We start from the raw sequence: 57,671 nt of genomic DNA, 5'->3' as shown, positions 1-57,671 counted from the left end.
ACGCGTCAAATAGGCTACAGCTGGCGTTGGCATAGGTCCCATTAACATCACATTAAGGCCTGCAGCAGAGAGGCCAGCTTCTAATGCTGACTCAAACATATAGCCCGAAATACGGGTATCTTTCCCTATAATCACCTTTTTGGTACCACTGCGGGATAACACGCGCCCCGCCGCCCAACCTAACTTAAGCGCAAGCTCAGGCGTCATTTGACCTGAACCGACTTTTCCCCGAATACCGTCAGTTCCAAAAAATTTACGTTCTTTCATATCGCTCCACAAACTCAAATGTGTCCCAATGATTTGGGATCATAATATTAATTAAATGCTTAACGAGAGCATAACGATGCTTAAAAATACGCTTGTGTCGCTTGTAACACCTTGAGCATATCCACAGTTTCAGTAACATCATGCACACGAATGATATGAGCGCCCTTTTGGGCCGCTATCATAGCGCCAGCAAGGCTCCCAGCAAGACGTTCTGAGGTCGGTTTTGCTAAGAGGTTTCCTATCATGCTCTTACGAGACAATCCTATCAATATCGGTAAATCAAACTGGGCAAAACAGTCGAGCTTCGCCAGTAATTCATAGTTATGCTCTAAGCTTTTACCAAAACCAAATCCCGGATCGAGTATTAATAATTCACGGGGGATCCCTGCTCGCAAGCAAGCTTCAATCCGCTCAGTTAAAAAGGCAGAAACTTCTTCAATAACATTATGGTAAGTCGGTGCAAATTGCATGCTTTGGGGTTCGCCTTGCATATGCATTAAGCATATGGGGACTTGCAACTCTGCAGCAGCTTCAAGCGCACCAGGCTCCATCAGGGCGCGCACATCGTTAATCAAATGTGCGCCCGCAGCAACAGCTTGACGCATGACTTCAGGTTTACTGGTATCGACCGAAATCCACACATCATGGTGCGCCGCAACATATTTCACCAACGGGATCACCCGCGCAAGTTCATCGGCTAAGCTCACCTCGGCGGCGCCAGGTCTTGTCGACTCACCGCCAATGTCTATCATTCCCGCGCCTTGAGCCACCATGTCATCGGCATGCTGACAAGCAAACTCATAGGAAGAATATTGGCCACCGTCGGAAAAAGAATCGGGAGTGACATTAAGAATACCCATCACAATGGGTGAAGATAACGCGAGGCGTTTAGTGCCAGCAATCAGTTCAAACACGCATTTACTCCTGTAATACGAACACTTACGATTTTACTCACTGGCATAACTGGCGTCATTAATTTCAAGCCTTCATTTTCTATCCGAAAAGACCAATGTCAGAAGATAAATATCAATGGTGGCAGAGAGTATCAATGACAGCGCAGTCAAATTGCTAACAAGGTAAAACAAGAAAACCCCTTTACGGGGTTTTCTTTGGTTTCACAACACATTACTTAGCTGGAGATTCATCAGGATCTTTCAGTTCTGGCTCAGCAGGTGCAGTCACACTGTCTTCAGCTTTCGCTGCTGGTTCACCATGACCATTGCCTTTATCGTTAGAACCATTGTCATCCACTTGCCAATCAGCAGGCTGACGCACTTCACGACGTTTCATTAAATCGTCAATTTGAAGTGAATCAATGGTTTCATACTTCATTAAAGCTTCTTTCATTGAGTGCAGAATATCGAGGTTATCCGTCAATATCTGTCTCGCTCTAGCGTAGTTTTTGTCGATAAAGACCTTTACTTCAGCATCGATAATGGTTGCAGTTTCATCGGACATCGCTTTGGCTTTACCCATGCTGCGACCTAAGAAGACTTCACCATCTTCTTCTGCATACAGCAATGGACCTAACTTGTCCGAGAAGCCCCACTGAGTCACCATGTTACGCGCAATAGATGTCGCGTATTTGATGTCCTGTGATGCGCCAGTCGACACTTTCTCAGTACCGTAGATAAGCTCTTCTGCTAAACGACCACCGTAGGCGACCGAAATTTGGCTTTCTAGCTTACGACGGCTCTGGCTCACTGAGTCAGCTTCAGGTAAGAAGAAAGTCACACCTAAGGCACGGCCGCGAGGAATGATAGTCACCTTGTGCACAGGATCGTGCTCTGGCACTAAACAACCCACAATCGCATGGCCCGCTTCATGGTAAGCAGTCATTTCTTTTTCGGCTTCAGACATCACCATAGAACGGCGCTCAGCACCCATCATGATTTTATCTTTTGCACGCTCAAATTCTTCCATGCCTACAACTCGGCGATTTCCACGAGCCGCAAACAGGGCAGCTTCGTTCACTAAGTTAGCTAAATCAGCACCCGAGAAACCTGGCGTACCACGGGCAATCACGCTTGCTTTCACATCTTCAGAAAGCGGCACTTTACGCATATGCACTTTCAAAATCTGCTCACGACCACGAACGTCTGGTAAACCAACGACCACTTGACGGTCAAAACGACCCGGACGTAATAACGCAGAATCGAGTACGTCTGGACGGTTAGTTGCCGCGATAACAATAACGCCTTCATTACCTTCGAAGCCATCCATCTCAACCAGCATTTGGTTCAGTGTTTGCTCACGTTCATCATGACCACCACCTAAACCCGCGCCACGTTGACGACCGACCGCATCGATTTCATCGATGAAGATAATACAAGGTGCAGATTTTTTCGCTTGTTCAAACATGTCACGCACACGGGATGCACCGACACCAACAAACATTTCCACGAAATCAGAACCTGAAATAGTGAAGAAAGGGACTTTAGATTCACCCGCAATGGCTTTCGCCAGCAAGGTTTTACCTGTACCTGGAGGACCCACCATCAGTACGCCCGTTGGAATTCGGCCGCCCAATTTTTGGAATTTAGTTGGGTCACGCAGGTAATCAACCAGCTCTTTCACTTCTTCTTTTGCTTCATCACAACCGGCAACATCGGCAAAAGTAGTTTTAATCTGATCTTCGCTCATCAGCTTGGCTTTGCTCTTACCAAAGGACATAGCGCCTTTGCCACCGCCGCCTTGCATCTGGCGCATGAAGAAAATCCATACCCCGATAAGCAATAACATCGGGAACCAAGAGATGAAGATTTGGGTAAGGAACCCTGACTCTTCGGCTTCTTGGCCCTTCATAGTGATGCCTTTACGATCAAGATCATTAATTAAATCTTGGTCATATAACGGCATGATAGTAGTGAATTTTTCACCAGTTCGTTTAGCACCTTCAATAGTACGTTGGTCGCTCTTAACTTCAACAGTTGCGACCTGTCCATCACGGACATTATCTAAGAAGGTAGAATAATCCATCTTCTGCGATGACGAAGAAGAGGGGGAGTAACCCTGAAACACTGACATCAGCACAACGGCGATGACAACCCAGAGTATTAGATTTTTTGCCATGTCACTCAAATTACTAGACCTCATTAAGTCTTGCGATTATTAACGCTAGGTTACTACAACTTGTACCCAGTCGCCACAAGATAGACTTCGCGGGAACGAGCCCGTGAAGAGTCTGGTTTACGTGTTTTAACGACTTTAAACACTGCTTTTACCGCTTTCATGTATTCGTCAAAGCCCTCCCCCTGAAAGACTTTTACCGCAAAACAGCCATTAGGAGCCAATACTTGATGGCACATATCTAACGCCAATTCCACTAAATACATGGCACGGGGTTGATCAACACTATCTGAACCACTCATGTTGGGTGCCATATCAGACAACACAACGTCAACTTTAGCATCACCGACGCGAGTAAGTAATGCTTGAAGGACTTTATCTTCACGAAAATCCCCTTGCAAAAAATCGACGCCGACGATGGGATCCATAGGCAAAATGTCACAGGCGATGACTTTACCTCTATCTCCCGCTAATTTAACTGCCACTTGAGACCAACCTCCCGGAGCGGCACCGAGATCAACTACAGTCATGCCTGGGCGGATCAGTTGATCCTTTTGCTGGATCTCCTCAAGCTTAAACGCAGCGCGAGATCGCAAGCCCATTTTTTGGGCGAGTTTGACATAGTGATCATCAAAGTGTTCTAGCATCCAGCGATTAGAACTGGCCGTACGTTTTATACCTGACATTTAAAATCCGCAACAATTGAGAGTTACACAAAGGCTATATAAGGGTAGAATAGCCGTTTTTCAACAGTAACTCAGCAAAAGTTGGTAGAAATGAACTTAACAACCAAACAAAAACAGCATTTAAAAGGTCTAGCGCATCCGCTAAAGCCAGTGGTGCTGCTTGGTGCCAATGGATTGACTGAAGGTGTACTCGCTGAAATTGAAAGCGCACTCGCTTATCATGAACTGATTAAAGTGAAAGTAGCCTCTGCCGACAGAGAGCTAAAAAATGCCATCGTTGATGCCATAGTACGTGAAACTCAATCCGCAAAAGTGCAACTTATTGGTCATATTCTGGTGATTTATCGTCAATCACCAGAAATGAAAATTGCTTTGCCAAAGGCAAAGTAATTTTTCTTGATTTTATCGTGTTAACAAAAAGGCCATTCAATCGAGTGGCCTTTTTGTTTTCGCTGTTAATTTAAGCGATTAGCATAGCCCTAAGGTGTTTCAGAAATCACTTGTTCCTTATAATGCTCAGGCGTTAAGCCTAATAACTCAGGCAATGAGGTACCAACTGAAATCGAAGAGAATGTGCCGGTTAATATACCGATAAACATTGCAATCGAAAATCCTTCCAGCGGCCCACCGCCCATGATCCACAGCGCACCGACCGTCATTAAGGTTGTTCCTGAGGTCACCATAGTACGAGAAAACGTCGCCACAATTGCTTGGTTGTTAATGTCTTGAATCGCAAGCTTTGGCTTAGCAATCAATAATTCACGAATGCGGTCAGCGATAATGATCGAATCATTTAAGGAATAACCTAAAATCGCCAGTACAGCCGCAAGTATCGTTAAATTAAACTCCATCTGAGTCAAGGCGAAAAATGCCAGCACGAACACTACGTCATGCACTAAGGCGAATAGGGCACCCGATGCGAGTCGCCATTCGAAGCGGTAACTTAAATAACCTAATATCGCCAGCATAGCGACTAACAGTGCCAAACCGCCCTGCTCTGCCAATTCTTGACCAATCTGCGGCCCGACAACACTGCTGTTAAGCACTTGCACTTCAGAGTTAAGCGGCGCTAATACCTGCTGAATATCGATATTACCTTGCTCTGTATCGGCACTCTTTATATCGGAATAGCGCAACACCCAACGTCCCGGCTCACTGGCGGAGACTACACTCACTTCTTGCTGATAAGCGGCATTGAGTAAAGGTTGCAATTCACTGCTGGTAATTTTTCTATCGATCTGCACTTCGGTGACGACACCGCCAGTAAAATCTAAGCCCCAGTTAAAACCTTTCACGCCGATGATGGTTAATGACACTAGCATCAACAAAATAGAGATAGCACTCGAAACATAACGCCATTTAGTTAGATTAATATTTTTCATGATTATACCTTCACATGACGGCTAGCATCACGTCCATAAACTAAGTTGATCAAGGCCCTTGAAGCAAAGATACCGGTAAACATGCTGGTCAATAGACCTAGACCTAAGGTCAAGGCAAAACCTTGGATTGGACCATTACCTATGGAGTAAAGCACCACAGCAGTAATCATAGTGGTGAAGTTGGCGTCGAAAATGGTAGAAAACGCGCTATCAAACCCCGTATCAATTGCCAGCGCAAAACTGCGACCTTCCTTTAACTTATCTTTTATTCGCTCGAAAATCAGCACGTTGGTATCGACAGCCATACCGACTGTTAACACCAAACCCGCAATACCAGGTAAGGTCAACACAGCGCCAGGGATAAGCGCCAGTAAACCAAACAGGATCACCATATTGGAGATCAGCGCTATATTCGCCACCCAGCCGAGACGGCGATACCAAAGCGCCATAAACAGCAAGGTAATCCCCATCCCTAAACCAAGGGCCGCAAAACCGTTTTCAATGTTTTCAGCACCCAGCGTCGGGCCAATAGTGCGCTCTTCAACAATAGTCACTGGCGCTGTCATAGAGCCTGCTCGCAGTAACAAAGCTAATTGTTGTGCTTCTTGATAGGAGCCAGCACCCGTAATGCGAAAACGATCTCCAAGTTGGGATTGAATCGTCGCAACACTGATAATCTCTTGTGTTTGCTTTGCCTTACCTTGCTCATCACGGCTGTATTCGCTGTAAGACGTCGCCATAGGTTTGCCGATATTGGTACGGGAAAACTCAGACATTTTCTGCCCACCCACACGGTCAAGGTTAATGTTCACCTCCGCCATGCCCATCTCGCCTAAATTCGCCCTCGCATCGACAATATGATCGCCACCCAGCACTGGTGTGCGGCTCACATAAATAGGCTTACCAGACTTGTCATTGAGTACCATAGCATTGACGGAGCCAGACTCTTTAACCTCGAAGAAGGCCAGACTCGCCGTAGCACCGATAACGTTTTTGGCGGCGGCAGGATCTTGTACTCCAGGCAATTCAATCCGAATTCGATGCTCCCCTTGACGCTGCACTAAAGCTTCAGTGATACCGAGTTCTTCAATACGGCTGCGCATCACTTGTAAGTTTTGCTGCACTGTCAAATTACGCAGTTTCGTTTGCTCTTCTTGGCTCAACTTAATCAGTAAACCCGCGCCATCTGCATTGGATAGCTGCCAATTAGGATAGGACTCTTTCATCATTTGACGCACGGCAGCACGGGCATCATTATCGGGCAATGTCATGTTTAACTGGTGACTTTGGTCCAAATGCACGCTAGCACCACGAATTTTCTGCTCACGGATGAATTGACGTAGCGAATCAACAAGCGTCTCGGCCTGAGTTTGATAAACAGGATCAATATCAACATCGAGTAAGAACTGTACGCCACCGCGCAAGTCGAGCCCGAGTTTAATCGGCTGAAAGCCTAAGTTTTGTAACCAACTTGGCGCCGCACTGGCAAGGGATAAAGTCAATTCTTTTGGCTCTGCGACCATAGAAGACACTAAAGTTTTGACTAAGGTTTGTTGGTTATCCGCATCGAGGACAATTAAGGTTTCACCATTTTTTTGGTCGATACGTTTTACCGTCACGCCTTCAGCTTGTAGCTTATCTCGAAGGGCAATAGGTGTGAGCGTTAACCCCGCCTTCGCGCCCACCTGCACCGCCGCATCCTCACCGTAAAATGTCGGCAAGGCACTGAATAGCATCACGATAATAGTGACGATAAGCACTAAGTATTTCCAAGCTGAATAGTGATTTAGCAGCCGTTGATTGGGTTTTCTTTCCATGGGATTAACTCGCTATTTAACGCTCAGCATTTGAATCAAATCACTAAGCGAACATATTGATATCAGTCCGAAACACGTGATTGAGTACCAGCGGCTAAGCTCGTAAGGCTCAAAACATCACTGCCTACTTAAGCAGCTATAAAAAGTTTCGGTGAGTACAAAAAGACAACAGCATGAAAAATCGATAAGAGTAGGCTCCTATCAACGTCATGCCTAAATAGGCGAGTTAAGCGGCTTGTTGGCTAAATCGATATTGAAGATTTGAGACTTTCCAACCCGAAATTCGGGCGGGGGAAGAAACAGCAGAAAGCGTCCAATCTGATGTGATATCAAGATCGGTGGGTTCAACGACATTGGATGTCGGTTCGGCAGTAAAGTCTACAGCGAGTACATATACTGGCTTGACCTCACGCATATCGTGCTGGGCAAGACTGATAAATCGCGGCGAATTTATCGGGGCAAAATCTAAGTCATCTGAATGACTTAGATAGTCAGAACTCGGACAAGGTGCTGGCTGTGATTCTAATTCCGAGTCTGAACTGACTAGATCGGTATCATGACTATTCGGTAAGCTGCAGCTTTCAACAGTTTGCGCATCAGACTGTGCATTAGATTGGGCGATAACATCGGCATCGGGCAAGCTTTGAGGCTCAGCGCTTCGCTTTGTATGGGGAGTCGAGCTATCAAGACTCACAGTATGCATCTGAACATAATGGCGAGTTGCATCACTGCGCTGTACTGAGGGTTTTGGCGCATAGCTAGCCGAGTGCGCAATCAACATGATCGCCACGCAAACTAACATCAATCCTGTACGCCAATGTTTGACCAAAGCGTGCCCTCTTATAAAACATTATCAAACTAAAGATGAACCTATTCACTGTTCGCTTTTGATGCTTAACTGTGGGTCCATAAAGTGAAACTCGCGCAAAAAAACAACATACACATTTCGCCAATGTTGATTTTTCTAGGATGGCAGCTTAGGTAAAAACCTACAAAGAGACAAATTAAACTTTGTCCATCTTACCCCGAATTCAACGCTGAAGCGCGATCGATATCCTTGGCTAAAGCCCTAAACTCAAGCCGTAAACAAACTTAATTCGCGGATAACAAAAAACCGCCCTAGGACGGTTTTAGCGATATAGCATGAGTCACGCTCACAACACTATAAGCAAAGTAATATAAGCAGATTATAAATACTGTACTGAGATGATTTCGTAATCTGTCATACCACCTGGCGTAGTAATAGACACTTCATCACCTTCATTTTTGCCGACTAAACCGCGGGCTATTGGTGAATTCACTGAAATCAGGTTTTCTTTAATATTCGCTTCGTCATCGCCGACTATGCGATAAGTCACTTCAACATCGGTATCGAGATTTAAAATAGTCACAGTGGCGCCAAAAATGATACGACCGTTATTCACCATCTTAGTGACGTCGATAATTTGCGCGTTAGATAACTTACCCTCAATATCACGGATACGTGCTTCACAAATACCTTGTTCCTCACGAGCCGCATGGTATTCCGCGTTTTCTTTCAAGTCGCCTAACTCTCTCGCTGAAGCAATTGCTTCAGTGATTTTAGGGCGACGGTCAAACTTGAGAATATCTAACTCTTTACGCAGCTGCTCTGCACCGACAACTGTCATAGGAACCTTAGTCATAACTTCTTTCGTCTCCTTTAAAACAAAAGCAACCCGTGCCAACGCTAAGGTCAACACAGTCAAATGAGGGTGGAATTGCGCTATTCTAATCGTTATGCGCTTTTGATGCACCAAGAACAATGCATTGACGCAGCTTACCCAACCTTAAGCAGAGTTACCAGTAATCAAATTCAAATCTGTATGCCTAAGGAAATTTCGCACACGTTTTAGTACGAAATGAATACAAAAATGCCCACTCGCCATTTAGACCGTGGGCATTAAGACTCAAAGCAAAAACCTCAAATAGAGGTTAACTCATTTATTCAAGCCCAGCCTCAAAGGTCAAAAAGATTTCACTAACCGTTTTATCAGCAAGGGATTTATCTGCATTAGGGCGCTCAATTGCCGCATGTAAGAGATAACGTCCTGCTGAAGGTAAGATCATTGAAACTTTACCGTCTTTATCTGAGGTAAATTCGATTTCCTCTGGTTTGTTACGATATAAGCTACCGTCTTTCATAATGGCGACTTTAACGCCTTCAACGGGCTTACCATCAAAAACAAATTGCAGGGTAGCAGCTTCGTTCTCAACAATATCTGCAGGATGAGTCACAGGCACTAGTTCTAAATATTCCCCCTTAGGCTTTAACACTTCCTCAGTTGGCTTATTACGTGTGACATAGGTTTCAACCCGCGACACATTTAAAGAACTTTCAAGTTCATAGGCTCCCTTTGGCATAGCAGCAGTTGTGGCTTTTTTATCCATACGGCTGCGTACAACCCCTTCTTTTCCTTTAACTTTATATTGAGAAAAATAACGAGGTGAAACTTCTTTTTCAAACTTATAAGTGCCATCTTGCATCAGTTGCACATCAAACACCGACTTACGTCCGCCCGTGTAACTTGAGCTTGGAGACGTTGGTTTTCCATTTGGCTGTAACACACGCACATCACTGGCACTAAAAGGTTTATCCATCATAAACACTTGATTGCTGGCAGACACATCTGAGGTAATCCACACAATTTCTTCACTTTCAGCCGAAACGTTGAAGTGGCTAGGTAAAATCCATCTGTCGTGGCTACTTGCCAATGGGCTAATACAAAGTGTGCCAAGTAATGTAATAAGACGTAATTTCATGCCTTTTCCTTAAGTTTAACGATTAATATACGGGCTAAATATTTAATGGATTGACTCAACGAGCCATGCCGCTTAAGCGTATGTCGATAACGCCAGTTTCTGTCGTGGCGGGCAACTGCACAGAGAAATCTCCTGCAGCTAAATCGATATTTTGTCGTACAAGATCGCGACCACCGTGTTCACGCACCACTTCAATAAATACAGTGTAAGTGGCAGGTTCAAGCACTTTTCCCGCCTCATCTCTTAAATCCCAATCGATTTTGTAATGACCCGCGGGACGTGTCGCAGATGCTATTCCGTCAACAAAACTCATATCTTCGCGTCCGGCTTTACGCCACCAACGACGGATATCTTTCAACCATTTATGGCCTTCATCCCATACCCAAAGGCTTAAGGTTTTAACCGTTTGCCCCTTGGCATCCTCAACCCATACGGCCACATAAGGTCTGTGATATTGCCCTTCGGTAATTTCAGGCAAGGTTAAATCGACTGTCATTTTAGGCGTCGCAAACGCCACAGAACTGACAAACAAAGCACTCACCGCAATGGTGCGAATAAGATGACGCATACTCGGCCTACACTCCTTATGGAACAAAATAAACATACACAAGCCCGCAACTACTGCTGACGAGTACCATGTATAACAATGACTTTTTGAGGCGCTTGGTTTGAGGCAGCAACAAATAAGCCCCAGTGAGCGAAAATAAAATGATAAGCACAGCGCTGAGATCGAGTATCCAAGCCCAAGCTGTGCCTGTGTTACGGCCCTTATGCAAATCATTCACTACGGCAACGACACCGTAATCTAAGGTTTCGACATAGGCTTGCCCGTCGAGTAAGTCCAATGTCAGACTCCGATAAGTACCAGGTCCTTTGCTGACTAAACTAATTTCATCTTCATCGATATCGGCACTCGCCATATCCATAGCCCATTCACTTTTCAACCAATGACCCGCAGCCAGACGCCATTGTGAGTCTTGGGCATTAACGGGTAACAAATAGGCTGGGATTGGCACTTGTTCCCGCTTAGGTTCCTGATCAGCTTGAGAAAACCAATTAGGATGATTTAACGTTATACCTGTCACCGCAAAAAACAGCATCAGCAACAATAAAGCCATAGACACATAAACATGAATAATGCGGGCAAAGGACAAAGATGACTTACTGACTCTTAATTTCAATGATGCACTCTCAAAAACAAACCAAAGAGAAATACCTCCAGAGTCTGCTTTCCCTATGCAGCTAAAGATAGAAATGAGCTGCATTAAACTAATTTAATGCGCCGAGATTAAATGAGATCTATTATCAAACAGAACAAAGTTTACAAACTTTACATATTCAATACTGAAAAAGAAGTTAAAAAGTAAGAAGAAAAATAAGTGCTAAAAATAAAGCACTTAGGGGTAAATCTGTTTTTAGCACTCAAAAACCATTACCTTCGATTAAATTAGCAGCAAATAATCTATTGTATCACCTGTAAATACCTATAAAATTCATAAGGATAAAATTCAACATTTGGGCTAACTTTTTTCCTTAAAATTTACTTTGCCACCCTCTCGTTTACCTTATGCCAATCAGCTACAATCCGCCGCCGGCGACTTGCTGGTACTTCCAAGGAAATATCATCTTGAGTACATCTCTGCTCAAAAAAATGCGCTGCCTGCATATTGTGTGGCTCGCATTAATGCTCAACGCCTGTGTTGCACCACTATTATTAATGTCACCTCAAGGCCAGCTCATGTGGGCCCTGCTTAAACCCCTTGTCGGTTTAGATCCGAACGATGTCGGATTATTCGAACAACCGCTCATCAAAAACCGTATGCAGGAATTGCTGGGTAAAAATTACGATACCACCCTGTCCCTGCTCAAAACGGCCGACAAGATCCAACAGGAAGGTCCACTCATCTACTTAGTGTCAACTTACACCCCGGTCCCCGAAATGGCCGAAAAAGCGGGTCTTGTTTGGAACTCAGACACCAACCAAATGGCAGTCATGCTGATGAAAGGCGGTGCACCCTTAGTGATTTCTGAACAATTCAGTAATCAGGCAGAAAAACGGGTCCCAAGTTGGCCGAAGGAATTAGCCGACTATACCGATCCACAGAAGTTACAACAAAAAGCCTTAGAAGCGGGGGCAAATCAAGTACAGCAACAGTTAGCAATACCTGATGCAGTCAAAGCCGTTGCAACAGGTGATGTTAAAGCGGCTCAAGGTGCCGTTATTGATAGTGCGGTCACAGAGAATGCCGTCATTAAGAATGCTGCAATGCCAATCAATATCACTGAAGCAGCTGCAAAAGTCGCAGCTCCAGCGGCTCCAGCGGCTCCAGCGGCTCCAGCAGAAATAAAATCGCCACCCGTTGCTCCTGAAGTCAAAAAGCAATAAAACGGATCACCACAGTGCCAGCTCAAATGGCACTGTGGATTAACTTTGAAAATAGCTGAATTGCCACAACCAACGGGAATTATAGAGACAAGGGAAAGGCTGGACGGGCTAATTGAAGGGAAACTGAAAGCAAAATAACGCTAAGCTGAAAATAGTTAAAAGTCAGAAAGCAAAAAGCCTGTCCGAAGACAGGCTTTTTAACTTTTTGGCTGGGGTACAAGGATTCGAACCTTGGGATGCCGAGATCAAAACCCGGTGCCTTACCACTTGGCGATACCCCAATAAACTTGTTTAATCTTCTATAGAAGATTGCATTTTGATGGTACGGGAAGAGAGACTTGAACTCTCACACCTCGCGGCACCAGAACCTAAATCTGGCGTGTCTACCAATTTCACCATTCCCGCATCAAAATGTACCAAAATTGCCTATTCAACATTTTTGGATTTTTCTCTGATAAATCACTTTAACAGAGTTAAATATGGTAGCAATGGCGGGACTTGAACCTGCGACCCCAGCATTATGAGTGCTGTGCTCTAACCAGCTGAGCTACATTGCCAATGGCTGGGGTACAAGGATTCGAACCTTGGAATGCCGAGATCAAAACCCGGTGCCTTACCACTTGGCGATACCCCAATCAACTTGGAAACTGAGAAAAAATGGCTGGGGTACAAGGATTCGAACCTTGGAATGCCGAGATCAAAACCCGGTGCCTTACCACTTGGCGATACCCCAACTAACTCTGTTTCAAACATCCGCTATTGCCGATGTTTCTAAATTCATATATCTAAAAAATGGTACGGGAAGAGAGACTTGAACTCTCACACCTTGCGGCACCAGAACCTAAATCTGGCGTGTCTACCAATTTCACCATTCCCGCACAGCTTCATGTTTACATCGTGAAAAGATGCTAGCAATCAATGCTAGAGTAAAATCGTGATTCATTTTATATAAGAAATTTATCTTAAATAAAATGGTAGCAATGGCGGGACTTGAACCTGCGACCCCAGCATTATGAGTGCTGTGCTCTAACCAGCTGAGCTACATTGCCACATCGATATTACGCGCCCCTCTCAGCGAGGAACGGGGCGTATTATGCTTATTCGAGGTATCTAGGTCAACAGCTTTTTTTCGCTATTTCCCTTAGGTTAAGCTGTTCGGCTATTACTTCACCAAACTGAGCAACAGATGTGCTAAATAACACCTTGTTGCTCATACTTAGCTTAATTTATCGAGACTTACAGCGTGAATAAGCTTTGTTATACGTTAAACAGGAAATGCATCACATCGCCATCTTTAACGATATAGGTTTTACCTTCCACGCGTAACTTACCGGCTTCTTTCGCGCCAGCTTCACCTTTGTGGGCAATAAAGTCATCAAATGCCATCACTTGGGCACGGATAAAACCACGTTCGAAATCGGTATGGATAACACCCGCCGCTTGCGGAGCACTCGCACCCACTGGCACAGTCCAAGCACGCACTTCTTTCACGCCTGCGGTGAAATAGGTTTGCAGATTCAGTAATTCATAACCTGCGCGGATCACACGATCTAAACCTGGTTCTTCGATACCCAGATCCGCCATAAACTCATCGCGCTCCTCGATTTCCATCTCGGCCAGTTCAGATTCAATCGCCGCACATACGGCAACAACGATAGCGTTTTCAGTGGCAGCAATGGCGCGAACGGCATCTAAGTGCGGGTTATTTTCAAAACCATCTTCCGCAACGTTAGCAATATACATGGTCGGTTTTAAGGTTAAGAAGTTCAGGTAAGCCACCGCTTCCAGCTCTTCTTTCGATAAATCCATTGAACGCAACATTTTAGCTTCGTCTAAAATGGGGCGCATTTTTTCTAATACTTCCACTTCAAACTTAGCATCTTTATCGCCACCTTTAGCACGTTTCTGCTGACGCTGAACCGCACGCTCTAAACTGTCTAAGTCAGCTAAGGCTAATTCAGTGTTGATGACTTCGATATCGCCAGCAGGGTCAACCTTGTTAGCAACGTGAACAATGTTGTCATCATCAAAACAACGTACTACATGACCAATAGCGTCGGTTTCACGGATGTTAGCGAGGAACTTGTTACCTAAGCCTTCGCCTTTAGATGCGCCAGCCACAAGACCCGCAATATCCACGAATTCCATGGTGGTAGGCAACACACGTTGTGGATTCACAATCGCAGCTAACGCATCCAGACGTGGATCCGGCACAGGTACAACACCAGTGTTAGGTTCAATGGTACAAAACGGGAAGTTAGCCGCTTCGATGCCAGCCTTAGTTAACGCATTAAAAAGCGTTGATTTACCTACGTTAGGAAGACCAACAATGCCGCATTTAAAACCCATATGCTTACCTTTCTCTCGATTATTGGCTGACAAGTCACACTCATCAGCGAGGTTTAGTCGTCCTGCCCTATGGCAGCACATTACTGAATAATTAAATCACTTGAATCACTTGAATCACTTAACACTTAAGTCTCGCCAAAGGCAAAACCTACTCCGCTTTAAAGGAGTGTAATCTGTTCATGGCTTTCACCATGTCTTGTTTAAACAAAATTTCGGTAGAACGCACGGCTTCATCTATCGCCGCCTCGATAAGCTCTTGCTCTTTAGCAGGTGCTTTTCCCAGTACGTAACCACTCACTTGATTTTTATCACCGGGATGACCGATACCTAAGCGTAAACGGTAGAAGTTTTTATCGTTAGCCAGTTTAGCAATAATATCTTTCAGACCATTGTGGCCGCCATGACCGCCACCGAGCTTAAACTTAGCCACACCGGGCGGCAGATCGAGTTCATCGTGAGCAACCAGAATCTCTTCCGGCGTGATACGAAAAAAATTCGCCAAAGCGCCAACCGCTTTACCGCTTAAATTCATATAAGTCGTCGGGATCAATAAGCGGACATCTTTACCGTGCAATACTGCTCTGGCGGTCAAGCCAAAGTACTTACTGTCAGCCACTAAAGTCACGCTGCAAATTCTCGCTAACTCAAGAACGTACCAAGCCCCCGCATTATGGCGAGTGTGTGCATATTCAGCACCTGGATTAGCCAGACCAACTATTAATTTTATTTCGCTCATGACACTCAATATCGTTATTTCGTCGATGACAGCCGCGCAAAGTGCCGACTGAACTGACCATACCAGCTAAAAACGCGGCATTTTAGCACTCAAACCCCAAGTCAACAAATGCCACGTCATCGCACAGGAGCAGAACACAAGGTCAGAACACAGAACAACAAAGCGTTAATTAAGCCCCATAGCATATTTAAGGACAGTCTTTTTGAGCGGAGAATTGATGTTTGCCAACTTTAACGCGCCATTACGCAGCAGCTTTAGCGGCAGAATATCGTTGCTAAAACCGGCGTAAAACAAATCCATCGCCGTCATCATCAATTGATTATCGCGATAACGCTTGCGCTGATATTGGGCAAGCACTTCATTCGACCACCAGAGGTTATTTTGAGTTAATGCCTCCTTTATTACCGCCAAAAATGCTTCGACATCCTTAAACCCAAGATTCACCCCTTGGCCTGCGAGGGGATTAATGGTGTGAGCGGCATCGCCTAAAATCACCACATTATGACTATAGTAGCGCTGGGCATGGCGACGAGTGAGGCCAAAACTGCCTTTATTCTCAACGGTGAAATCGGCATCTAAGCGCGCAGGGAAATGCACTCTTATCTGATCTGCAAGCTGTTTATTATTAAGCTGCATTAACTGCTTAATTCGATTGGCATCGTCGTACCACACCAGCGAAGCGTTATTGCCAGGTAAAGGTAATAAGGAACGTGGCCCTTTGGGCGTAAACTGCTGCCAAGTGACATCTTGCTGGCCCTGTGCGGTGTTGATATTGATCAACATGGCCGATTGAGCGTAATCCCAACCCGAAATGCCAATTCCCGCCCATTGACGTACCTGCGAGTGAGCACCATCGGCGCCAACCAACAACTTAGCGGTCAGTTTACTATTTGACTGTAAGTGCACGCTCACACTGTCGCTATCGCGTGCAAATGCCACCACTTTATCGGGACAATATAAAGTAATGCCAGCCAATTGTGTCATCTGTTGCCACAGGGCTAGTTGGATTAAACGGTTTTCGACTATATGGCCTAAATGGCTGGCACCAATTTGCGAACAGTGGAATTGGGTGATACAGCCATCGAGCTCCCAAGTTTCTAAGCCCAAATAAGGCACATTACGCATCTTAAGCAATGAGTCCAAGGCGCCAAGACGTTCAAGCAGCGTTTCAGAAGCAACACTGATGGCCGAGACTCGCACATCTAATGGCTGTTCGGCTTGATAAGCCTCTGGCGCAAAGGATTCAATCACCGCCACTTGCAAACCCTGTTGGGCTAATCCAATTGCCGTCGCCGCACCAACCATGCCGCCGCCGACAAGAATGACATCGAACTCAGTGCCTTCAGCATGAGTAACGTCAGAATGAGTCACGTTAGAATCTGTGGTGTCGGATATCATCTGTGCATGTGTCTCTTCAATCTGGCTCATCCTACTTACCACCTTAGTTACGACCTTAGTTACCACCTTTAAGCCCTTCTGTATTTCTGCCCAAGCGACTTTTCACAAACCCGCTCGATTATGCCTTATATCAAGATACCACGGAAATGTTGAGCGCATTTCGATTCGAAATCCGTGAAGACATAGGCATTCAAGCCCGAATAGTTTGCTGGAAATAACGAAAGCTCAGCCTGTTAACAATATTAATCTTGCCCAAATGCAGCCGAACAATAAAACCTACCATTTGTGAGGGTATCGTACTTGGCAAAAGCCAACAGCTAAAAGTGTGGACAAAGCTGGTCAGCAGCCGTAACAGCAGGTAAAATGTCGCGCTATTTTTATTGGTCATCTTAGGGCGACACAACTGATGAGTAAGAAACTCCATATCAAGACTTGGGGCTGTCAAATGAATGAGTATGACTCATCCAAGATGGCTGATCTGTTAGGCGAATACCAAGGTTATACCTTGACTGAAGAAGCGTCTGAGGCAGACATTCTCCTGCTCAACACTTGTTCTATCCGCGAAAAAGCGCAAGAAAAAGTGTTCCATCAGCTAGGACGCTGGAAGACGCTTAAAGATAAAAATCCCAATTTGATTATTGGCGTGGGCGGCTGTGTTGCCTCACAAGAAGGCAAAGCCATTAAAGACAGAGCCCAATGTGTCGACATTATTTTCGGACCACAAACCTTGCACCGTCTGCCCGAGATGATCGAGCAAGTGCGCCGTGGTGATAAAGCGGTTATCGATATCAGCTTCCCTGAAATCGAAAAATTCGACCGTCTGCCAGAGCCACGCGCCGAAGGCCCAACCGCGTTTGTGTCTATCATGGAAGGTTGCAGCAAATACTGCTCGTTCTGTGTTGTACCTTATACTCGCGGCGAAGAAGTCAGCCGTCCATCGGACGATATTATCCTTGAAATCGCCCAATTGGCAGAGCAAGGTGTGCGCGAAGTAAACTTGCTCGGCCAAAACGTGAATGCCTATCGCGGCGCAACTCACGATGGCGCAATTTGTACTTTTGCGGAATTACTGCGCTTCGTGGCAGCCATCGACGGTATCGACCGTATCCGCTTCACGACCAGTCACCCGATTGAATTTACACAAGATATCATCGACGTTTACGAAGATACCCCTGAACTTGTAAGCTTCTTGCACTTACCAGTGCAATCGGGTTCTGACCGTATTCTCACGGCGATGAAACGCGGCCATATGGCGATTGAATATAAGTCAATCATCCGCCGCCTGCGTAAAGCCCGTGAAGGGATTCAAATCAGCTCGGACTTTATCATTGGCTTCCCTGGCGAAACCAAAGAAGACTTCGCCGATACCATGAAGTTGATTGAAGACATAGGTTTCGACCACAGCTTCAGCTTTATCTATAGCGCACGTCCGGGCACGCCAGCGGCAGATTTACCCGATAACGTCGATATGGAAGAGAAAAAACAACGTCTGGCGATTCTGCAAGACCGCATCACCCAGCAAGCCATGCGCTACAGCCGCCACATGATGGGCACAGTGCAACGTATTCTGGTTGAAGGACCATCGGTGAAAAATCCTATGGAACTGCGCGGCCGTACTGAGAACAACCGAGTGGTGAACTTCGAAGGTCAACCAAAACACATTGGTACTTTCGTGGATGTCGAAATTGTCGACGTTTACACTAACTCACTGCGCGGTGTCTTTATCCGCGGCGAAGATGAAATGGATCTACGTCGTAGCCTGCGCCCTGCTGAAATTCTGGCCAAGCGCAAGCAAGATGATGAACTGGGTGTGACTCAATTTAAGCCATAAGCGCTAAATCGGCTTAACTTAAAAAATACCTATATAAAGAAGGGCGACTTAGTCGCCCTTTTGCTTTCACGCACTTTTGTTTAAGTCTACCGAGGCAATTGTTATTTTCCGTTAGCAATTATCGGCTATGGCTCGTAAACTAAAATTATCTTGCGATGGTTAACCAACCTCGTACCTTGCTTTCTTATTCGCTATTGGGAGTGCTATTTGTCCAGTAAATTAACTACCATGAATCTGTATCTCGAACCCGCAGAAACACGCCGTTTGGCTTCACTGTGCGGTCCATTCGATGACAATATCAAGCAGATAGAACGTCGCGTTGGCGTCGAAATCGTCCGTAAGAACAATCATTTCCAGATCACCGGACTGCCACGCAATTGTTTAAGCGCCAACAACTTACTCAAAGAACTCTACATCGAGACCCAAACGGTTAAAGGCAGCACGCCCGATCTTGAGCCTGAGCAAGTCCATATCGCTATTCAAGCGGCCATTGCCCTAGAGCAAGCAGACACTAACGACGACAGCGGTATTAATATCAAAACCCGCCGCGGTGTCATTAAGCCACGCAATCCGAATCAAAGCTTATATGTGGCCAATATTACGCGTCACGATATTACCTTCGGTATTGGTCCTGCAGGAACGGGCAAAACCTACCTTGCCGTAGCAGCGGCAGTAGATGCGTTAGAGCGCCAAGAAGTGCGCCGCATTCTGCTGACTCGCCCTGCGGTGGAAGCGGGTGAAAAACTCGGTTTCTTACCTGGCGATCTCAGCCAAAAGGTCGACCCTTATTTACGCCCCCTCTACGATGCCCTGTTCGAGATGCTTGGCTTTGAAAAAGTGGAACGCCTTATCGAGAAAAATGTAATAGAAGTGGCGCCGCTTGCCTATATGCGCGGTCGTACCTTAAACGATGCCTTTATTATTCTCGATGAAAGCCAAAACACCACAATCGAGCAGATGAAGATGTTCCTTACCCGTATCGGTTTCAATTCCCGTGCGGTGATCACAGGTGACATCACTCAAACCGACTTACCTAAACATCAAAAGTCAGGACTACGTCACGCGATTGAAGTGTTAAGCCAAGTCGAAGAAATCAGCTTTAACTTTTTTGTCTCCCAAGATGTAGTGCGCCATCCTGTGGTTGCCCGTATCGTTGAAGCCTATGAAGCCTTCGAGTTAAAAGAGCAAACCTTAAAAGCCAAAAAAGAAAGCCAGTACCAAAAGCAACAGCAGGAAGCCGCAACACATGAGTCTTGAGTTAGCCTTAGATATTCAACATGCCAGCACCAGTGAGTGGCTACCAACGGACGAACAATTCGCCCTTTGGGTCACTACCGCAATTGGCAATAGCATGGATGAAGCTGAATTAACCATACGTATCGTCGATAGCCGCGAGAGCCAAATGCTCAACAATACCTATCGGGGTAAAGACAAACCGACCAATGTACTGTCATTTCCCTTTGAAGCACCACCAGAAATTGAACTTCCTTTACTCGGAGATCTTGTCATTTGCGCGGCAGTCGTTGAAAATGAAGCCCGTGAACAACAAAAACCACTAGAAGCGCACTGGGCACACATGGTTGTACATGGTTGCTTGCATCTGCTAGGGTATGATCACATCGACGATGAAGAAGCCGAAGAGATGGAGTCATTAGAGACTCAACTCATTGAAAGCTTACGTTTTACTGACCCATATAAGGAACAATAATTAGCTAAGATAATTCCTATCAAAAGCTAATGAGAAAACTATGAGTGACGATATCCCCCCTAGTACGAACGCCCACAAGAAAGGTTGGTTTGATAGAGTAAGTCAGCTATTTCAGGGCGAACCTCAAAATCGCGAAGATCTAGTCGATGTGATTGATGGTGCCGAGCAGCGCGATTTGATCACCCAAGACACCCGCGAGATGATAAAAGGTGTATTAGACGTTTCTGATATGCGTGTTCGGGATATCATGATCCCAAGAGCTCAAATTGTCGCCCTCCAGATAGACAACTCGGTCGAAGAGTTACTTGCGACTGTGATTGGTTCAGGTCACTCGCGCTTCCCCGTTGTTAACGAAGATAAAGACCATATCGAAGGCATATTGCTTGCCAAAGATTTGATCCCTTACGGTTTCTCCAACAGTGATGAGCCCTTCTCACTGGATCGCGTGATCCGTCCCGCCGTGGTTGTGCCCGAAAGCAAACGCGTCGATGTTCTGCTAAAAGAATTCCGCTCTCAACGCTACCATATGGCGATTGTGGTTGACGAGTACGGCGGTGTATCGGGACTCGTGACTATCGAAGATATTCTTGAAGAAATTGTCGGCGAGATTGAAGACGAATTCGACCATGATAGCACTGAAGAAACCGAAATCCGCAAAGTCGGTAACACGGTTTATATGGTTAAAGCTTTGACGCCAATCGAAGATTTCAACGAAGAATTCAACACTGAATTCAGCGATGAAGAGTTTGATACCGTCGGTGGCTTAGTCTCACACGCCTTTGGCCATCTGCCAGAACGTAACGAGAGCATCATCATTGAAGGCATAGAATTTAAAGTCATCAATGCTGACACTAGGCGTTTAATCCAACTCAGAGTTAAACTCCCCGATCCTAATACTGGCGAAGACGTAGAATAATCACTCGTGCTAAAAAAAATCAGGGCTTTTGCCCAACAACAGTCCCAACCTAGTGCTTTGAGACTCGTACTGGCATTTGCTCTTGGCGCCAGTACGGCGCTTTCATTTGCGCCCTATTCCATTTGGATAATCTATCCGTTTGCCATGGCGATTGCCCTCTGGCACAGCCGAACGCTGAGCACTAAGGCAAGCTTTTACTATTGGTTAAGCTTTGGATTTGGCTGTTTTGCCGTAGGGATCAGCTGGGTTCACGTGAGCATGGATACCTTTGGTGGTATGCCGCTCATTGCCTCCGTTGGGTTAATGGCCTTGTTAGCCTTGTATTTAGCCTTGTATCCCGCGCTAACTGGTTTAGCGCTGGTTTGGTTAACTAAAACGCTGAGCCATGATGGTGAAACTCGATTTGGTCTTTGGCGTAATCTCGCCTTATTCCCCGCATTATGGACCTTGACCGAATGGGCTCGTGGCTGGGTAATGACAGGCTTCCCTTGGTTATGGGCGGGTTACTCGCAAACTCAAGGGCCGCTAAAACCCCTTGCCAGTATCATAGGCACACTGGGAATAAGTTTTGTATTGGCCATGCTCGCTGGTGCATTAGCGCTTTGTTTTACTAAGCGTTATAAGAGTTTACTGCTTTTACTGCCGCTCAGTATTCTGGCCGTGTGGGCTGCGCCTAAACTTTGGGACATTCATCCTACAGGTGAAAATGTTAAAGTGGCGCTGGTGCAAGGCAATATTCCCCAAAGCATGAAATGGGAACCCGATGCCCTGTGGCCGACACTGTTAAAATACATGGATTTATCCCGCGAACATCTGGATGCCGATATCATTATTTGGCCAGAAGCGGCAATTCCAGCGCCAGAATCTATGGTGCAGGATTTTTTAGATAACGCCAATAAAGTCGCCAATCTAAACCATACCTCAATTATCACTGGCATTATTAGCCATCAAAACAATGAGTTCTATAATTCATTGATTGTGCTTGGTAATCATAATCAGAAACAACAAGCAGGCCCAGACTATGAGGGCGATGGTAGCAATCAATTTAAGAAACACCATCTGTTGCCAATTGGCGAGTTTGTCCCCTTTGAAGCGCTGCTGCGCCCGATAGCACCTTTCTTTAATTTGCCCATGTCGTCCTTTACGCGAGGCGAATATCAACAGCCTAACCTCAGCGCCCTAGGCCATAAAATCGCTCCCGCGATTTGTTATGAAATAGCCTTTCCGGAACAGTTGCGCGACAACGTTAATCAAGGGACAGATATACTATTAACTGTCTCTAACGATGCATGGTTTGGTAGCTCAAATGGGCCATTACAGCATATGGAGATCGCTCAAATGCGCGCGGTTGAATTGGGTCGGCCTCTATTACGCGCAACCAACAATGGCGTGACAGCCATAGTCGATGAGCATGGCAATATCACAGCGTCATTGCCACAGTTTGAAATAGGTGTGCTAAGCGCAACCATTCCATTAGTCACAGGGCAAACTTGGTTTGCAAAATTAGGCCAAATGCCCCTACTGATACTCTGTGGTTTAATCGTTCTTCTTGGTCTTGCCCGACGTTTTAAAGCGCAATAGGATTTAGGCCATGCATTACCAAGTCAATAAACAAGATGTGGCAGGTTTTACCTTAATTGAACTTGTCGTTGTGATTATTGTGCTTGGGATCTTGGCTGTGATCGCCGCACCTAGATTTATCGGTTTAAGTAAAGAAGCGCGGATACAAACCTTAAGCCAAGTACAGGCCAGCGTTAAAACAGCCAATATGCTAGCTTACTCAAAAACCCAAATGCCTAGCCTACTGAGCCAAGCGGTAGCTGGGCGCGATGATATTATTGATATCGACCTCAATGGTGATGGCACTCCAGATACACGATTAAAATGGGGTTACCTCGATAATACTGATGTGGAAAAATGGATCACCTCAGATGATAAATTTATCATCCAATATCAAGGCATTGATATCACTTATATAGGCTACGATCTTAACAACAATTCCTTAGTGAATGATGACCAATGCTATTTCCGCTACACCCAAGCCAGCGATGCCAACACTCCGCCGCAATATGATATCAACACCCAAGGTTGTTAGGCTGACACTCAGTTAACCTGTGTTATCCCGCAATTGTCTGCGAATACATTAGGCTGATTGCGCGTTCCACGTTAAGGTGAACGATTAGACGTGGCCTTATACCAATCGCAGTACTGTGTCTGCATAGCCAATATGATTGGTACCATTACCTCGTTCCTTAACCAAGGTACACAGTCAAGGCAACTCTATGGCACAGCTTCGCGTGCGCTACCAAACCCACGAATTTGGGGATCTCGACATTCATGTCAGAACCCTAAGAAATAACCAAGAATTTGAAGACCTAGATGGCGAAGCTGAAAAGCTCGGTATTTCCTCCGCAACTTGGCCATTATTTGGCATAGTTTGGCCGTCTAGCCAAGTGCTATCCCATCATATGGCCGATTATCAAATTGATAATAAACGCATTCTTGAAGTTGGCTGCGGTATAGGGCTGGCAAGTCTAGTGCTAAACCACAGACATGCCGACATCACAGCAACCGACTATCACCCTGAGTCGGAGAATTTCCTTAAACAGAATGTCGATTTAAATCATGGTCGTGCGATTCCGTTTGTTCGAACAGGGTGGGCAGATGCACAAACTAATTTAGGTTTATTTGACCTCATTATCGGCAGCGATCTCTTGTACGAACAAAAACATGCCGATCTCTTATCACAATTTATTGAGCAGCATGCTAAACCAATTTGTGATGTAGTCTTAGTCGATCCCGGTCGTGGTAATCATGCCAAATTCAGTAAACGTATGGTCACCTTAGGTTACGAACACACGCAACATAAACCCATTCACACTGAATTTTTATTAGCGCCCTTTGGCGGTCAAATCCTCAACTACTCTCGTACCAACAGTTGATACAGCCTAATTAATGCAAATATGAGCCATTTAGGTCTAATAGAACTCAAAAAAAAACGACGCTGAGGCGTCGTTTTAGCTGCATAACATCACCACCTTGATTAAGGCGTTAGCGGCTCGCGGGTAAATTCTTCATGGTCACATTCAGGACAGTCAGGGATGGGACTTGGAAATTCAATACTCATTTCATTACCACAGTTAGTGCACACCATGATGCCCTGATTCACAATATCACCACTCTTGTAGTAGCCTTGGTGCTTAAAATCTTGCGTTAACTCATGCCATTCTACTTGGCTGCGGTCGGTGATTTCACTGAGCCAATGCCAAAGCGTATTCTCTAAAGTAATCACGGTTGGGCTATGACTCAAACTATCCGCGTTCTGCTCACGGAGAAAACTCGTAATATCACGCTTTAAGAATTGTTCGACTAAAGCGAGTTCATCTTCCCCTGCCTGTTCTTTAAGACGTAAATACTCCTTACCTTGAGTGACAGAATTGAATAAGTTCTTTACAGTCATAGTGTTATCTTCTGAAAATTGAGATTTCACTTCGGTAATTAAGGCTTGATACAGTCCTAGTAACGCGTTACTTCTATCATTCATAACCAATACTCCTTCATACGAACCTTTTTAATGCATCGCTTCTAGTTTATTCTATGCAGATCTTACTCGCGCTGATATGGCGTTAGATCCAATAATAGGCGGCACTGCCGGAAATAGAGTGATGCAAGAGCAATATAATCCCTCAGAAATTGAAGCCTTAGTGCAAAAGCACTGGCATGACAACAAAACCTTCGAAGTCACTGAAGACGCAAACAAAGAAAAGTTTTATTGCCTTTCGATGTTTCCGTACCCTTCTGGCAGACTCCACATGGGACACGTACGCAACTATACCATAGGTGACGTAGTTGCACGCTTTCAACGTCTTCAAGGCAAAAACGTGCTCCAGCCTATTGGTTGGGACTCCTTTGGTTTACCCGCAGAAAATGCCGCGATTAACAACAAGACTGCGCCTGCGCCATGGACCTATGAAAACATAGAATACATGAAGAACCAGCTGAAATTGCTGGGTTTTGGTTACGATTGGAGCCGTGAAATCGCCACTTGTACCCCTGAATATTATCGCTGGGAACAATGGTTCTTCACTAAGTTGTACGAGAAGGGCCTAGTCTATAAAAAGACAGCTTCAGTCAACTGGTGTCCAAACGATGAAACCGTACTGGCGAACGAGCAAGTTCAAGACGGTTGCTGCTGGCGCTGTGATACCCCTGTGGAACAAAAAGAAATTCCACAGTGGTTTATTAAGATCACTGCCTATGCAGAAGAATTGTTAAACGATATCGATACCTTAGATGGCTGGCCTGAACAGGTTAAGACCATGCAGCGCAACTGGATTGGTCGCAGCGAAGGTGTAGAAATGACCTTCGGCGTCGCAGGTCACGATAAAACCTTCGATATCTATACCACACGTCCAGATACCTTAATGGGTGTGACCTATGTGGCGATTGCCGCAGGTCATCCATTAGCTGAAATCGCCGCGCAAACCAATCCTGAGCTTGCCGCCTTTATCGATGAGTGCAAAAACAGCACAACATCTGAAGCCGAACTCGCGACTATGGAAAAACGCGGTGTCGCTATAGGGCTTTTCGCCATTCATCCGATCACTGGTAAGCAAGTGCCGATTTGGGCAGCTAACTTTGTGTTGATGAACTATGGCACAGGTGCCGTAATGTCAGTTCCTGGGCACGACCAACGTGACTTTGAATTTGCAAAAAAATACGGTCTAGCAATTGAGGCTGTGATCAAGCCTGTTGATGGCGAAGTGGACATTAGCGAAGCCGCTTATACCGAAAAAGGCGTACTGTTTAACTCGGGAGAGTTTGACGGTTTAGACTTTGAAGCGGGCTTTAATGCCATCGCTAACAAGTTAGTCGCCGAAGGTAAAGGTAAGCGCCAAGTCAACTATCGTCTACGCGATTGGGGTGTTTCACGTCAGCGTTACTGGGGCGCACCTATTCCTATGGTGACCTTAGCCGACGGCACTGTGATCCCAACGCCAGCTGATCAACTGCCAGTATTACTGCCAGAAGATGTCGTGATGGACGGGATTCAAAGCCCTATCAAGGCCGATAAAGAATGGGCGAAAATCCAAGTCAACGGTCAAGATGCGCTGCGCGAAACCGATACCTTCGATACCTTTATGGAATCGTCTTGGTATTACGCCCGTTATTGCAGCCCGCATGCAGACGAAATGTTAGATCCTGCTAAAGCCAACTACTGGCTACCTGTGGATCAATACATTGGCGGTATCGAACACGCTTGTATGCATTTGTTATATTTCCGCTTCTTCCACAAGTTGCTGCGGGATGCGGGTCTGGTTAACTCTAACGAGCCAGCCAAACAACTGCTGACCCAAGGCATGGTGTTGGCCGATGCTTTCTACTACATCAACGAAAAAGGCGCCCGTGTATGGGTTTCGCCTTTAGATGTAGCGACTACAGAAAAAGACGACAAGGGCCGTATTACTAAGGCTATCGACAAAGACGGCAACGAGCTGGTTTATACCGGCATGTGCAAGATGTCTAAGTCGAAAAACAATGGTATCGATCCTCAAGTCATGGTCGAAAAATACGGCGCCGATACGGTTCGCCTATTTATGATGTTCGCCTCACCACCAGAATTAACTCTGGAATGGCAAGAGTCTGGCGTTGAAGGCGCACACCGCTTCATTAAACGTCTGTGGAAACTTGCAAGCGAGTATATCGCCCAAGACAATAGCGAAGCCTTAGATGTCAGCAAGTTAACAAGCGAGCAAAAAGCGCTGCGCCGTGAGGTCCACAAGACGATCGCGAAAGTGACCGACGATATCGGCCGCCGTCAGATGTTCAACACTGCGGTTGCCGCCGTGATGGAACTGATGAACCATCTGCAAAAAGCGCCACAAACGACAGGCCAAGACAACGCCATTATCGGCGAAGCCTTATCCGCCATCGTACGTTTGCTGTACCCTATCATTCCACATGTGAGCTTTAACCTGTGGAACGAGATAGGTAATGCAAGCAACATCGAAGATAGCCAATGGCCAATCGTTGATGAAGCTGCGCTAGTTGAAGACAGCAAGCTCATCGTTGTGCAAGTTAACGGTAAAGTTCGCGCAAAAATCACAGTGGCAGCCGACGCTGATAAAGAATCAGTAGAAGCCTTAGGCATGAGTGATGAACACGTGATCAAATACCTAGACGGCCTGACAGTACGTAAAGTGATCTATGTGCCGGGCAAACTGCTCAGCATAGTGGCCAATTAACGGCTGCTAATAACTCGCTATACTCAAAGCCAATGAAGTTGCAGCATAGCTGCAACTTCAAGTCAGCAGGGTATACCACGAATAGGAAACCGCGAAATCTATGCTAATCAAACGCATATGCTTCGCAATCATGGCACTGGTCATTATGACCAGTGCTGGTTGCGGTTTTAAGCTTCAACGCAGTTATCAGATCCCTGATGCCCTCAATCATTTGAGTTTGAGCAGCGTGGATGAATACAGTGAACTCACCCGTCTGGTGCGTGAACGCCTGCGCTTGAACAATATCCAAGTTGTCGACGCCGCCGATGACGTTCCAGTATTAAGGCTAATCACCGACTCCCTTGAACGCTCGACATTATCTTTGTACCCCACAGGTAACGTCGCCGAGTATGAGCTAATTTATTTAGTCGAATTTGCTGTGGCACTGCCGGGCAAAGAAGCGCAGCCTTTCAAGGTTGAAATTCGCCGCGACTACTTAGACGATCCGCGTACCGCATTGGCAAAGAGTCGTGAAATGGAATTGCTGACGAAGGAAATGCGTATCCAAGCTGCCGATCGTATTCTGCAGGCAATGGCCAGTACTGAGGTGAATTAATGCGGGGCTATCATTAAATGAGAGTCTATCCAGACCAACTCTCCCGCCACCTTAACCAGTTATTTCCTTGTTATCTGATTTTTGGGGATGATCCTTGGTTGATTGAAACCACCAAAGATCAGATCCGCCAATTCGCCAAGCGTCAGGGATTCGATGAAAAAGTCCAACTCATTCAAGAGACGGGCTTTAATTGGAACGATCTGACTCAGGAATGGCAGGCCATGAGCCTGTTTTCCAGTAAACGCTTGATTGAGCTAACCCTTCCCCAAGCTAAGCCCGGTGCCGAAGGCTCAAGCACACTGCAAGCCCTATTGCAGACGCCCAATCCCGATATGCTGTTGATTATCGAAGGGCCAAAGCTCGCCACAGAGCAAACCAACAGTAAATGGTTTAAGACCTTAGATGCCCATGGCATGTATCTGCCCTGCGCCACGCCAGAGGGCGAGCAGTTTATGCGCTGGCTTGATGGCCGCATCAAGCACTTTAAGCTCAATCTGCAGCCTGATGCCCGTGCTATGCTGCATTCTCTGTATGAAGGGAATTTACTGGCTGCCGATCAAGCCATGCAGTTGCTGCAACTCCTGAGCCCAGCAAAACCCGTCAGTGCCGACGAACTGGGCCACTATTTTGAAGATCAGTCGCGCTTCACCGTATTCCAACTCACGGATGCATTGCTGAATAATAAACAGGATAGCGCGCAGCACATGCTAGCCCAGCTCAATGGCGAAGGCACTGCCTTACCTATCCTGCTGTGGGCCTTGTTTAAAGAACTCGGTTTGTTATTCAATTTGAAATGCGAGCAAGCCCAAGGCGTTGCGCTAAGTGCACTCTGGGGTAAACATCGAATTTGGGATAAACGTAAACCACTGTATCAAGCGGCGCTGCAACGACTCAGCCTTGAACAACTCGAACATATGCTCGCCCTCGCCTCGAAACTTGAGCTCAACTTAAAGCAGCAGGGTAAAGAGGATTGGACCGGTCTGAGCCACCTGTGTCTGTTATTTGATCCTAGAGCCCATCGGCACCTGGCACATATAGCCATAGACTAATCATTGATTAACCAAAGAGTTGATATGCGTATTGGTATTTTAGGCGGCACCTTTGACCCGATACACTATGGTCATATCCGTCCGGCGATGGAAGTGAAACAAGCATTAGCCTTGGATAAAATCCTACTGATGCCGAACCATATTCCGCCCCATAAACAGCAGCCGAACTTAACCACAACACAGCGCCTCAAAATGGTAGCTGATGTCTGTCAGCAACTCGACGGATTTGCACTGTGCGACATCGAAGCTAAACGTGACACGCCTTCCTACACAGTTGTCACGCTTGAGCAACTGAAAGCCTTACATTCGGAAGACGAGCTGTTTTTTATCATGGGGATGGACTCTTTCCTCCAATTAAAAAGCTGGTATGAGTGGCAACGCCTGTTCGACTTTGCCCATCTCGTTGTCTGTCAGCGCCCGGGTTGGCAGCTCGATGCAGAGCATCCTATGCAGCAGATATTGACGGCCCGCAGTCAAGCGCCCCAAGGGGCACTGGAAGGGCATACTCGCAGTGTCCATAAAAACAGTGGGCAGATTTTCCCTGTTACAATTACGCCACAGGATATTTCCTCGACGCTCATTCGTGAACAACTGGCAAAAGGCGAAATGCCCGCCGATTTACTCATGCCAGTCACGCTAGATTACATAAAAAATCAACGACTTGACTTACCTTAGCTCGAACCGTAAGCAGATATCGCCAACTCAACTGCCAATGACAATGTATTCCCAGCATCAACACTGGTATACTACCGCGCTATTTAAAATTAATGAGGTACGCCAGCGTGCAGAGCGCGGAATTAAAACAGTTTGTTGTCGACAAGATCGACGACTTGAAAGCCAGAGACGTTGTTGTTCTGGATGTCAGTAAGCAATCTAACATCACTGACTACATGGTCATATGTTCAGGTACATCAAAGACTCACGTTAAAGCTATCGCCGAAAACCTTGTGGTTGAAGCGAAAAAAGCCGGTATTCCACCTTTAGGTGTTGAAGGCCGCGAAAGCAGCGAATGGGTTCTTGTGGACATGGGCGATGTGATCCTGCACGTTATGCAAGATCAAACCCGTGATTTCTACCAGCTTGAAAAGCTCTGGTCAGAAAAGCAAGACTGATGAAGTTACAGCTCATCGCAGTAGGAACACGGATGCCCGATTGGGTTACCCGTGGTTTCGAAGAATACCAGCGCCGTTTTCCCCGTGATATGGCGCTGGAGCTTATCGAAATACCCGCTGGAAAGCGGGGGAAAAATGCCGACATTGTCCGGATACTTCAAAAAGAAGGCGAACAAATGTTGGCGGCCATTCCCAAAGGTAATCATATTGTTAGCTTAGATCTCCCCGGCAAAAACTGGACGACCCCCGAGCTAGCAACCGCGCTGACTAAATGGCAACTCGATGGTCGCGACGTCAGTTTACTGATTGGTGGACCTGAAGGATTAGCGCCAGCTTGCAAAGAAGCGGCAAACCAAAGTTGGTGTCTTTCGGCATTAACCTTACCTCACCCACTCGTACGGGTGGTGGTTGCCGAAAGTTTGTACCGCGCGTGGAGCGTGAACACGAATCACCCCTACCATAGAGAATAGCGGGATCTTGATGTTAACGAGTGTCAACCACCCGTCATGGGATCAGCCGGAGATAGCATAAGTGTCGCCAAAAAAGCGGATAACAATGCATGATCACGCCGCCGAGGCGTCTCTTTTTAAGCGCAGGGCGCTTTTCACTTTTTTTTGCGTTTTCGCTCTATTTTGCGTACTAGTCACCAACCTTTATCATTTACAGGTTGAATCCTATAAAGATTATGCAACTCGCTCAAATGATAATCGCATCCGTGTTGTTCCAATTGCCCCTAGTCGTGGTCTCATTTACGATCGCAACGGCATACTTTTAGCTGAAAATTTACCCTTTTATTCCCTCGATCTCGTGCCTGAAAAAATCAGTAACATGTCAGAGACCTTAGATGAACTCGGCAAGTTAATTGAGATCAGCGATGACGAGCGCGAAACCTTTACTGACGCCCTGAAATTTCATCGCCGTTTCAAACCGTTAACACTGAAAAACCAGCTCACCGAAGAGCAAGTGGCCATTTTTAGTGTTAACCAACACAGATTTCCGGGTATTTCAGTCGAAGCGGGTCTTAAACGTAACTATCCCTACGGCGCGCAAATCACCCATGTGCTGGGCTATGTAGGCAAAATTAACACCCGAGATCGCGCCCAACTTGAACGCAGCGATCTGTGGAAAAACTATGCGGCAACCAAAGACATTGGTAAGCAAGGCATTGAAAAATTTTATGAATCTTTGCTGCATGGCAAACCCGGACACTTAGAAGAAGAAGTGAACAACCGCGGCCGCGCCATTCGCACCTTAAAAATTGTGCCGCCAGAGCCGGGGCAAGATATTTACCTCACCTTAGATCTCAAGCTGCAACAAAAAGCGGTGGAACTACTCACAGGTCTGCGCGGTTCTATTGTTGCCATCGATCCCCGTGACGGTGGAGTATTAGCTATGGTATCGAGCCCAAGCTATGATCCAAACCAGTTTGTACAAGGCATTAATAGCAAAGATTACAGTGCGTTACTCAATGATAAATCCCGCCCTTTGATCAACCGTGCGACTCAAGGTCAATATGCACCTGCGTCTACCATCAAGCCTCACCTCGCACTGTTAGGCCTTGATGAGAAAGCCATTAGCGAGAGTACCCGAGTGTGGGATCCCGGTTTTTGGCAAATACCTGGTGTTGAACGTAAATACCGCGACTGGAAACGCTGGGGGCATGGCTGGGTCAACGTTTATAGCGCGATTGTAGAATCCTGCGATACCTTTTTCTATGAGTTAGCCTATAAGGTCGGTGTCGATCATATCGCCCGCTTTATGGAGCAATTTGGCTTTGGCCAAAATACAGGGATTGATATCTTTGAAGAATCGGCTGGCAACATGCCATCCAAGGAATGGAAACGCTTAAAGTACAATCAAGCTTGGTATATAGGCGACACCATTTCCGTCGGTATTGGCCAAGGTTATTGGACGGCAACGCCATTACAACTCGCTAATGCCGTTGGGATTATGGCCAACAAAGGCCGCCGTCTCCCGCCACATCTGCTGAGATCCATTAAAGACAATACTGCCAAAATTGACTCACCGATTAATGAGTTACCGCCAATTGAACTTAAAAATCCCCGTAACTGGAACATCATCAACGAAGCTATGCGCCAAACTGCAAATAAGTCACGCTTTACCGATGCCACTTACACTGCCGCAATGAAAACCGGTACTGCACAGGTCATCGGCGTGGCGGAAAATACTAAATACGATGCCAGTAAAATTGCCGAACATTTCCGCGATAATGCCTTAGTTGTGGCCTATGCGCCCTTCGAGGATCCTAAAATCGTCCTCGCCGTCGTGATGGAAAACGCAGGTTGGGGCGGCGCAAATGCTGGCCCAGTCGCTCGAGCTATGCTCGATGAATATATGCTTAGAGATACTTGGAAACCCATACCATGAGTACCCATAGCCAATATCAAAACATCTGGCAACGCTTGCACATAGACTTGCCATTATTGCTCGGACTATTAGCTGTGATGGGCTTTGGCCTGTTTGTCATCTATTCTGCCAGCGGTGCAGATTTAGAGATGATGGAACGACAACTATTCCGTATGGTGTTGTCGCTAGGCATCATGTTTACCATGGCACAAATCAATCCTGAAGCGCTTAAACGTTGGGCATTACCCATTTATCTTGCGGGGGTTGTCTTGCTGCTTGGGGTACACTTTTTCGGTGAAATCAATAAAGGCGCGCAGCGCTGGTTGAACTTAGGCTTTATGGAGTTCCAACCCTCAGAGCTTATTAAACTCGCCTTCCCCATCACAATGGCTTGGTATATCAGTAAGTTCCCTCTTCCCCCCAAGAAACGTTACCTCGCTGGCGCAGGAGTGATTTTACTCGTACCAACCCTATTGATCGCTAAACAACCCGACTTAGGCACCTCAATTTTGGTGGCCGCATCGGGGATTTTCGTGCTGTTTTTATCGGGCATGAGCTGGATCATTGTTGGCAGTTTTATCGCGGCAGTACTCGCCTTCCTGCCTATCCTTTGGTATTTCTTGATGCACGATTACCAAAGAACGCGGGTATTAACCCTGCTCGATCCTGAACAAGATCCCCTCGGCGCGGGTTATCACATTATCCAGTCGAAAATCGCCATCGGCTCAGGTGGGCTTTGGGGCAAAGGTTGGCTCGAAGGCACTCAATCACAGCTTGAGTTTATTCCCGAGCGCCATACCGATTTTATCTTTGCGGTGATAGGTGAAGAATTTGGCTTAATTGGCAGTATCTTACTGTTAATTATGTACCTTTACATCATAGGCCGTGGGTTAGTCATCGCCTCCCGCGCACAAACCAGTTTCGCTCGTCTACTGGCTGGCAGTATCACGCTGACGTTTTTCGTTTATGTTTTTGTGAATATTGGCATGGTTTCAGGTATCCTGCCCGTGGTAGGTGTACCACTGCCCCTTGTCAGTTATGGTGGAACCTCCATGCTGACATTGATGACAGGGTTTGGCATTCTTATGAGCATTCATACCCATAGACGTTTCGTAGATAGATAATTTTAGGGACTTTTTTATGCCTACTCTCCGAGCTTATTTGGCTCCACTCGGTTTACTGTGTTTAAGTTCATGCTTAGTCGCATGCACCACGGCAAATGAACCGACACCCGCGCAGGCACCCGCTTCAAGCACCCCAGTGGCTCCCGCAGTGGATAAAGTATTAGTACCCGCCACTCCCGCTGAGCTTAAAGAAGAGTTTATCCAAGCTCAAGTAAAACAAGGTTTTACTCGGACAGAAGTGCTCGCTTTTCTCGACAAAGCAAAATACAACCAAGGGGTTATCGATGCGATGACCCGTCCATGGGAAGCAAAACCTTGGCATGTGTATTACCCGATTTTTTTAACAGAAAAACGTCTTGATGCTGGGCTCGCTTTTTGGAAAAAACACGAGAAAACCATTGCTAAAGCGGCGGCTAAGTACCAAGTCGACCCACAGATTATCGTCGCCATTATTGGAATTGAAACCTTCTACGGCCAGTTCACAGGTAATTACCCTGTGATTGATTCCCTCTATACCTTAGGTTTTCACTATCCGCCTCGCGCCACCTTTTTCCGCAAGGAATTTGGTGAGTTGATGAAATTAGTCAAAGAAGAACACTTAGATATCAATACCCTCAAAGGCTCCTATGCGGGTGCCATGGGTTATGGGCAGTTTATTCCCTCAAGTTACCGCCATTACGCCGTCGATTTCGATAACAGTGGTAACCGCGATTTATTGCAAAGCCCAGAGGATGCGATTGGCAGTGTTGCCAATTATTTCCATGAACACGGTTGGCAAGCCAATGCTCCTGTTGCTTTACCGCTGGTCAATAGCAGCCAAACAGCGCCAAAAGCGAAAGTATGGGCAGGCGAAAAGCTCAATTATAAAGTCGCCAATATTCTAACGCCAACCTTGTCCTTGGCTGATGCGAGGGACTTGGATGTCTCGCAAAAAGCCTTACTCATTAAACTGGAACAAGCCGATCACGATGATTATTGGCTTGGCTTAAACAATTTTTATGTAATCACTCGCTATAATCGCAGTCCTTTGTATTCAATGGCCGTTTATCAATTTAGCCAACAATTAAAGGAACAGCATGCCGCTAAAAAATAATCTTTTACAGCTTGTCGCTTTGGTTGCGTGCTTCACACTTGTTGCGTGTTCTTCGAGCCCAAACCAAGCTAGCTCCAGCACAAACAAAAAAAATATGGATCCCAACAAGGGGCGCTATTCGCTAAAGAATGACAAGTTGCCACTCAATCCACCCAATGTGGACCATGTGCCAAATGCCACGCCTAAGTACGAGCCCTATAGTCGCCGCGGTAACAAGCCCTATACGGTTTACGGCGAGTCTTACACTGTGATGAACACAGGCCAAGGTTTTAGTGAAACGGGCCGTGCCTCATGGTACGGTGAAAAATTTCATGGCTATGAGACATCCAATGGCGAACCCTATGACATGTATTCCATGTCAGGTGCCCATAAAACGCTGCCACTGCCAAGTTATGCTCGGATCACTAACTTAGATAACAATAAGCAAGTGATCATTCGTATCAACGATCGCGGGCCATTCCACTCAGACCGTATTCTCGACGTCTCCTACGCCGCCGCCTATAAACTCGGCATGCTCGGCAAAGGAACCGCGCGGATCAAACTCGATGTGGTGTATGTCGGCAGTTTCGCGGCCACTAATTCGGCTATTGCCAGCGCGCAAGATACAGGTAATCATTACATTCAGTTAGTCGCATCGAAAGATAAAGCCAAACTCAATACCATGGCGAAAAATCTGGAGCGAAAATATCAGGTAAAGACCCGTGTACAAGCCGCAAACAATATGTTTAGACTACAGCTCGGCCCCATAGGCCAACCTGAGTTAGCAGACAAACTGCTCAATAACGTCCAGCAAAATGGGTTTCCTGAGGGCTATATAGTCCATGAGTAATGACTGTTTGCTCGGACCAAAATTGATTTAAAAATAGAGATGAAGGAACCTTCACTAAAACCCACAGTCAGAAAGTGGTACACTGTTGGAGATCTTCTCGAATCCTTTCCATTTAATACAACCAAAAGACGTGCCAAGTTAATGATGAATTTTGTAAAAAGTCCCATTAAAACATTGCTGCTAATTTCCAGTGTGTCTCTCCCCGTTTATGCTGCGCAGCCTATTATTACACCTGATGCACCAGCAGTGGCCGCCAAGGCTTTCGTCTTGATGGATTATAATTCGGGCCAGATTATCGCTGAGAGTAACGCTTATGAAAGCCTTAACCCAGCCAGCCTAACTAAAATGATGACCAGCTATGTTATAGGTCAAGAAATCAAAGCGGGCAATGTCTCGGTCGATGATGATGTGACTATCAGTAAAAATGCCTGGTCTAAAAACTTCTCTGACTCCTCGAAGATGTTCATTGAAGTCGGTACTACCGTTAAAGTCGGGGATTTAAACCGCGGTATCATCATCCAATCGGGTAACGATGCGTGTGTGGCTATGGCAGAGCATATCGCTGGCACCGAAGGCGCCTTCGTTGACATGATGAACTCATGGACAAAACAGCTGGGTATGCGTGATAGCTACTTCGAAAACTCCCATGGATTAGACTCAGAAAACCACAAAACAACCGCCTATGATATGGCATTGTTAGGTGCAGCCTTAATCCGCGACGTTCCTGAAGAATACCGCATCTATAGCGAAAAATTTTATACCTTCAACGGTATCAAACAATATAACCGTAATGGTTTGTTGTGGGATAACAGCATGAGCGTAGACGGTATCAAGACAGGCCACACCTCTGGTGCAGGTTACAACTTAGTCGCATCTGCAACCAAAGACGGCATGCGTTTGATTTCTGTGGTTCTGGGTACTCAAAGTGAATCAGCCCGTAAAGCTGAAAGTAAAAAGTTACTGACCTATGGCTTCCGTTTCTTTGAAACTGTCACGCCTTACAAAGCGGGTGACAGCTTCACAACCCAACAAATATGGTACGGTGACAAGAGCACTGTTGATTTAGGCGTCGCAACTGATACACCTATTACGATCAGCCGTGGCCGCGGTAAAGACTTGAAAGCAAACTTCGAATTGACTAAGCCATTAGATGCACCGTTGAAAAAAGGTGAAACTGTAGGCCGTCTATTCTTCCAACTTGATGGTAAAGACATTGCCCAATTCCCACTGGTGACCTTGCAAGAAGTCAACGAAGGTAGCTGGTTTAGTAAATTAGTCGATTACTTTAAGCAGATGTTTTCTGGATGGTTTAGCTAAGCTAAGTCCCATAAATAAAGCCACCTTAGGGTGGCTTTATTTTTTTGGGGAGTGCATCGCCCTTGAATCGGGTATAATCGCCACCATATATATCCCAATATAGCCGCTAAGAGTACTGAGTATGTTAGACACTAAATTTGATGAACTGATGGATTTCCCTTGCGCATTTCCTTTTAAGGTCGTCGGTGAAGCCCACGAAACGCTAACTGACAAAGTCGTGGCTGTGGTACAAAAACATGCACCGGGTGATTATTCACCTTCGACAAAAACGTCGAGCAAAGGTAGCTATCACTCCATTACTATCCGCGTGACAGTGACCAGCAAAGACCATATCGAAATTTTGTACACTGAACTTGCCGCTATCGAAGGCGTACGCCGCGTACTATAAATATTCCTCAAGGCCATGAAATGTGATCTGTCTTACATTTATGGTCAAGAGGCGTATAATAGCGCCACTCAATTCTAAGGGGAGAGGTTGCCCTTGCAAGACACGACTTTGCACATTCGGCATCTTGGAAAACAAGATTACGAATCAGTGTGGCATGCCATGCAGCATTACACTGACACGCGTAATAGTGAGAGCCCAGATGAACTGTGGATAGTAGAACACCCACCCGTGTTTACCCAAGGCCAAGCTGGTAAAAGCGAGCATATTTTGAATGCTGGCGATATTCCTGTGATCCAAGTGGACCGTGGTGGCCAAGTCACTTACCACGGCCCTGGACAACTAGTGGTATATCCTCTTCTCGACATAAAACGTAGTAAAGTCGGCGTGCGTCAGCTCGTTACTCATATAGAGCAAAGCATTGTCGATATGCTCGCCAAGTACAACATTAACGCTTATGCCAAAGCCGATGCGCCGGGCGTATATGTGGATGAACGTAAAATTGCCTCCCTCGGATTACGCATTCGTAAAGGCTGTTCATTCCATGGATTAGCACTTAATGTCGATATGGATTTAGCACCATTTCGCCGCATCAACCCTTGCGGTTATGCCGGTCTTGAAATGGTGCAATGCAAAGCACTTGGCGGACCACAAACCGTGATTGAAGCGGGCCAGCAACTTACTATTACTTTTAGCCAATTACTGGGCTATCAACACCTAGTTCATCATCAAGGATTAGCAGCGTCATGAATAGGCCTGAACGTTTACAACCCGGAGTAAAACTAAGAGATGCCGATAAAGTGTCTCGTATTCCGATCAAAATCGTCCCATCAGAGCGCGACACTATGTTGCGTAAACCCGATTGGTTACGGGTTAAACTGCCGGCATCGAATCAACGCATTTTAGACATCAAGCAAGCGCTGCGTAAAAATGGCCTGCACTCGGTCTGTGAAGAAGCCTCTTGCCCTAACCTCGCTGAATGCTTCAACCACGGCACAGCAACCTTTATGATTTTGGGTGCGATTTGTACTCGTCGTTGCCCATTCTGCGACGTGGCCCATGGTCGTCCGCTTAAGCCTGATGCTGAAGAGCCAGTTAAATTGGCGCAAACTATCCGCGATATGAAGCTAAAATATGTGGTGATTACCTCTGTAGATCGTGACGATTTACGTGATGGTGGCGCCCAGCATTTTGCCGATTGTATCCGTGAGATCCGCAAACTAAATCCTGACATCAAGATCGAAACCTTAGTGCCTGATTTCCGTGGTCGTATCGATGCTGCCTTAGATATTTTATCGACTGAGCCGCCTGATGTGTTTAACCACAACTTAGAAACGGCGCCCATGCATTATCGTAAAGCGCGCCCAGGTGCGAATTACCAATGGTCGCTCGATCTGCTAAAACGCTTTAAAGAACGTCATCCAAATGTGCCCACTAAATCAGGCCTGATGATGGGACTGGGTGAAACCAACGAAGAGATCGCTCAAGTACTGCGTGATCTGCGTGAACATAAAGTTGAAATGCTGACCTTAGGCCAATACCTACAGCCGTCTAAGTTCCATTTGCCGGTTGAACGTTATGTGCCACCAGCAGAGTTTGATGAGCTTAAAGCCTTAGCCGATGAGTTAGGTTTTACCCATGCAGCCTGTGGCCCATTAGTGCGCTCAAGCTACCATGCGGACCTGCAAGCCCAAGGTAAAGAAGTGAAATAACCCTCTTGCTTAGATGCGGAAAACTTTATGCAAACTTCAGGGGATGCTGAGTTTAAGTAATATAGAATTCAGGGTTATTAAAATAGAAAAACAGCGCTTAGGCGCTGTTTTTTATGACAGTTGTTTATGACTGTTGTTTATGAAGAGTGATTCGTATAGCTGTCGTTTTACGACATGAATGCTAATGCTCAGCTTATTCTTGGGTTATCGCTAAATCCATCAAGATAGCATCTTCTTTACCGCCCTCTATCGGGTAGTAACCTTTGCGACGTCCTGATTCAATAAAGCCAGCCTGTTGATATAAAGCGCGGGCAGCGAGATTAGACTCTCGCACTTCTAACATAAGCACCACAGCGCCCGATACCTTGGCCGATGCCATCACAGCCTTGAGTAATAACTTACCGTAACCTTTGCCCTGCTGACTCGGTAATAGGCAAATATCCAATAAAGTCACTTCATCGATAATTTGCTGCACTATCGCAAACCCTAAGAGTCCTTCGACGTGATAAGTATCTGAATCCGAAGCGACGTCAATATTTGCCTCAGTATTTGCATCTACCTCTAAGTGAGCACTCAGCTTTAAACCTAGGACACGGTACAAGTGACCAAAACAATCGGCAAGATTCCCCTCGCTCATGGGATGGCTATGGGCCAAGGATTCAAGCTGCGCCATTTGGAGAACATCTTCAAGCGTGAGAGCCACAAGCTCAACAGGCAAACCTGCGGTCAATTGTGCTGCGAATGGTGTTGTGAATAGACTATCTACTGGTGGGATGTTCAACGCTGGTATTCCAATGTATTGGTTATTAATGTATTTACGAGTAGAGCTTAAGACTTGCTTGGAGCTTGGCCGCTAACTTGGTCGCGCCATTGGTAAATCTGCTGCCAGAGCGCGCTTTTAGCCTGCCAACCCACCAATAAATCAGCCAACGGCTCAGACACTAACCATGCGGTACGTGGCCTGACTTTGTGACGCCGCAGATCCCAAACGATCTGTTTACCCGTATGGGGCTCACAGTCAAAATCACATTCGTCCCGTTTTATGTCGATAAGCGTTAGCACAGCGTCAATAAGCGGCTCTGCTTCTGGTAACTCACCATTTTCATCCCAAATCACTAAATAAGGTTTCACCTTAGTGTCGCGCACTCGCCAAGTTGTCACATTCATGGCGGTTAAATAGGCTGATTTATTCATTAGGGTCAGTTTTATTCAATTAAAGTATCGACTCACAATATGCCGCTAGGATAGCAGTTCTGCCATGGCATTGTTACTGCAGCACGGCGAAAGGAGATGATACCTGGCTTTATCGCTTACGAGATTTAACACTCGAAAGTTCAATCGAATTTATAGATTTACAAAATCTAATTTACTCATTTTACATTTAATATCAGAAGATTAGACTAAACACACTCAGTAAGACAATAGAAGGAAAACGCCATGATTAACATAGGTATCAATCAAGCTCACAGAGAAGAAATCGCCGCAGGGCTAAACCAACTATTGGCTGACAGCTACAGTCTTTACCTTAAGACCCATAGCTTTCATTGGAACGTTACTGGCCCAATGTTCACTAGCTTACACTTGCTATTTGAACAGCAGTATACCGAACTTGCCCTTGCGGTCGACCTTATCGCAGAGCGTGTACGTGCATTAGGCGCCAGAGCACTCGGCTCATATTCAGCCTATGCCGCGCTGACCGAGATAAAAGAAGATCAAGGTGTCACTCAAGCCGAAACCATGATCCGCGAACTATTAAGCGATCAGGAGCTAGTAATCCGCAATGCCAGAGCCTTGTATCCGCTGGTGAATCAAGCGAATGATGAAGCGACTGCGGACTTACTCACCCAGCGCATCCAACTGCATGAGAAAAATGCTTGGATGCTACGCAGCTTACTCGCAGAATAATTGCTAAATAGATTATTGCTCTGACCAAAGCAAAAAAGTCGCCAAGTAAACACTTGGCGACTTTTGTATTTAAAGCTTGATCAAACAGAATAGATTAGAGGTACTTAATCCAAGCCTGAGTGCTGTGCTTTTTATATTCGCTAAATCGCTTAACGGGATAATACAATGCGATGGCTAAAACGCCTGCGATCAACCAAATCCATCCTATATTGCTCATGCCAAAGTACTCACCATAGTTTGCGCCAAAGATGAATTTCGCTAAAGTATAAAGCAGTAACAGCACGTACAAATGTAAGATATAGAAGAACATAGGGACTGAGCCAAACACAGACAACCCATGGCCCACTCGCGCCAATCCCCCTCCCACTTTCCCACTTGATGCAAAATACCGCTCAAAGGCCACTAAGCAAAAGAACATGCCGCCTAAGGTCACCAGTAAAAAGCTTAATGATGGCGGGTATTTCGTTAAATTGAATACCGACATCAAGGTTTCACCCAAATGTGCCCCCGACTGCCAAGGCAAGGTTTCGCCATAAAGGTTAAACCCACGTAGCACCGCAAAAAGTACCCAACAGCTGATCCCTAAAAACAACAGCTTTTGCTGGCGAGCCGATGCATCAAGATGGCTTCCGTTCGGCTTATTACTAAAAAGTGGCCCTACAGCATAACCCAGTAAAATCACCCCAATCCAAGGCAGCACGGGATAACTCACCTTAACCCTAAGCGCACCTTCGCTGACGAGATAACCGCGGTCGTGCAATATGGTCCACAGACCGTAAGCCCACTCACTGGGCTGAAAACCAATTGGCGTCAACAGATTATGGCCAAAAACAATCGCAAATCCTAAAAGGGCCATCCAAGGTCTAGGCAGGTTTATCAGCGCAGCGAGCGCTAACATACTCAGACCAATCACCCAAATCACCTGTAACCAAAGGGTGTAATAGCTGACCATCCAAGAGAGGTTAGAGAAGTTAATCACTAAAATTTCCAGCGCGATTAAAAACAGCCCGCGTTTAATCAAAAACATACGTGCTGAACGTGGCTCGCCATGGCTACGATTGGCATAGAGCCATGCAGAAACCCCGGTTAAGAACACAAAGACCGGCGCACAAAAATGGGCGGCAAAGCGACTCACAAAAAGCCCCCAAGAGGTCGAACTCAAATCCATAGGATCGCTCACCTGCATGTGAAAGAAAAACCGCTCCCGCACATGGTCGAGTAACATGATAAGCATCACCATGCCGCGCATCATATCGATACTATTAATCCGGGTGCGGCCAATAGAACGACCCAGTTCTTGCTCAGCAAAACCTGAAGATAACGCTGGGTTAGCACTGATATTAGAATTCATAGCTGACACTCACTTTAATGCTACGTGGCTCACCCGGCACGGCCCAAAGAGCGGAATAGCTACTCGCGATGTAATGTTCATCCAGTAAGTTATCCAGATTCACTCCAAGGCTTAAGTTGTCGCTTAAGTGGGTGTTCATAAACAACCCAACTAACTGATAAGAAGGCAATTGAAAACTCGGATCGGCAGAATCACCGAGACGCGAATCCACATAACGCCAGCTAAGCCCTAGATGACCATCAATAGAAAGCCTATTCAAATCCTGTTTCAGAATCACACTCGCGGTATGCTTTGGCACATTCACCAGTGGACTGCCTGCAGGAATGAGCACGCCCCAATCAGGATTCAAGCTGTCATTGGCGGTACGGGTATTAAGATAGGCATAGGATAATTTTGCTTGTAAATCCTCCGTCAGTTCGGCGGCTAAATCGAGTTCAACCCCGCTACTTTTAGCTTTACCTAAGGTGGCAGAAAAACCAACATTGATAGGATCTGAGGTCAAGATATTGCTCTTTTGGGCATCGAACACGGCTAAACTACCGTTTATAGGAAGATCGTTTAACCAAGTACCATTAAACTTCATCCCCAGTTCAACCGACTGACTCTCTTCCGCTTCGAAGGGCTTACCCGCAAAGTCAGTTCCAGAAAGCGGTAAAAAGCCTTCAGAATAAGAGCTATAGAAACTTAAGGCATCGGACCATAAATACACCAGCCCCACCTTGGGGCTGACTCGACTATCGGTTTGCTCTGACAGAGTATCTTTCGCGACTTCACTGATATCTTGCTGATAACTATCGAACCTTAGCCCAAGGTGCAACTTCCACTTTTCAGTTAAATCCATTTGATCTTGCAGATAGGTCCCCCACGCCTTTTGAGTCTCGTTATTCTCATACAACAAACTCACCTCTGGCTGAGGCCCACCGTATTGAGGGGCATAGATATCGATGGCGTATTCACCTTTTTTGCCCCGATAACGATACAGTCCCGTCTTCAAATTGTAGTGATAGGCATCGGCACCAAGTAGCAAATTATGACGAATAAAACCCGTATCCACATGACCACTTAACTCTAGACGCAGTGAATTATCCTCAGAGGCGTAGTCACGATATCTGTGCTGCCTAGTCAGCGTGCGACCATCATCAAATAGCGATTGCCGCCCCTTTGCTAACTCGGCATCAGACGAATACCCCTTCAAGCTAGAGTCTCGATAGTTATAGCCAGCAGTTAATGACCAATCATCATTTAATTCATAGTCATAGGTCAGCTGATGCCCAGTGGCATTCACCTCCGTTGCGCCATAATTAGGCTCACCTAAATAACGCGAGCGTGGTACGGTATTAATATCGTTATTGAGCACAATAATACCGCGATCGAATAGCTGTTCCTGCTTGAGGTATTCCATTTCATACAGCAAGGAAGCTTTTTCGGAAATCTGCCAACGCACAGACGGCGTAACTATTTTTTTATCGCTAAACACATAATCACGAAAACTATCGTGTTCCTGCCAAGCGCCATTAATCCGAAATGCCAAGTTATCGGTTAAACCTGAGGTCACATCACCTTCTAACCGATATTGGTCGAAACTCCCAGCCGATGCTTTTAAATAACCACTGGTTTCATATTGGGGTTTCTTAGTGACGATATTAACTGTGCCACCGGGCTCCGAGCGGCCATAAAGTGCCGAACCTGGGCCTTTTAAAATCTCGACATAGGCAACGTTTGATAAATCTCTATGACCACTAAAACCTCGGCCACCATTAAAGCCATTGATTAAATACCCCGATGGCATGTTTTCGTTGCCCGGAAAGCCGCGTAGGGAAAAACTATCCCATAAACCACCGCCATTGTTTTGCCGCGCCACACTGGCAGAATAGTCCAGTACATCTTGAAACCGCGTCAGCCCCGCGTCTTTTATCAATTGCTCGTCTAACACACTGATCGCTTGGGGAAGTTCAGTTGAGGACACATTGCCACGATAGGCTTGGCGATAGTGGATACTTAAACGTTCAATATCAGTGTCAAGCACTGCGTCACTCACAGTATCAATAGCTTGTGAACTCGATTGACTGCTTTCTGCGGCCAACAGCATTGAAATAGGATTGAGCACAAACAAGGCGCCCAGCAACAGCGCAGTGCGCTTAGGGACATAAAAAGAAGTCATTTTCACTCCGAAAATAAACAGCATAGGCGCCTTAGCTAAGCCAAGGCGCTCAAAGTTAATTAAGATAAATTGAATAAACAGTAACTTATGCTGTTATGGGCGGAGCACGACTATTGAAGAAACGACTAAAAGGTCGCTTAAAGGAAACTGCCTGAAACTCAACCGAAATATAACCCTGTTGAGCGAGTTGGAAATGAAAGGGTGTACTGGTTAGCGCATGTTGCAACTGGTGCTGATGTAAGCACAGCGAACAATTGGCCTTAGAGTCTTCACTAGCATGAGAAACACTGTGAACAGCAATGGCAACAGACAATAGCACCAATATGGCAGCAAGCCATATCGCTAGGGTGCGTCTTGTTTGTATCACACTATTCAAACCCTACTTCCTCAGATAATTTGGCAGGCGATTGTATGTTAAGCACTACTAAAGTTGCAAACCGATTTACCTAAGCCGTAGGGCTTAAATGTTACAAGAGGTAACTTATCCCATTAGTCATTAGCTATGCCGTCCATAGACTATTTGCAGCCAGCTACTTTACATAACCCTTTAACACATCATCAATCATGATATTAAGGGATGTTATGCCCGCACCTGTGATATACCAAGCCTCGGGATCCACAAAAATAACATTCCCCGTCTTCCAAGCGTTAGTTTCACGCAAGAGAGGGTTATCGATAGATTGTTTATCCAATACAGGGCTTCGCTCCATCACTGCGGTTCTGTCAACCACGTAAATGATGTCGGGATTGTTTTCAAGAATAAACTCGCTTGATACAGGTTGACCGTGTAATCCCATCTGCTCTGACAAGCTAGCGGGTTTAACCCCTAGCGCACTGTAAATGAACCCATACCGAGAACGAATACCTAAAAATCGAAAAGCGCCATTATTATGTAGCACCACCAAGGCTTTTTCTGGCCTGTCCTTAATCACCATTCTGGCGGCTTGGATCTTACTTTCCAGTTCATCCACTTTATGTTTTGCCAAGGTTTGCTTATCGAATAATTTACCCAGCACCAACAAGTGCTGTTTGACTATATCAAAGTAATCGCTGTTGCTGTCTTGGTAATCAATATCCAAATGAATGGTCGGAGCCAAATTGGAAAGCGCTTGATAATGACTAGCTTGAACGGATGACATCAGCACCAAATCGGGTTTAAGTGCATAAATACGTTCCATATTGGGTTGAACGATAGCACCTAAATCAACAATATCACTATTGTTGCTGTAGTCTTTCAGGTAGTAAGGAACAAAATCCTTTGGCATACCGACAATGGGAATACCCAACTGTTCGAGATAGTCGACTTCATTCATATCTAGGGCCGCAACACGTACTGGCCGTTTTGTAATAACAGTAGTGCCCAGCTTATGCTCTACCTCTATCGGGGCAAAATCCAACTCAGCCGTTGAAGCACTCGTATCCAATGATGCAAGTTGTACTGATTCAGTTTTATTGTCGCAGGCCAGCAAAAAAGCCGAGCTAAATAACAGAATCGCTATCACTTTAGTCCCACTTCTACATTTCGACGTCACTTGTATTCTCCTTGTAAGTTGAAGTTGAAATAGTTACATACTGTTCCTTGACTCGTTTTCAGCACCTCAAGATCCAGTTCGTACAGTGCTTTTAACCTTTGTGCTGTGACGACCTCTTCAACGGGTCCAGCGCAGTGCACAACGCCTTGCTTCATACCGACAATATAGTCGGAGTAGTTCGCCGCAAAATTGATATCGTGAACCACTAACACTACCGTTCGTTTGTAATCGTCACACAGATGGCGAAGTGCCCGCATTATGCTAACGGCATGTTTCATATCCAGATTGTTGAGCGGTTCATCTAACAATAAATAATCCGTTTGCTGCGCAATCGCCATTGCCAGAAAAGCCATTTGGCGTTGTCCGCCGCTAAGTTCATCAATAAATACATTGGCTAATGACTGTAAAGCTAAAAACGACAGCGCTTCATCAATGGCGCGATGATCTTCCTTTGTGAGTGCCCCTTGGCTATAGGGAAAACGACCAAATGCCACTAACTCCCTGACCGTCAGGCGTAAATTGAGGCTGTTAAACTGACGCATGGTTGCCACTTGCTTGGCATAATCCTTCAAGGGAATATTGTGGATAGCAGTACCTTTGAGTAATACCTCGCCCTGCTGGATATTCAGTAACCGACCAATCGACATCAGTAAGGTACTTTTGCCGGCACCGTTAGGGCCGATGAGAGAAGTCATCTGATGTTCGGGAAATTGTGCCGTGACATTTTTTAGCACAGGTTTCGCGCTATAAGACTGATATAAGTTATTGACGGTTATCACACTGCGCTCCGAGGTTTAAGAATTAAGACAAAGAAATAGGCGCCACAAAATAGATTAATTAACAGCCCAACACTGGTTTGATAATTAAACAGATGCTCAACAAGCATTTGCGCGATCAGAAAAACCGAGATAGCAACAGCGCATCCTGTTATCAAGGTAAATGAGTGCGACGGATGCCTTGCCAGTGCATAGGCCATATTCGCGACAAATATCCCCATAAAAGCAGTCGGCCCCACTAAACTGGTTGATATTGCGACCAATACCGCGATAAGACCCAATAGCAGGCGCACCACTTTTTGATAATCAATACCAAGAGAGATAGCTTGCTCCCGCCCCATCAGTAATACATCAAGTACAGCACGCACTCTCCAAGCGGCAATACACACGGCACTAACAAGTACTAGAGAGATAAGCAATTGCTCTGGTTGAGCGCGGTTGAACGACGCTAAGCTGTAGCTCTGGAAAATAGAAAACTCACCGGGACTGATAGAATATTGGATTAACTGAGTAAAACTGCCTAACACCACAGTGAGCACTAAGCCCACAAGCAGTAGGAAGAACACATCATGTCGATCTCCGCTAAATAGCCAACGATGAATCGCCATTGAGTAAAGCAACATCACCACGACTGAGACAGAAAAATTGCTGTTAGCGGTGATCAGAATACTGCTGCCCGTCCCTAAGATAAGGATCAACAGTGCCTGCAAAATCAAGTAAACCCCTTCATACCCCATGATAGATGGCGTTAAAATGCGATTTCCGGCTAAGGTCTGAAACAGTATCGAAGAAAACGCAATACAGACACCACCAAGGCAAATTGTAGCTAAACGCACCAATCTATTCGGTATGACATAGTCAAAATCAAAGCCTGAGCCCATCAATAAAAATGTGACTGCCAACATAATAGGCAGCCCCCAGCTCAAAAAACGCCATGCACTGTCTTTCATTTGATTTTCCAAACGATAACTAAAAATATGAGTCCACCTAAACAGCTTGCCGTTAGACCTATAGGAATTTCAAAGGGATACAAAATAATCCGACCAAGCAAGTCACAGATAATCAGAAGCGTTGCGCCAGCAAAGGCGATAATAGGCAAGGTACGTTTTAAATTATCGCCGTAACGCATAGCGACAAGATTAGGAATAATCAAACCAATAAATGGAATGCTCCCGACTGTGATAACTGTGGTCGCTATAGTCAGGGAAACCAGCACTAACCCTAAGATAACTAGGTTGAAATAACTCAGGCCTAGTGTGGTAGCCAAGCCTTCGCCCATTCCCACTATGGTAAAGCGCTGTGCATAAAGGTAGGTCAGTATGACCACGGGAAGGATCAGATAGATGATTTCGTAGTTGCCCTGCACGATTTTTGAAAAATCACCCAGCATCCATCCCTGCATACTCTGCATCATATTGTTTTGATAAGCATAAAGTTCCGCTATCGCACTGAGTACACTGCCAAACATAATCCCAATAATTGGAATGAGCACCGGACTCTTATACCGAATACCACGAATAATCAGAATAAAGGCTAAGCTCGCAAGCAGGCAAAAAACCAAAGCCCCCAACATTCTGGCGGTAACCCCCATACTCGGGGCATGAATGATTGAAATTAATATGCCTAGTTTGGCGGCATCAAGCCCGCCACAAGTAGCAGGTTCAACAAACTTGTTTTGCACAATCTGCTGTAATATCACGCCACAGACTGCGAGCCCGACACCTGAGCAAATCAAGGCAAAGAGCCGCGGCAGACGACTAGCAGATAACACCAACCAAACATCATCCGATAACGTCAGCATCTGCGCCACAGAGGCATACTTTGCGCCTAGCAGCAATGAGGCAAAACAAAGCACAAAAAAGCACGTCAGTGCATAAACCACCTTCACAAACTGATACTTCCTATACGCAATAAATCTTGTACTAATCTGCAGCCGCTATGAGGTTTTCATATCGACGCGCTATGTTTGAGCCTTATCAGATCCCCCTGCCTTTTGGGCATGGGTAACGGCAATACCCGCTAACACTAAGTCACGTTTTCGCTCCCACCATTTGCGAGCGCCCACCTTCATAATGTCTACCATCGCATTTATCTGCTCAGCTTTATCAGGGAGCTTGGTGGCTTCATCTTCCCAAATTGCGATAATTCGCTCTTTACGTGTCCGACCATCGGCTTCTGGTTTAGTGGTTGACCACCATCCCAAAAAGCACTCCCCCACCATGTCAACTAAGATATCAACGGCCAGCACTGCTTCATCGAGGGAGAAGCCTTTGCGTTGCAGCTTTTCGACCGATTCAGCAAAAGAACGTATACCCGATGACGGCGTAACACTGGCCTGATGGATAGACTCAGCGAGGCCAGGATGACGCTCATAGAGTGCCCAAATGGCATCGGTCAATATGATCAATTCGCTCCGCCAATCTGTGGCCGCTGGCGCTCGCCAGTCCAGCTCATTAATTGCAAGCTCAGCAGCAATGGAGATAACATCATTCCGACCTGCTACGTGATGGTAGAGGGAAGAATGATCGACCTTTAAATGCGCGGCTATAGCAGGGATGGTCGCTTGATCAACCCCAATCTCCAACGCAGCTCTGGCGATAGCCTCACGGGAAATACGGCTAGGTCTGCCACGCTGGCGTTTTTGAGTGGGTTGATCCGGTACTTGTGTCATATCGATAAGGTTTCCAAGGCAAAAAAGCCATTCTAACCGCTCTTGCTACCCGCTGCATGGCAATAGCCAATACCGCGGGTAGAATCTAGCCGCTAAAACTTCGCCCTAACGCCTACACCTATTTCTCGAGGTTCAAGTAAATATGCATCCACGCCTCCGGTACTTCTGTCAGCCATTTTTGCCACGGGTGCACGTTCATCCAGCAAATTGCGTGCATAAACAAAGGCTTCAAAATATTGGTTGATTTGATAGGAAGAATTCAGGTTTACCGTAGTGTAAGATCCCACTCTTAACTCTGGCTCATTGGTATCCGTTGAAAAGTATCCATCCGTATGGCGCACATCACCGCTCACTTTAATGGCGTCTGTGATTGAATAGTCAAACCCTATATTGAACATATATCCCGGCGCTTTACTAAACTCGTTGCCGACAAACTCCTCGCCACGGTAGTCATTAAATTCACTTATCTCAGTTTCAAGTAAACCCAGCCCACCATATAGGCTAAAACTATCGGCCACTTTAAAGTTCCAATCTAATTCAATCCCATAGCTCTGCGCTTCATCAGCATTAATAATGACAGAACCAAAGGGACGCCCATCGAGGTAATCAGTAACTGAACGTTGTGAATCCTTAAAGCGGGTGTAAAAGAGATTGCTATTTATGATCAAGCGTTGTTCAAGCAGATCGATACGGGTAAAAAGTTCATAGTTCCATGCCGATTCGGCATCGAATGTATAATATTCGCCGCCGCGGAAGTTAATGCCTGTGCCCCCAGGAATGTTACCTTCACTGATCATAGCGCCGACTAAGACGTTATCTGTCAGATCATAGGACAGGGCAACCTTAGGTAATAACGCCGTAAACGTCTCTTCATATTGATGGCGCACACCTGGGATGTAGCTGGCAATACCATCGTGGCTAATTTCATCAGACTGATAACGAAGAGCGCTGGTGAATGCCCACTTAGGTGAGAAGCGCCATATGACTTCACCGTAGGGGGCAAAACTGGTATGCCTCAGGTCTGCGTCGGCATTACCAAATACGTTGTTCAGCTTGTTGTTGGTTTTATCATCCCAGTAGAATACACCGGCAACCCCACTAAATTCTGAACTTTTGTCACCAAAGTTCAGCCTTATATCATTCGAAAAGTTTTCATTATCTCGTTTTGCAATCCCTTGATAAGGTGCTGCGAAGCGATAATCAAACTGCCCTTCTGAATACTGCAGTTGGTTATGCAGCTTCATGCCATTATCGAACACATATTCAAGATCAAAAATTCCGACATGATTGCTGACTTCTTGATTATCCTGAAAAATTGAACGATTTTCTAAGTCATCATAGGGTTCTGATACCACCTCGTTTCTGGGACGTTTAGCCTCAGTGGAGGAATAAGTCAGCATGGCGGAAAAGTTGCTGTATTTTTCGGGTTCCCATAACAACTTCGCCCGTAGATTTTGGTTTTTAAACTCAAAATCTAAATCATGGGCAGTAAACTCTGGGTTAACGTAATCAACAAAGGTATCTCTAGCGCTGTAATCTGCGCTAATTCTTGCGGCAAAGTCATTACTTAGCGCACCGGACGCCATGACCGAAAAGCGCTGCTTATTCCGACTGCCATAAAGTGCTTGCGCTGCAAATTCTGGCGTATAAGTGGGGTTATGGGTATGGATGACTACGGCGCCAGCAATACTGTTGGCTCCTTGACTGGTCGTTTGCGGACCACGGTAGACTTCAATAGACGACACATCCCACACGCCTGCGGCACCTAAATCCAGTTCTGCGGGGCTCAGATATTTACCATCAACACTGATAGTTGCCCCAGGCACAGGCTTAGATAAGTAGGCATTACCCGCTGCAACAGGCCCTTTAGTATCCGTTCCGCGGATAATGGGCGCATCGGTATTTCCGGCATAAATTAAGTTTGGCGTACCGCCGAGAATTTCAGAAATCGTTGATTGGTCGGCATTTTTCCTCAACTGTTCTTCAGTGATCACTGTCACTGAACTCGCAGTTTCTTTCAGCGTGCGCTCGATTTTCTGACCGTAAACTGTGATGACTTCAATATTTCCCGCTGCATCTTGTTGCTTGGATTGCTTATCCGGAGCAGTTCCACTGTCAGCAATAGTTGAGCCGGAAATAGCGCTAAGCCCCAGCGCAAGAGAACCGATAACCCACTTTGATTGTGGGTAAAACTTACCAAATCGGGGCATGTGTAATAACTCCTTATACGAAAGATTTGTTGCCAATGAGAATAGTTATCAATTATATTATCGCCGTTCAAAAAATTTATCAACACCATGTTGATAAATAAAAATGACCGCTTAATATGGTCGCCATCTCAAGATGGTTCAATTTTTATGAAACAAGGAATTTGGCTCGTGGATGTTCATTTGCCCATAAAATCTGGCACTCAGACTATTTTTTACTCCGCAATATCAAGACTTCATTACTTAATTTGGCTTGTGCTAAGCACGCATTCCAGACAGAAGCCCGGCCTGATCCACTTCGATTTTTTAGGTGAACATTAAAATGCAGTTACTTTTCAGCCCCCATTCAAAACTAGCTTTGGCCTTACGTCCGATGATTACCGCACTCACTATCGGAACATTACTAGCGGCTGGTACCGGCGTGATGGCACTAAGCGCACTCTGGTGCGTAATACAGCTTATTGCTGGGTATCATTCATTTTGGTTAGCGGGTGCGCTCATATTTTGGATATTGTCGGCACTGCTTTCTGGTAGCGCCTCTTGGATTAATCACAATGCTGAGGCGCAATTTTCTGGAAGATTAAAGCGTGATGTTGCAGCGCATCTTGTTAGGTTGCCACCAAGTACTTTGGCAAAATATAAGGGCGAAAAGTTAAAGCGATTAATGGTCGATGACATAGCGTCATTGCATCATATGATCGCGCATTTACCCTCAGAATTAGCGACCTTTATCATTGTCCCTGCCATTACTATCGGTTTGCTGATCTTAAGCGCGGGCCCAGTGTCATTACTTGCCCTTATCCCAGGCCTCGTCGCCGCGCTTTTCTATTTGGTGGTAGTCCCAAGGCTTGCTGCAAAACAGGGTGAAGCACGAGTTAATGTGATGGGAAATATCACTGCTGCAGTGGATGATTACTCGCGTGGTGCGCCTGTATTTCGCATTTATGGCGCACAAACGGGTGCTATGGCCGATTACCAAAAGGCAACGACACATTTTATTGGGGAGATTCTTGAGCGGGTAAGCAAGGTATCAACTTCAGTCGCCGTGGCCACATCACTACTGCAGGCTGTCTGTACTTTTGCCATTGTCTATGCCATCGGGTATGAATGGCCGCCAGAAAACCTTGCTGCAGCCTTGTTCTTCAGTCTGGCCATAGTCACGCCAGCCCTAAAGCTCGGGCATGGGCTTGATTATCTCGCCACGGGCCGCGCTGCCGCTCAGCGGCTAACGGATTTTCTTGAGCAATCGAGAGTTCCTGTTGGTAACGGCAATATTGAGCTTAATGCAAATATGCCGCTCACCCTCACGAATGTTGTGCCTTCACTGTCTACAAGCAATCAATCTGTGCCCATTAACTATCAATTTAGATCTGGCAGAGTCACGGCAATTACAGGGATCAGTGGTGTTGGTAAATCCACATTACTGCGCTTATTAGCTGGCATGGAGCCGCTACATGCCGGAGATATTCGACTCGCTGGTATGGTACTCAAAGAGATGGATGAAGCCTCGATTAATCGCGCGATCATGCTATTACCGCAAAGTGCGGGACTACTGGCAACCTCCATCGCCGACAATCTCGCGCTCACCGCACCTTATGCCACGGATGAGGATTACTTAGCAGCATTACACTGCGCGCAATTGGATAAACCCTTAAATACTCATGCAAGCACACTGTCTGGCGGTGAAATACAACGCGTTAATCTTGCCCGTGTGTTTCTTTCACCCGCTAGGGTGATATTGCTTGATGAACCCACATCGGCCCTAGACAGCGAAACGGCGTTTAACGTGTTCACAGCACTACGTCATCACGCAAAAACAAACCACAAAACCATTGTGATAGTCACCCATGACTTAACGCTTGCCGAGCTGGCGGATGACAAGCTCGCACTCAAGCATCATCACAGGGAAGGAGAAGGCCAATGATAAATCGTCCCCAAGATTATGCAGCCATAAAACACTTAATACCTGTTGCCTGCGGTTGGGCTGTGGCGGCCATATTGGAAGCCGCATGCTACATTCAACTGGCTTTAGCCATTATTGAGCAGCAATCACCACAAAAAGTGCTATTCATTGCCGCGATAACCATACTCACCACAATACTGGCTTCGCGTTCTGGCTTTTGGGCTGGCGCAAGGCTGGCCAATGCGCTCTACAGTGCATTAGGCACGACCATGCAACAAGCTAAACTATCTTGGTTTACACCGAGTGTCAGGACACTACTCATAGAAACTGTCTCTCGGAGCATTCCTGGCTTTATGAGTATTCCGGCACATCAATTTCAGGTATTTATTCATGCACCGCTTATTCCGCTCTGCATTACCTTTGGCATAGGATTGCTCGGTGGCATACCACTGGTACTAATGTTGGCTAGCTTGTTGCTCGTGTCATTTGTGATTCAGAGTATGGCGCAACGAGCCCTTGCCCGCGCAGATATGGACCGAAACAACACTGAATTAGCAGCAGAGCAGTCAACCCTTGAACTGATCGACCACTTAGAGTTACTGCGCACAGCAGCAGGATATAGCGGCGCAACAACACGGGTGGAGCAAAACTGGCAAACACAAGAAATCGCATTGGAACGAACTAATCGCGCCGCTGCTATAGCAACATTACTGTCGGCTATCGCCAGTTTTTTACCTATTGCAGGCATGGCACTCTACCTAGTGCTATCCGGTATAAACAATACGATAATGCTGCTCGCTGTTTTGATGTTGACCATGCGCGCGGCGGCGCCACTTGAAACTCTCGCCGTGGCGGCAATAAGCATTAATGATCAGTTAGCGGCTATTAAACACTATCGACAAGCGACTCATGCGCCAACGCTCAAACAGCCAAGCCAAGCGCAACAAAAGACACCGAACAATCATACAATCGAATTGAATAACGTAACATTTCCCCCTGCGGTGCAAAATATCAATGCCACTATCGAATCAGGTGAACGCGTGCTGATTTGTGGCCCGAGCGGTTCAGGTAAAACCAGCTTACTTAAGCTATTGATGCGCTTTGATGATCCCACCCTAGGCCTGATCACTTTGGGCAAGGTGCCACTCAAATCAATCCCCGCCGCTGAACTTGCCCGCTTTTTCGCCTATGTGCCGCAGGATCCACTCATCTTTACAGGTACCATTGCCAGTAATATTCGCATTGGTAACCCTGATGCCGACGATCAAGCCGTAGATAAAGCGGCACGCCAAGTGGCGCTAGATGAAGTATTAGACAGATCAGAACTGGGCATTTACCAAGAAGTCGGCTTACAAGGTGCAGGGTTATCGGGAGGGGAACGCCAAAGGCTTGCCTTAGCACGTGCGCTTATCAAAAATGCGCCGATTCTGATAATGGATGAGGCCACCTCGGCATTGGATGAAGAGACAGAAAAGCGCGTTGCCAGGGCTATTTGCGAACAGAGTTGTACATTGGTTTTAGTTTCGCACCGAAACCAATCACTTTGGCAGCCAACTAAGATAATAGAATTTCATCAATCACTTGCCTCAAAGTAGGAGCGGCTTTCTACGCATTAAAAAACTAAATTACAGATGTCTGACACAGATTACAGTGATTAAGTTGTCGTTACTGACCAACATATCAATGAGTTATGTACTGCAGCCGAAATGACATGAATCATTTCGACTGCAGTTATTGCTCGTGCAAAGAAGATGAGCATTGCTGTAGAACCGACCAAGCCTTGTTGGCATAACGCTCACTGAATCAAAGCATAAATACTCGAACTTCCTCTCGCTTTTGAGCTTTAAAATCCCTCAAATTATCAGCCACCCGTTAATAAACTAATAACCATATTTTGCGACAGGGTGCCAATTTTTATTAACATCCTCTTCAATAAACTTTTGTTTTTCTTTGATTAAATCCGATTCAACTAACCCTATCGCTTGATGGGCCTTTTCCTTAGTACTGATATCTGGATAACTAACTTGAGTCACGTTAAGTTGCTTCAATATTCCAGCGAGCAGATGACGTGCTTCGTTCGCTTGTTCGATGGCTTTATCTAAAAGCTGCTTACCTTCTTGTGGATTATGTGCATACAAACCATGTGAAGACATGGCAAAGTCCCAGCGCCACTGACTGTGTCGTATCGCCATAATTGGCTCATTCATATTCTCCCATTTAGCACCTGCATCCCATGCCGCTTTGGCTTCATAGTGGGCTTTGACGAGCAGAGCTTCAACTTCGCGAGCTTTGGTCTCAATCGTTAATTTATTGGCCGCGAGCTTGGTTTCAATTTTGGTTTTACTGCTATGGCAGCCACTGCAACTGTTATCAAAATGCGGTAAGGCTTTATCAACTTTATGGCTAGTAAATTCAACACCTTTTGCATCCTGCTGGGTAGGCATATGGCAGGTAATGCAAGTGACACCGACTTCGGCATGTTTACTGCGACTCCAGTGTTCAAACTCAGGATGACGTGCTTTGAGTATGGGCGTTTTCGAAAGAGGATGGATCCATTCGAAGAAGCGGCGAGTGTCATAATATTTTTCAATATCGTCGGCTGTGCTGCCAAAAATCCAGGGAATATTAACAACATTACTTTTTTCCGGACGGAAATAGTAAGTGACATGACATTGACCACATACCTGTGCACCTTGCATATCGGTATCTTGTTTATCGAATGGCAGGTGAATTTTAGCCATAGCCTCTTGGGCATGAGGACGAGGTAAAGTTAACTTATTAGTGCCAGATTCATGGCAATCACTGCAATACACTACGCTTTGGATCTCTTTGCCCAGATCGGTAAAGTTTTTAGCGGAGTATCCTTCAAATCCCAGTTGTTCAATCAATCTAGGGGCATCCGGTGTCTTGCAGGTCCAACAACTGGCGGATAATCCTTTCTCTCCTGCTTTAGGGGGGATACCTGTACGTAAAGTATGCGTCACATCAGCAACGGCAAAATGATGCCCACGTGGGCTATGGTACTCTTTGGCATAGGAAGATCCTGCCCAGAGTATGATGCTGGCGGGATAATTGGCGAGCATATCCTCGCGTTCAACTTGTTCAGAGGTGGCTTGCCAAGATTGATATTGGTTAGGATATTTTTGTTGATTGCTAGTATCGGAAGCCGCTACAGATGTACATGTAGTTATGGCGAGCAAGCAAATCATTTTTAGCAATGTAACTGTTTTCAAATAAGTTTTCACTTTGTATCCTTTTGTCCTAACATCAATATTAACCTGGGCGCCCATCGATACGGGGGCGAGAAAGTATCGGCAAGTAATGCCATACAAACAGTGCAAATGCGATAAACCAGCAACTGCCAGCCAACCATAACCAGACTTGGGTGTGGGCCGGAAACCAGATGGGCATCAGTGCCCTGAGCAGTGCCGCTAACGGTAGGCAAATAAATGCCAAGATCATCTTAGGGCCCTCATAAATATTTCGACTTGTGTGCCCGAGTGACACTCTGGATATCATCGAAAGACACAGGGTAGCCATACAACCAATAGCAAATAGGTGAAGCAAACTGCGATAGGCATATTCATTATCGAGATACCAACTCATAGCTAACAGGCTGAGTGGCAACATTAAATAGGCAAGATGCAAGGACCACAACATAGGTTCCTTAAGTGTTTTATGGGGTAACCAGCGTGCAAATCGGACCATCTGCAAGAGCCCCGCAATGAGCAGTAAACCTCGCTCGACTTCCAGAGGTATAAGGTGGATGAGTGATTGAATGACGAGCAAGATCATCGTCAGGATCAGCGGGTATTCAATCCAAGTTAAGGGATCTGCTTTAGTGGCCTTAATGCGCATCGCGGTAAAGAATGGAATGACACGCCCACCGACTATGGTGATAAGTAAGGCTAACCACCATAACATCGCCTGCCAGATCTGGTTGGCAAGAATAAAGTCGCGCTCAAAAAGGGCGTAATAGCTGACATTGTTAATCACGAGTGCAGTAAACAA

The 57,671-nt window shown here is 46.0% G+C and carries 54 protein-coding genes and 7 tRNA genes (2 of these 61 cut by a window edge); 26 read left to right on the top strand and 35 right to left on the bottom strand.

Translation table 11 applies throughout. The features are described 5' to 3' along the window. The 4 genes from glmM to rlmE all read right to left on the bottom strand — a co-directional run. On the bottom strand, positions 1 to 267 hold the 5' portion of the coding sequence (gene glmM, locus L5M49_RS14695; RefSeq protein ID WP_028761454.1) for a phosphoglucosamine mutase. It extends 1,071 nt beyond the left edge of the window; only the first 267 of its 1,338 coding nucleotides appear in the window; its start codon is at positions 265 to 267; its stop codon lies beyond the left edge, outside the window. 80 nt (positions 268 to 347) lie between these two features. Further along, on the bottom strand, positions 348 to 1,181 hold the full coding sequence (gene folP, locus L5M49_RS14690; protein ID WP_263199819.1) for a dihydropteroate synthase: 834 nt from the start codon (positions 1,179 to 1,181) through the stop codon (positions 348 to 350). Between the two features lie 211 nt (positions 1,182 to 1,392). Further along, positions 1,393 to 3,363, bottom strand: a complete 1,971-nt coding sequence (ftsH, locus tag L5M49_RS14685) for an ATP-dependent zinc metalloprotease FtsH (protein ID WP_168822810.1) — start codon at positions 3,361 to 3,363, stop codon at positions 1,393 to 1,395. A gap of 29 nt (positions 3,364 to 3,392) precedes the next feature. Next, positions 3,393 to 4,022, bottom strand: coding sequence for a 23S rRNA (uridine(2552)-2'-O)-methyltransferase RlmE (rlmE, locus tag L5M49_RS14680; protein WP_006082724.1), 630 nt, complete (start codon positions 4,020 to 4,022; stop codon positions 3,393 to 3,395). 90 nt (positions 4,023 to 4,112) lie between these two features. On the opposite strand from rlmE, the gene yhbY reads away from it, so the two are divergent. Further along, a complete protein-coding gene (gene yhbY / locus L5M49_RS14675; RefSeq protein ID WP_006082725.1) occupies positions 4,113 to 4,412 on the top strand; it encodes a ribosome assembly RNA-binding protein YhbY in 300 nt (99 codons plus the stop codon). Positions 4,413 to 4,501: 89 nt separating this feature from the next. Here the strand turns inward: yhbY and secF are convergent, their stop codons facing one another. The 7 genes from secF to L5M49_RS14640 all read right to left on the bottom strand — a co-directional run bounded on the left by secF (position 4,502) and on the right by L5M49_RS14640 (position 11,183). Further along, positions 4,502 to 5,404: a protein translocase subunit SecF gene (secF, locus tag L5M49_RS14670; protein WP_028761458.1), complete on the bottom strand. Its 903-nt coding sequence runs from the start codon at positions 5,402 to 5,404 to the stop codon at positions 4,502 to 4,504. Between the two features lie 2 nt (positions 5,405 to 5,406). Next, entirely contained in the window at positions 5,407 to 7,221 is a 1,815-nt protein-coding gene (secD, locus tag L5M49_RS14665) for a protein translocase subunit SecD (protein ID WP_263266340.1), read from the bottom strand. Between the two features lie 226 nt (positions 7,222 to 7,447). Then, positions 7,448 to 8,023, bottom strand: a complete 576-nt coding sequence (locus tag L5M49_RS14660; RefSeq protein ID WP_263266339.1) for a hypothetical protein — start codon at positions 8,021 to 8,023, stop codon at positions 7,448 to 7,450. Between the two features lie 385 nt (positions 8,024 to 8,408). Next, on the bottom strand, positions 8,409 to 8,885 hold the full coding sequence (gene greA, locus L5M49_RS14655; RefSeq protein ID WP_028761461.1) for a transcription elongation factor GreA: 477 nt from the start codon (positions 8,883 to 8,885) through the stop codon (positions 8,409 to 8,411). Positions 8,886 to 9,183: 298 nt separating this feature from the next. Continuing rightward, positions 9,184 to 10,002: a DUF4198 domain-containing protein gene (locus tag L5M49_RS14650; protein WP_212599330.1), complete on the bottom strand. Its 819-nt coding sequence runs from the start codon at positions 10,000 to 10,002 to the stop codon at positions 9,184 to 9,186. A 55-nt stretch (positions 10,003 to 10,057) separates the two neighbouring features. Continuing rightward, a complete protein-coding gene (locus tag L5M49_RS14645) occupies positions 10,058 to 10,570 on the bottom strand; it encodes a DUF2271 domain-containing protein (protein ID WP_263140095.1) in 513 nt (170 codons plus the stop codon). Positions 10,571 to 10,586: 16 nt separating this feature from the next. Further along, positions 10,587 to 11,183, bottom strand: a complete 597-nt coding sequence (locus L5M49_RS14640) for a PepSY-associated TM helix domain-containing protein (protein ID WP_212599331.1) — start codon at positions 11,181 to 11,183, stop codon at positions 10,587 to 10,589. Positions 11,184 to 11,653: 470 nt separating this feature from the next. Between L5M49_RS14640 and L5M49_RS14635 the strand changes: the two genes are divergently transcribed. Continuing rightward, entirely contained in the window at positions 11,654 to 12,388 is a 735-nt protein-coding gene (locus tag L5M49_RS14635) for a hypothetical protein (protein WP_263266350.1), read from the top strand. A gap of 206 nt (positions 12,389 to 12,594) precedes the next feature. Here the strand turns inward: L5M49_RS14635 and L5M49_RS14630 are convergent. From L5M49_RS14630 to L5M49_RS14585, 10 genes are all read right to left on the bottom strand, one after another. Further along, a tRNA-Gln gene (locus L5M49_RS14630) sits at positions 12,595 to 12,669 on the bottom strand. 39 nt (positions 12,670 to 12,708) lie between these two features. Further along, a tRNA-Leu gene (locus L5M49_RS14625) sits at positions 12,709 to 12,793 on the bottom strand. 75 nt (positions 12,794 to 12,868) lie between these two features. Beyond that, positions 12,869 to 12,945: transfer RNA gene (locus L5M49_RS14620), tRNA-Met, on the bottom strand. A gap of 2 nt (positions 12,946 to 12,947) precedes the next feature. Then, a tRNA-Gln gene (locus L5M49_RS14615) sits at positions 12,948 to 13,022 on the bottom strand. A gap of 24 nt (positions 13,023 to 13,046) precedes the next feature. Continuing rightward, positions 13,047 to 13,121: transfer RNA gene (locus tag L5M49_RS14610), tRNA-Gln, on the bottom strand. A gap of 60 nt (positions 13,122 to 13,181) precedes the next feature. Continuing rightward, a tRNA-Leu gene (locus tag L5M49_RS14605) sits at positions 13,182 to 13,266 on the bottom strand. 94 nt (positions 13,267 to 13,360) lie between these two features. Continuing rightward, a tRNA-Met gene (locus tag L5M49_RS14600) sits at positions 13,361 to 13,437 on the bottom strand. A 208-nt stretch (positions 13,438 to 13,645) separates the two neighbouring features. Next, a complete protein-coding gene (gene ychF, locus L5M49_RS14595) occupies positions 13,646 to 14,737 on the bottom strand; it encodes a redox-regulated ATPase YchF (protein ID WP_028761466.1) in 1,092 nt (363 codons plus the stop codon). A 148-nt stretch (positions 14,738 to 14,885) separates the two neighbouring features. After that, on the bottom strand, positions 14,886 to 15,473 hold the full coding sequence (gene pth / locus L5M49_RS14590) for an aminoacyl-tRNA hydrolase (protein ID WP_263266338.1): 588 nt from the start codon (positions 15,471 to 15,473) through the stop codon (positions 14,886 to 14,888). 165 nt (positions 15,474 to 15,638) lie between these two features. After that, positions 15,639 to 16,901, bottom strand: a complete 1,263-nt coding sequence (locus tag L5M49_RS14585) for an FAD-dependent monooxygenase (RefSeq protein ID WP_263266337.1) — start codon at positions 16,899 to 16,901, stop codon at positions 15,639 to 15,641. 376 nt (positions 16,902 to 17,277) lie between these two features. Between L5M49_RS14585 and miaB the strand changes: the two genes are divergently transcribed. From miaB to L5M49_RS14550, 7 genes are all read left to right on the top strand, one after another. Next, complete coding sequence (gene miaB / locus L5M49_RS14580) at positions 17,278 to 18,702, top strand: tRNA (N6-isopentenyl adenosine(37)-C2)-methylthiotransferase MiaB (RefSeq protein ID WP_006082739.1); 1,425 nt, start codon at positions 17,278 to 17,280, stop codon at positions 18,700 to 18,702. Between the two features lie 207 nt (positions 18,703 to 18,909). Next, on the top strand, positions 18,910 to 19,959 hold the full coding sequence (locus tag L5M49_RS14575; protein WP_131523233.1) for a PhoH family protein: 1,050 nt from the start codon (positions 18,910 to 18,912) through the stop codon (positions 19,957 to 19,959). Beyond that, positions 19,949 to 20,410, top strand: coding sequence for an rRNA maturation RNase YbeY (gene ybeY, locus L5M49_RS14570; protein ID WP_263266336.1), 462 nt, complete (start codon positions 19,949 to 19,951; stop codon positions 20,408 to 20,410). The genes L5M49_RS14575 and ybeY overlap by 11 nt, the downstream gene beginning before the upstream one ends. Positions 20,411 to 20,450: 40 nt before the next feature. Beyond that, entirely contained in the window at positions 20,451 to 21,326 is an 876-nt protein-coding gene (corC, locus tag L5M49_RS14565; RefSeq protein ID WP_006082742.1) for a CNNM family magnesium/cobalt transport protein CorC, read from the top strand. A 6-nt stretch (positions 21,327 to 21,332) separates the two neighbouring features. Next, positions 21,333 to 22,907 (top strand): apolipoprotein N-acyltransferase, encoded by a 1,575-nt coding sequence (lnt, locus tag L5M49_RS14560; RefSeq protein ID WP_263266335.1) that lies wholly within the window; start codon positions 21,333 to 21,335, stop codon positions 22,905 to 22,907. 10 nt (positions 22,908 to 22,917) lie between these two features. After that, the gene (locus L5M49_RS14555) at positions 22,918 to 23,421 is read left to right on the top strand and encodes a type II secretion system protein (RefSeq protein WP_263266334.1); all 504 of its coding nucleotides are present in this window, start codon (positions 22,918 to 22,920) and stop codon (positions 23,419 to 23,421) included. A gap of 187 nt (positions 23,422 to 23,608) precedes the next feature. Beyond that, on the top strand, positions 23,609 to 24,268 hold the full coding sequence (locus L5M49_RS14550; protein ID WP_263266333.1) for a class I SAM-dependent methyltransferase: 660 nt from the start codon (positions 23,609 to 23,611) through the stop codon (positions 24,266 to 24,268). Between the two features lie 101 nt (positions 24,269 to 24,369). Here L5M49_RS14550 and L5M49_RS14545 read toward each other — a convergent pair whose 3' ends face one another. Further along, positions 24,370 to 24,870: a zinc ribbon-containing protein gene (locus L5M49_RS14545; protein WP_173497496.1), complete on the bottom strand. Its 501-nt coding sequence runs from the start codon at positions 24,868 to 24,870 to the stop codon at positions 24,370 to 24,372. A 121-nt stretch (positions 24,871 to 24,991) separates the two neighbouring features. Between L5M49_RS14545 and leuS the strand changes: the two genes are divergently transcribed. The 14 genes from leuS (at position 24,992) to lipA (ending at position 39,154) form a co-directional block, all read left to right on the top strand. Next, positions 24,992 to 27,571: a leucine--tRNA ligase gene (gene leuS, locus L5M49_RS14540; protein WP_263266332.1), complete on the top strand. Its 2,580-nt coding sequence runs from the start codon at positions 24,992 to 24,994 to the stop codon at positions 27,569 to 27,571. Positions 27,572 to 27,671: 100 nt separating this feature from the next. Continuing rightward, positions 27,672 to 28,166, top strand: coding sequence for an LPS assembly lipoprotein LptE (gene lptE / locus L5M49_RS14535; protein WP_028761476.1), 495 nt, complete (start codon positions 27,672 to 27,674; stop codon positions 28,164 to 28,166). Between the two features lie 17 nt (positions 28,167 to 28,183). Beyond that, positions 28,184 to 29,215: a DNA polymerase III subunit delta gene (gene holA, locus L5M49_RS14530; protein WP_028761477.1), complete on the top strand. Its 1,032-nt coding sequence runs from the start codon at positions 28,184 to 28,186 to the stop codon at positions 29,213 to 29,215. 24 nt (positions 29,216 to 29,239) lie between these two features. Next, positions 29,240 to 29,890, top strand: coding sequence for a nicotinate-nucleotide adenylyltransferase (gene nadD, locus L5M49_RS14525; protein WP_263266331.1), 651 nt, complete (start codon positions 29,240 to 29,242; stop codon positions 29,888 to 29,890). Positions 29,891 to 29,997: 107 nt separating this feature from the next. Continuing rightward, positions 29,998 to 30,327, top strand: a complete 330-nt coding sequence (gene rsfS / locus L5M49_RS14520; RefSeq protein ID WP_006082751.1) for a ribosome silencing factor — start codon at positions 29,998 to 30,000, stop codon at positions 30,325 to 30,327. Then, positions 30,327 to 30,797 carry a 23S rRNA (pseudouridine(1915)-N(3))-methyltransferase RlmH gene (gene rlmH / locus L5M49_RS14515; protein ID WP_006082752.1) on the top strand — a complete coding sequence of 157 codons (471 nt, stop codon included), beginning with the start codon at positions 30,327 to 30,329 and terminating at the stop codon, positions 30,795 to 30,797. Before rsfS ends, rlmH begins: the two co-directional genes overlap by 1 nt. A gap of 61 nt (positions 30,798 to 30,858) precedes the next feature. Beyond that, on the top strand, positions 30,859 to 32,715 hold the full coding sequence (mrdA, locus tag L5M49_RS14510) for a penicillin-binding protein 2 (protein WP_131523225.1): 1,857 nt from the start codon (positions 30,859 to 30,861) through the stop codon (positions 32,713 to 32,715). Beyond that, positions 32,712 to 33,818, top strand: a complete 1,107-nt coding sequence (gene rodA, locus L5M49_RS14505; protein WP_028761480.1) for a rod shape-determining protein RodA — start codon at positions 32,712 to 32,714, stop codon at positions 33,816 to 33,818. Before mrdA ends, rodA begins: the two co-directional genes overlap by 4 nt. Positions 33,819 to 33,834: 16 nt before the next feature. Continuing rightward, positions 33,835 to 34,911 (top strand): lytic murein transglycosylase B, encoded by a 1,077-nt coding sequence (gene mltB / locus L5M49_RS14500; protein WP_105251681.1) that lies wholly within the window; start codon positions 33,835 to 33,837, stop codon positions 34,909 to 34,911. Further along, a complete protein-coding gene (locus L5M49_RS14495) occupies positions 34,895 to 35,740 on the top strand; it encodes a septal ring lytic transglycosylase RlpA family protein (RefSeq protein WP_263266330.1) in 846 nt (281 codons plus the stop codon). The genes mltB and L5M49_RS14495 overlap by 17 nt, the downstream gene beginning before the upstream one ends. 141 nt (positions 35,741 to 35,881) lie before the next feature. After that, positions 35,882 to 37,057, top strand: coding sequence for a serine hydrolase (locus tag L5M49_RS14490; RefSeq protein WP_028761483.1), 1,176 nt, complete (start codon positions 35,882 to 35,884; stop codon positions 37,055 to 37,057). Between the two features lie 121 nt (positions 37,058 to 37,178). Next, positions 37,179 to 37,445, top strand: coding sequence for a DUF493 family protein YbeD (ybeD, locus tag L5M49_RS14485; protein WP_006082758.1), 267 nt, complete (start codon positions 37,179 to 37,181; stop codon positions 37,443 to 37,445). A 93-nt stretch (positions 37,446 to 37,538) separates the two neighbouring features. Further along, entirely contained in the window at positions 37,539 to 38,192 is a 654-nt protein-coding gene (gene lipB / locus L5M49_RS14480) for a lipoyl(octanoyl) transferase LipB (protein ID WP_263266329.1), read from the top strand. Beyond that, entirely contained in the window at positions 38,189 to 39,154 is a 966-nt protein-coding gene (lipA, locus tag L5M49_RS14475) for a lipoyl synthase (protein WP_263266328.1), read from the top strand. Before lipB ends, lipA begins: the two co-directional genes overlap by 4 nt. A 193-nt stretch (positions 39,155 to 39,347) precedes the next feature. On the opposite strand, the gene rimI is transcribed toward lipA, so the two are convergent. Together rimI and L5M49_RS14465 are read right to left on the bottom strand one after the other, a co-directional pair. Continuing rightward, complete coding sequence (gene rimI, locus L5M49_RS14470; RefSeq protein WP_411569107.1) at positions 39,348 to 39,935, bottom strand: ribosomal protein S18-alanine N-acetyltransferase; 588 nt, start codon at positions 39,933 to 39,935, stop codon at positions 39,348 to 39,350. Positions 39,936 to 39,982: 47 nt separating this feature from the next. Next, the gene (locus L5M49_RS14465; RefSeq protein WP_028761487.1) at positions 39,983 to 40,348 is read right to left on the bottom strand and encodes a hypothetical protein; all 366 of its coding nucleotides are present in this window, start codon (positions 40,346 to 40,348) and stop codon (positions 39,983 to 39,985) included. Between the two features lie 243 nt (positions 40,349 to 40,591). Between L5M49_RS14465 and dpsA the strand changes: the two genes are divergently transcribed. Next, complete coding sequence (gene dpsA, locus L5M49_RS14460; protein WP_028761488.1) at positions 40,592 to 41,059, top strand: DNA starvation/stationary phase protection protein DpsA; 468 nt, start codon at positions 40,592 to 40,594, stop codon at positions 41,057 to 41,059. A gap of 94 nt (positions 41,060 to 41,153) precedes the next feature. Here dpsA and L5M49_RS14455 read toward each other — a convergent pair whose 3' ends face one another. From L5M49_RS14455 to L5M49_RS14415, 9 genes are all read right to left on the bottom strand, one after another. After that, positions 41,154 to 42,410 (bottom strand): DUF1624 domain-containing protein, encoded by a 1,257-nt coding sequence (locus tag L5M49_RS14455; RefSeq protein ID WP_263266327.1) that lies wholly within the window; start codon positions 42,408 to 42,410, stop codon positions 41,154 to 41,156. After that, positions 42,400 to 44,571 (bottom strand): TonB-dependent siderophore receptor, encoded by a 2,172-nt coding sequence (locus tag L5M49_RS14450; protein ID WP_263266326.1) that lies wholly within the window; start codon positions 44,569 to 44,571, stop codon positions 42,400 to 42,402. Before L5M49_RS14450 ends, L5M49_RS14455 begins: the two co-directional genes overlap by 11 nt. An 85-nt stretch (positions 44,572 to 44,656) precedes the next feature. Continuing rightward, positions 44,657 to 44,947 (bottom strand): DUF2607 family protein, encoded by a 291-nt coding sequence (locus tag L5M49_RS14445; protein WP_028761491.1) that lies wholly within the window; start codon positions 44,945 to 44,947, stop codon positions 44,657 to 44,659. Between the two features lie 154 nt (positions 44,948 to 45,101). Then, positions 45,102 to 46,103 (bottom strand): siderophore ABC transporter substrate-binding protein, encoded by a 1,002-nt coding sequence (locus tag L5M49_RS14440; protein WP_263146849.1) that lies wholly within the window; start codon positions 46,101 to 46,103, stop codon positions 45,102 to 45,104. Continuing rightward, on the bottom strand, positions 46,100 to 46,882 hold the full coding sequence (locus tag L5M49_RS14435) for an ABC transporter ATP-binding protein (RefSeq protein ID WP_263146848.1): 783 nt from the start codon (positions 46,880 to 46,882) through the stop codon (positions 46,100 to 46,102). Before L5M49_RS14435 ends, L5M49_RS14440 begins: the two co-directional genes overlap by 4 nt. After that, positions 46,879 to 47,829 carry an iron chelate uptake ABC transporter family permease subunit gene (locus L5M49_RS14430; RefSeq protein ID WP_263146845.1) on the bottom strand — a complete coding sequence of 317 codons (951 nt, stop codon included), beginning with the start codon at positions 47,827 to 47,829 and terminating at the stop codon, positions 46,879 to 46,881. Before L5M49_RS14430 ends, L5M49_RS14435 begins: the two co-directional genes overlap by 4 nt. Next, on the bottom strand, positions 47,826 to 48,767 hold the full coding sequence (locus L5M49_RS14425) for an ABC transporter permease (RefSeq protein WP_287480675.1): 942 nt from the start codon (positions 48,765 to 48,767) through the stop codon (positions 47,826 to 47,828). The genes L5M49_RS14430 and L5M49_RS14425 overlap by 4 nt, the downstream gene beginning before the upstream one ends. A 72-nt stretch (positions 48,768 to 48,839) precedes the next feature. Then, on the bottom strand, positions 48,840 to 49,550 hold the full coding sequence (locus L5M49_RS14420) for a TetR/AcrR family transcriptional regulator (RefSeq protein WP_219234616.1): 711 nt from the start codon (positions 49,548 to 49,550) through the stop codon (positions 48,840 to 48,842). Between the two features lie 92 nt (positions 49,551 to 49,642). After that, positions 49,643 to 51,760, bottom strand: a complete 2,118-nt coding sequence (locus L5M49_RS14415; protein WP_263266325.1) for a TonB-dependent receptor — start codon at positions 51,758 to 51,760, stop codon at positions 49,643 to 49,645. Between the two features lie 319 nt (positions 51,761 to 52,079). Here L5M49_RS14415 and L5M49_RS14410 point away from each other — a divergent pair, with 319 nt between their 5' ends. Continuing rightward, complete coding sequence (locus tag L5M49_RS14410; RefSeq protein ID WP_263266324.1) at positions 52,080 to 53,681, top strand: ATP-binding cassette domain-containing protein; 1,602 nt, start codon at positions 52,080 to 52,082, stop codon at positions 53,679 to 53,681. Then, positions 53,678 to 55,255 (top strand): ATP-binding cassette domain-containing protein, encoded by a 1,578-nt coding sequence (locus L5M49_RS14405; protein WP_263266323.1) that lies wholly within the window; start codon positions 53,678 to 53,680, stop codon positions 55,253 to 55,255. The genes L5M49_RS14410 and L5M49_RS14405 overlap by 4 nt, the downstream gene beginning before the upstream one ends. Before the next feature lie 285 nt (positions 55,256 to 55,540). Here L5M49_RS14405 and L5M49_RS14400 read toward each other — a convergent pair whose 3' ends face one another. Together L5M49_RS14400 and L5M49_RS14395 are read right to left on the bottom strand one after the other, a co-directional pair. Next, positions 55,541 to 56,950 carry an ammonia-forming cytochrome c nitrite reductase subunit c552 gene (locus tag L5M49_RS14400; RefSeq protein ID WP_263266348.1) on the bottom strand — a complete coding sequence of 470 codons (1,410 nt, stop codon included), beginning with the start codon at positions 56,948 to 56,950 and terminating at the stop codon, positions 55,541 to 55,543. Further along, positions 56,934 to 57,671, bottom strand: partial view of an NnrS family protein gene (locus tag L5M49_RS14395; protein WP_263266322.1) — the 3' portion only. It continues 474 nt past the right edge of the window; only the last 738 of its 1,212 coding nucleotides appear in the window; its start codon lies beyond the right edge, outside the window; it ends in the stop codon at positions 56,934 to 56,936. Before L5M49_RS14395 ends, L5M49_RS14400 begins: the two co-directional genes overlap by 17 nt.

It is taken from the genome of Shewanella sp. SM74 (assembly GCF_025653725.1).
GTDB classification, from domain to species: Bacteria; Pseudomonadota; Gammaproteobacteria; order Enterobacterales; family Shewanellaceae; genus Shewanella; species Shewanella oncorhynchi.
This window is presented reverse-complemented; position numbering and strand designations above follow the sequence as displayed.

Bases quoted from the DNA above. Each gene is read 5' to 3' on its own strand.
- holA (WP_028761477.1), top strand. From the start codon at position 28,184: ATGAGAGTCTATCCAGACCAACTCTCCCGCCACCTTAACCAGTTATTT.
- L5M49_RS14635 (WP_263266350.1), top strand. From the start codon at position 11,654: ATGCGCTGCCTGCATATTGTGTGGCTCGCATTAATGCTCAACGCCTGT.
- L5M49_RS14410 (WP_263266324.1), top strand. From the start codon at position 52,080: ATGCAGTTACTTTTCAGCCCCCATTCAAAACTAGCTTTGGCCTTACGT.
- pth (WP_263266338.1), bottom strand. From the start codon at position 15,473: ATGAGCGAAATAAAATTAATAGTTGGTCTGGCTAATCCAGGTGCTGAA.
- L5M49_RS14465 (WP_028761487.1), bottom strand. From the start codon at position 40,348: ATGAATAAATCAGCCTATTTAACCGCCATGAATGTGACAACTTGGCGA.
- corC (WP_006082742.1), top strand. From the start codon at position 20,451: ATGAGTGACGATATCCCCCCTAGTACGAACGCCCACAAGAAAGGTTGG.
- L5M49_RS14400 (WP_263266348.1), bottom strand. From the start codon at position 56,950: ATGGGCGCCCAGGTTAATATTGATGTTAGGACAAAAGGATACAAAGTG.
- ybeY (WP_263266336.1), top strand. From the start codon at position 19,949: ATGAGTCTTGAGTTAGCCTTAGATATTCAACATGCCAGCACCAGTGAG.
- dpsA (WP_028761488.1), top strand. From the start codon at position 40,592: ATGATTAACATAGGTATCAATCAAGCTCACAGAGAAGAAATCGCCGCA.
- L5M49_RS14545 (WP_173497496.1), bottom strand. From the start codon at position 24,870: ATGAATGATAGAAGTAACGCGTTACTAGGACTGTATCAAGCCTTAATT.
- secD (WP_263266340.1), bottom strand. From the start codon at position 7,221: ATGGAAAGAAAACCCAATCAACGGCTGCTAAATCACTATTCAGCTTGG.
- L5M49_RS14455 (WP_263266327.1), bottom strand. From the start codon at position 42,410: ATGAATTCTAATATCAGTGCTAACCCAGCGTTATCTTCAGGTTTTGCT.
- ychF (WP_028761466.1), bottom strand. From the start codon at position 14,737: ATGGGTTTTAAATGCGGCATTGTTGGTCTTCCTAACGTAGGTAAATCA.
- mltB (WP_105251681.1), top strand. From the start codon at position 33,835: ATGCCTACTCTCCGAGCTTATTTGGCTCCACTCGGTTTACTGTGTTTA.
- L5M49_RS14490 (WP_028761483.1), top strand. From the start codon at position 35,882: ATGATGAATTTTGTAAAAAGTCCCATTAAAACATTGCTGCTAATTTCC.
- ftsH (WP_168822810.1), bottom strand. From the start codon at position 3,363: ATGAGGTCTAGTAATTTGAGTGACATGGCAAAAAATCTAATACTCTGG.
- L5M49_RS14550 (WP_263266333.1), top strand. From the start codon at position 23,609: ATGGCACAGCTTCGCGTGCGCTACCAAACCCACGAATTTGGGGATCTC.
- greA (WP_028761461.1), bottom strand. From the start codon at position 8,885: ATGACTAAGGTTCCTATGACAGTTGTCGGTGCAGAGCAGCTGCGTAAA.
- L5M49_RS14555 (WP_263266334.1), top strand. From the start codon at position 22,918: ATGCATTACCAAGTCAATAAACAAGATGTGGCAGGTTTTACCTTAATT.
- L5M49_RS14660 (WP_263266339.1), bottom strand. From the start codon at position 8,023: ATGTTAGTTTGCGTGGCGATCATGTTGATTGCGCACTCGGCTAGCTAT.
- L5M49_RS14450 (WP_263266326.1), bottom strand. From the start codon at position 44,571: ATGACTTCTTTTTATGTCCCTAAGCGCACTGCGCTGTTGCTGGGCGCC.
- nadD (WP_263266331.1), top strand. From the start codon at position 29,240: ATGCGTATTGGTATTTTAGGCGGCACCTTTGACCCGATACACTATGGT.
- L5M49_RS14645 (WP_263140095.1), bottom strand. From the start codon at position 10,570: ATGCGTCATCTTATTCGCACCATTGCGGTGAGTGCTTTGTTTGTCAGT.
- lipA (WP_263266328.1), top strand. From the start codon at position 38,189: ATGAATAGGCCTGAACGTTTACAACCCGGAGTAAAACTAAGAGATGCC.
- rlmH (WP_006082752.1), top strand. From the start codon at position 30,327: ATGAAGTTACAGCTCATCGCAGTAGGAACACGGATGCCCGATTGGGTT.
- secF (WP_028761458.1), bottom strand. From the start codon at position 5,404: ATGAAAAATATTAATCTAACTAAATGGCGTTATGTTTCGAGTGCTATC.
- rodA (WP_028761480.1), top strand. From the start codon at position 32,712: ATGAGTACCCATAGCCAATATCAAAACATCTGGCAACGCTTGCACATA.
- L5M49_RS14495 (WP_263266330.1), top strand. From the start codon at position 34,895: ATGCCGCTAAAAAATAATCTTTTACAGCTTGTCGCTTTGGTTGCGTGC.
- L5M49_RS14650 (WP_212599330.1), bottom strand. From the start codon at position 10,002: ATGAAATTACGTCTTATTACATTACTTGGCACACTTTGTATTAGCCCA.
- L5M49_RS14415 (WP_263266325.1), bottom strand. From the start codon at position 51,760: ATGCCCCGATTTGGTAAGTTTTACCCACAATCAAAGTGGGTTATCGGT.
- L5M49_RS14585 (WP_263266337.1), bottom strand. From the start codon at position 16,901: ATGAGCCAGATTGAAGAGACACATGCACAGATGATATCCGACACCACA.
- yhbY (WP_006082725.1), top strand. From the start codon at position 4,113: ATGAACTTAACAACCAAACAAAAACAGCATTTAAAAGGTCTAGCGCAT.
- miaB (WP_006082739.1), top strand. From the start codon at position 17,278: ATGAGTAAGAAACTCCATATCAAGACTTGGGGCTGTCAAATGAATGAG.
- L5M49_RS14420 (WP_219234616.1), bottom strand. From the start codon at position 49,550: ATGACACAAGTACCGGATCAACCCACTCAAAAACGCCAGCGTGGCAGA.
- leuS (WP_263266332.1), top strand. From the start codon at position 24,992: ATGCAAGAGCAATATAATCCCTCAGAAATTGAAGCCTTAGTGCAAAAG.
- rlmE (WP_006082724.1), bottom strand. From the start codon at position 4,022: ATGTCAGGTATAAAACGTACGGCCAGTTCTAATCGCTGGATGCTAGAA.
- L5M49_RS14405 (WP_263266323.1), top strand. From the start codon at position 53,678: ATGATAAATCGTCCCCAAGATTATGCAGCCATAAAACACTTAATACCT.
- lptE (WP_028761476.1), top strand. From the start codon at position 27,672: ATGCTAATCAAACGCATATGCTTCGCAATCATGGCACTGGTCATTATG.
- ybeD (WP_006082758.1), top strand. From the start codon at position 37,179: ATGTTAGACACTAAATTTGATGAACTGATGGATTTCCCTTGCGCATTT.
- L5M49_RS14430 (WP_263146845.1), bottom strand. From the start codon at position 47,829: ATGAAAGACAGTGCATGGCGTTTTTTGAGCTGGGGGCTGCCTATTATG.